Genomic DNA, 54,331 nt, shown 5'->3' on the forward strand with positions numbered 1-54,331 from the left:
GCCGGGCACACCTTCTCCGTCAGCGAGAACGGGGTGTGGCTGACGGACACGGTGCCTCCGGCGTTCCTGCGGGAGTGAGGGACCGTCGTCGGTCCCGACCCCCGCCCCTGCCCCGGGGGCGCAGGGTGGGCACCCCACTGGCGAGTGCCGGAGAGCGGTGTGCCGCCGCGTTCACCCGGCCGTGAGGCCGATGCGACGCGCCACGGCTGCGTCAGACACGGGGTAGACGCGTTCGGCCGGGAGCAGCAGGCGCTCGGGGAAGGCCGCGAGCCGGCGCTGCTCGATAACGAATGGAGTGATGTCCTCCACCCGGACCAGCCACTCGTCACTGAAGCGGCGTCACGTCTCGCCGCGCAGGCCCAGCTGGAGGGCCCAGCGGGCCACCGGCCGGCCGTCAGGCGCGTGATCGGGGTCCCATTGCAGCCGGACGTCCGACCGCGCCACGGCGCTGCGCCAGGCTTCGGGCGTCAGGTGTGGAGCGCCGCTCAGCGACGACGCCACCGCGTCCCGCAGGAGCGAGTCGAACTCCGCGCGTGGAAGGGTCAGGGCCAGGACGCGTTCCTGGCCGGCCTTGCTGGCCCAGCCGGAGCGGTACATCATCCACAGGAAGTTCGGTTTGATCCAGCTCATCCGCGTGAAGCTGAAGCTGCCACCGAAGCGCCCCCGGTTGACCGCAAAGGTGGCGATCTCGGGCCGGTAGGCCTGGTACACGACGATGTGGTGGTCGTCGAAGTGGGCCAGGATGTGCCGTCCCTGCGCGGGCCAGCGGGCCGATTGCAGCGTCAGCGGTTCGGTACGGAGGAGCATCCCTCACTGTGTCTGTTCCAGGTCCGGTTCCCAAGCGCCGTGTGGCCTAGCCGTGCTGCCGGACGCTAGCCTCAGGTCATGGATCTCGCCCAGGCCCGCGCCGCCCTGAAGTCCGCGTCCCGCGTGGCCGTCCTGACCGGGGCGGGCGTGAGCGCCGAGAGCGGGATTCCCACCTTCCGGGACGCGCAGACGGGGCACTGGGCGCGCTTCCGGCCGGAGGACCTCGCCAGCCCCGGCGCGTACTCCCGCGACCCCGACATGGTGTGGGAGTGGTACGCCGGGCGCTACCGGGACGTGCTGGCCGCCCGGCCAAACGGCGCGCACCTGCTGCTGGCGCGACTGGAGCGGGAGAAGGGCGCGGGGTTTTTCCTGGCGACGCAGAACGTGGACGGCCTGCATGGACGCGCCGGGAGCGGAGCGGGCGGCGGGCGGATGGTGGAGCTGCACGGGACCCTGCTCTCCGCGCGGGACGAGGTGACGGGCGAGGTCTTCCCGCTGCCCGCGCCGGACGTGCTGGTCACGCCGCCCGTCTCGCCCAGCGGGAACCGCATGCGGCCGAACGTGGTGTGGTTCGGGGAATACCTGCCACAGGACGCGCTGGACGCGGCCACGCGGGCTTTCCAGGCCGCGGAGGCCGCCCTGATCGTCGGGACGAGCGGCGCCGTGTACCCGGCGGCCGGTCTGGCCGGGGAAACCCTGTTCGCGGGCGGCACCGTGATCGAGGTCAACCCGGACGACACGGAGCTGTCGCGCCACATGACGTACTGCGTGCGGGACGTCGCGTCCCGCGGCCTGGCCGCGCTGATGGAGGACGGGGCTATGCTCGGGGCATGAGCCAGGCCACCCGCCATGCCCGCGCGTTCCAGTCCCACCGCGCGGCCCTGATCGACCTGTACGCGCAACTTCCCGACGAGCACGCGACTTTCAAGGCCTGGGAGGAGGGCATGACCTTCCTGCGGCTGGCCGATCACCTGTCCGGCAGCGTGGGCCGCGTGCCCGCTCTGCTGGAGGGCCGGCAGCCGGACGCGCCCGCCGCACCCAGCGCCACCCTGGCCGACGCGCAGGCCCGGCTCCAGGCCACGCTGGACATGTTCGTGACCACGGCCTCGGCCCTGTCGGACGACGACCTGCAGCGGCGCATTCCGGCGTTCGGCCGTGAGCTGCCGGTGTGGACGATGCTGGACTTCATCACGCAGCACGAAGCGCACCACAAGGGACAGGCGTGGATGATGGCCCGCATGGTGGGCGTGCAGCCCCCGATGTTCGTGAAGCTGGGCTGAGTGCGGCCTCGGGAGCAGGGAACGGCGACTCCCGGCTGACTCCGGCGGGCGTGGCCGCGCCGCACTCAGCGCAGGACGCGCAGGTATGCCTGCCACGGCCCGACCGCGTTCCGCTGGACGCCAGCCAGCGTGCGCGCGATCTGCACCACGTGGTCTAGGTCGTGCGCCACCCATGTCGCCAGGAGCTGTCCGGCCGTCACCTTGCCGAATTCCGGGTGGTGGCCCGTCCGGCGCAGGTCGGCCGCCGTGAGGCGCAGCGTCTCCAGGCGGGTCACGCACTCCCGGCGGACGGCTGCGAACTCGTCGAGCAGGTCATCCGGGGTCCGTCCGCCGCTCGCTGCCAGGTGCGCGAAACGGTCGAAAGGTGGGAACGTGCCGTCCCCGTGCAGGATGGTGTGCAGGCGTGGCAGCCAGTTCGTGCGGTCCGCGTGGCTCAGGTGGGCGACCACCTCTGGGGGCGTCCATGTGCCGGGGCCCTCGTCCGCCTGCGTCCAGGTCGGCCCCAGGCCGCGCAGCAGGGCGTCCAGCGTGCCCGGCGTGCGCCGCAGGACCGGGACGGCGTCCTCCACTTGGAACTCCATGCCCGGAGTGTAGGCCGGCCAGACCTGACCGCGGGGGCCACACGCCGGCCTCCCGTGCGTGTGGCCCCCGCGGCCGGCGCGGCGCCTCAGTTGATCATCTTGGTCTTGTTGGTCATGAAGTCCATCAGGACGTACTGCCCGATGTTGTGCGGCGTGGTGAAATAGGCTTTGCCCTTGGTCATCTCGGAGACCCGGCGCACGAAGCCCACCAGTTCGGGGTCGCGCGCAAGCATGAAGGTGTTCACCTGAATCCCGCTGCGCCGGCAGTTGGCGACCTCGCGCAGTGTGGCCCCCAGCACGTAGGGGTCGAGGCCGTAGGCGTTCTTGTAGATGCGGCCGTCGGGCAGCGTGAGGGCCGAGGGCTTGCCGTCGGTGATCATCACGATCTGCTTCATGTCCTTGTTCTCGCGCTTCAGGAGCTGCTGCGCCAGCCGCAGGCCGCCGGCCGTGTTCGTGTGGTACGGCCCGATCTGCGCCTGCGCCAGCTTGTGCACCGGCACCTCCTCGGCCGAGTCGTGGAACAGCACGAACTTCACGGTGTCGCCGGGGTACTGCGTACGGATCAGGTGCGCCAGCGCCAGCGCCACCTGCTTGGCGGGCGTGAAGCGGTCCTCGCCGTACAGGATCATGGAGTGCGAGCAGTCCAGCAGCACCACCGTGGCCGCCGAGGAGTTGTACTCGGCCTGCCGGATGACCAGGTCGCCCTCCTCCAGGTTGTCGAAGCCCTTGGAGATCACGTTGCCCAGCGTGGCGGTCGTGTCGAGGTTCATGGTGTCGCCGAACTCGTAGTTCTTGAGTTCGCCGGTCATCTCGACGCCGCTGGCGTACTCGCGGGTGTCGTGCGCGCCCGCGCTGGAGCGGCCCAGGCCGCCCATCAGGTCGCGCAGGCTCTTGTAGCCCAGGAAGTCGATGGACTTGTCGGTCAGCTGGAACTTCGCGTCGCCGGGATCGCCGTTCCCGCCCTGGCCCTCCCCGTCCTCGAACTCCTTGCGGATGAAGCCGTCCTGCTGGAGCTTGTCCATCAGACGCTGGATCTGCTGGCCCAGCGGCGTCTCGCGCACGTCGTCGGCCTGCATGGCTTCCATCAGCTGCTCTTCGGGGATCATGCCCCGCTCGGCGAGGGCCTCCAGGATCGCGTCGAACAGGTCGTCCATGCTGGGCCGGGCGTTGGGGTCCGGGTCGTAGGGGTCGTTCATGCCCTGGCCGAGCAGCGCTTCCTGGATCATCTGCATGAGCTCGCTGGATTCCAGCTGGTCCAGCTCGCCCTCGAACTTGCTGTAGCGGGTGATGCGCGCCATATGGAGCCTCCGTGTGAACAGCATGGCGCGTCCGGCACGGCGCGTTTGTAATCGGCGGTCAGGTATCGCGCCGCGGATGTCCGCTGTGCTCGCCGCGTGCGTCACAATGGCTCCATGACCGCTTCCGTTCCTTCCCTGCGTCCCGACGCCCGCCTCGTGCGGCTCCACGCCGAACGCGGCGATCCCCAGGCCCGTCTGGCGGGCGCGCTGGCCGACCTGGAGGGCGCCGCGTGGGGCGTGCTGCTGCGCGACGAGGCCGCCCTGGCGCGGCAACTCGCGGCCCTGCTCGGCGCGGGCACCCTGCGCGTGGACGCCCGCGTGCGCGTGAACCGCGACGCCCTGGCCGCCGCCGGACTGGCCGCCGCGAGCGTGGACGGCGACTGGCGGGGTGCGCGCGCCGCGTGGCTGCTGGAACCCTCGGGCGCCGACCTGGAGCGCGCCCGCCGCGCCGGGGTGGACGTGATCGTGGACGGCACGCTGGCCCCCGGCGGCGGGTGGCTGACCCAGGGCGCCGCGCTGGTGGTGTACCGCGACAGCGTCACCGTGACCGGCCACGCCGACGCGCCGCTCAGCGCCGTGTTCGGCGCGGGCCGCGCGCCCGAGGTGGCCGCGCCCGCGCCCAGCGACCTGATCGTGGGCCTCGCGCTGCGGGACGTGGCGACACTGCCGCTGCGGCTGGCCCGCGCGGCCCGCACGGTCACGGCCCTCGCGGACCGGCTGGGTGGCGCGGCGCAGGGCGCCGGCCCCACCGCGCTGCTGCTCGCCCCGGACGCCGCGCCGGACTCGGACGCGCCGCTGGGCGGCGTGGTCGCCAGCGCGCGCAGCGTGCCGGGCGGCGTGCTGCTGTGCCCCGGCCTGGAGGAACCCGACACGGCCCTCGCGCTGCTGCGGCAGGACGAAGCGGCCGTGACGGCCCGCCCGGCCGAGCCCCCGCGCCCCGCCGAGGGGCGCCGTGAGGAGCCCCGACGAGAGGAGCCGCGGCGCGACGACTTCCGCCGCGATGGCCGGAGCGGGGGCCGCGACTTCGGGCGCGACCGGGGCGGTCGGGATCGCCGGGACTTCGGCCGCGACGGTGGCGGGCGCGGCGAGCGGCCCGACACGGCGCGCCCCACCCAGCCGGACGTGCCGGAACGCTTTACCTTCGACGCCCCGGATGCGGACGCGGTTCCCAGCGCACCGGCCGCCGAGGAGACGTGGGAGCCGGAGATCGTGTACAGCGACATCGTGCAGCCGCAGGTGAAGCTGCCCATTCCCGTGAGTTCCGGTCCGGACGCCCCCAACCTGGGCGACGAGCTTCCGGACGTCCTGCACCAGCCCGAGCATGTGGCCGCTGCCGACGAGCCCGACACGGCCGAACCCGCGGCGGCCGGGCACGACACCGCCGAAGCGAGCCCTGCGCCGGCACCCGCCACCGATGTCTCGGCCCCCGTGGAGCGCCGCCCTGAGCGCGGGCGCCGGGGCCGGGACCGCACGCCCCCCGCCCCGACCGCCCCCAACGCGGAGGGCACGGCCCCGCTGATCGCCCCGGACCTGCCCGTGCCGACGCCGGGCGACGGTGGCCGGGACGACCCGGCGGCGACCCTCAGCGGCGAGCAGGCGGCCGTCTACGCCCGGCTGCGCGAGTGGCGCAACGCCGAGGCCAAGCGGCAGGAGATCAGCCGCTTCATCATCGCCAGCAACGCCACCCTGGCCGAGATCGCGCGCCGCGTGCCATACACCGAGGCCGACCTGAAGGCGGTCAAGGGCATGGGCCCCGAGCGGCTGCGCAAGTACGGCGAGAAGATCCTGGAAGTCGTGCGCGGCTGACGCGGCGCGGGCCGGTCACGTCGGTCCGTACTTGTGCTCCTGGGGCAGGTCTGTTCCCTCGTGGACGGCCTGGGCGATCCGGGCGGCGAGGGGAACGTCCACGGCGGCGTACCAGCCTTCCTCCAGGCCGCCCGCCCGCTGGCGGTACACGCACATGCTGGGACCGAAGCTGCACGAGCCCAGGCAGCCGCTCTCGGTCAGGCGCAGCGAGCCGCCGCGCTTGTAGTACGCCAGCGAGTGCCGCTCCAGGTGGTTCCACAGCGCCCGGTACAGCAGCCCCGAGCCGCGCGCGGTGCAGTTCGGGCCGGTGCACACCAGCAGGTGTCCGGAGGTCTTGAAGTACAGGGGCGCCACGGCTCAATCCTCCGGGATCACGAGCAGACGGTCTGCGTCGTGCACCACCCTCGTGCGGACGCCGTACGCCGCGTGCAGGTGCGCGGGCGTGAGCACGGTGTCCGGAGCGCCGGCGGCGAGCACCTGCCCGCGGTGCAGCAGCACGATCCGGTCCGCGCGCGCCGCGAGGTTCAGGTCGTGCAGCACCGCGACCACGCCCAGTCCGCCCGCGACCTCGCAGCGCAGGTGCCGGACCAGTTCCAGCGCGTAGGCGAGGTCGAGGTGGTTGGTGGGCTCGTCCAGCAGCAGGTAGCGAGGTCCCGCCACCAGCGCGCGGGCCAGCCCGACCCGCTGGCGTTCTCCGCCCGAGAGCTCGGAGACGCGGCGACCCGCGAACTGCCGGGTGTCGGTGCGCTCCAGCGCGGTCTTGACGGCGTCCTCGTCCTCCTGCGTCCACGGGCGGGTGGGAATCAGGCCCCAGCGCCACGCGCCCGCGCCGCGCCCCAGGGCGACCACGTCGCGCACGCGGGCGCTGTCGGGCAGCGGCTCGCCCTGCGCGAGGAACGCGAGGTCGCGGGCCCGCTCGGCGCGGGTCAGGGTGGTCAGCGGCCGGCCGTCCACCCGCACCTCGCCGGCATGGATGGCCGTCAGGCCCAGCAGCGCGCGCAGCAGGGTACTCTTGCCCGCGCCGTTGGGGCCGATCACGGCGGTGAACTGCCCAGCCGCGAAGGCCGCGCTCACGCCCCGCACCGCCGGGTGGTCACCCGCGCGGACGTGCAGGTTCGCGGCCTCCAGCGCGGCAGGCATGTCACTCACGCTGCCTCCGCAGCAGGTACAGGAAGAAGGGGCCGCCCAGCAGCGTGGTCACGATGCCCACCTGCGACAGCGCCGTGGTGCGCGCCAGCAGGTCCGCCAGTACCAGCCCCGCGCCGCCCAGCACGGCGGACGTGAGCAGCAGCGTGCGGTGCCCCGCCCCGAAGGCCAGCCGCGCGATGTGCGGCACGATCAGGCCCACGAAGCCGATGATGCCCACGTACGCGACCGCGCCCGCCGTGGCGACGCTCGCGGCTACCACGACCAGCAGCCGCAGCCGCTCGACCGGCACGCCCAGCGAGCGGGCGGTCAGGTCACCGAGTTGCAGCGTGTCCAGCGCGCGCGCCAGCAGCAGCAGCGCCGCGCCGCCAAGCGCCACGTACGGCAGCACCGTCAGCACGTCCCGCCACCCGGAGAACCCCAGGTCGCCCAGCGTGTACGCCAGCACCAGCCGCGCCCGGTCCTGCCCGCGCAGGATCAGGGCCGTGCTGGCCGCGCTCAGGACGCTGCCCACCACCACGCCTGACAGGATCAGCCGGGTGGGCGGAAAACGCCGGCCCTCGCGCGCCAGGATCAGGGTGAGGGCCACCGCGCCCAGCGCGCACACCAGCGCCGCCACGGGAATCGCGGCGCGCGGCCAGTCCAGCACGATGGCCACGGTCGCGCCCAGCGCGCTGCCGCTCGCCACGCCCAGCAGGTACGGGTCGGCCAGCGGGTTGCGGAACACGCCCTGGAAGCTGGCGCCGCACATCGACAGCGCCGCGCCCACCAGCACGCCCATCACCACGCGCGGCAGGCGGATCGACCACACGATCACGTCGCTGCCCGCCAGCTCCTGCCCGCTCACGCCGCGCCACAGGGCGCCCAGCACGTCGCCGGGCGCGATGGTCACGCTGCCCAGCCCGGTGCCCAGGATCACGGCGACCACCAGCAGCAGCGCCAGCCCCAGCGTGCGTGGCCAGCGCCGCGCCCCACGCCGGAGGCGCTGCGCGGCGCCGGACGGGGTGCCGGTGCTCATCGCCACTTACCGGAACAGTTCCGGGTGGATCAGCCGCGCCAGCGACCGCAGCGCGGCGGGCAGCCGGGGGCCGGGGCGCGACAGGCTGCTGCTCAGCTCGGCGGGCAGCGAGATCACGCGCCCGGCCTTCACGGCACTCAGGTTCGCCCAGCCGGGGCGCGCGGCGGCCGTCTTCGCGTCCAGGCCCAGCATCAGCTGCGGGTTGGCCTTCACGATGAACTCCGGATCGACCTTCGGGAAGTCGCCCATGCTCTCGGGAATGATGTTCCGCGCGCCCGCCTTGGTCAGCAGCACGCCCATGAAGGACTTGGGGCCAATCGAGTACGGCGTCGGGTCGATCTCGAAGTACGCGGTGGGCTTGGTCACGGCGGCGCGCGTGAGCACCTCGGTCTTGGCGATATCCCGGGCCATGGTCGTCACCAGGGCCTTCGCGGCGGCCTCGCGGTTTACCAGCTTGCCCAGGGTCAGGAGCTTGCTGAAGACCTCGTCGTAGGTCTCGGGGTTCAGGGCGAACACCGTGATGCCCGCCTGCGCCAGCGACTCGCTCACCTTGCCGTACTTGCTGACCAGCACCAGATCGGGCTTGGCCGCCACCATCGCCTCGATGTTCGGCGTGTACAGGTCGCCCATCTTGGGCACCTTGCTCAGCTGCGCCGGGAAGTCGCTGTACGCGTCCACGCCGACCAGCCGGTCGCAGACGTTCAGCGCGCACAGCGTCTCACTGGTGCTCGGCACCATCGAGATGATCCGCATGGGCTCGGCCTTCACGGTCACCTTGCGGTTCAGGTCGTCCGTCAGGGTCAGGGGGTAGGTGGCCGCGGCGGCGGTGCCCGCCAGCGCCAGGGTGGTCGTCAGGGTCAGGATCTTCATACGCTCTCCTTGCCCCTTCGCAGGAAAAACCGCCCCACCAGGTCATCTGGGGGGCGGAAGTGGTGCGCGCCGGTCTATCGAAGCCGGGCGTTCCCTCCTTCCGCGAGAGGTCTGGCCACACGCGCCGCGTGCTGCGGTGTACGCGTGGACGGCGCGGGCATCCGGACTTCCCAGGCGCCGTTCAGGGCGGGCTGGATCACCGTTGCGCGACAGTGCCGGAATGGGCCGCACAGACTCGGGTCTGCTGGGCCGTCACCGGGCTTCCCCCGCGACCATCGCGCCCACTATAGCGGCGGCCGGCCACCCACCTGCACGTGGCGGGTGTTCGTGCGGCAGGTACGCTCGGGTATGGAGGAGAGACGGCGTGCGTGAGCGCTTGTTCTGGCTGATTCCAGTGCTGCCGGTGCTCGCGCTGGTCGCCGGAACGGTCGCCGTCGGGGGCTGGACACCGGGCGGGCGGCCCGCACGACACGGCGGAGCGCTCCAGCCCCTGCTGCGGGCCTGCGAGGCGGATCTGCGGCGGCAGCACCCACAGGCGCCGGCCTTCCGCCTGGCCGTGGAGAAACACGATTCCGTCTCGAACGAGGTCGGTGTGGACGGCCATCATCTCCGCTGGCAGCTCAGCGGCACCCTGACCACGCTGGGCGACGGCGAGCGCTTCGTGTTCGACTGCGACCTCGATCAGGCGGGCGCGGCGGTGGGCGTCACGTTCTCCCACGCGTCCGTGTGGTGGACGCCGCCCCCGGACTGACGCGCCCTCAGCCCGGCTGCGACAGCCTTACGAGTTCCGTGCCGAGTTCGGCGGTCACGGCCTTGATGCCGCCCCCGGACGCGATGGGCGGGCCGAAGCGCACCACCCAGCGCTTGCCGCTGCGGTGGATGCCCGCCGGGAGGATCGGCGCGCGGCCCTTCGCGGCGATGAGCGCGACGCCGCCGTGCAACTCGGTGCCGCCGCGGGTGCCCCCTGGAAAGATGCCGACGGTTCCGTTGTCCTTGAGCACCCGCACGGCGGTGCGGATGGCCGCCACGTCGTTGCCGCTGCGGTCCACCGGGAACGACCCACCGGTACGGATGATCCAGCCGATGACCGGCAGGAACAGCTCCTTTTTCGCCATGTACTGCAGGAACCGGCCACGCGGCAGGGCGCGGGCGACCAGGAAGGGATCGAGGCCGCTGACGTGGTTCGCGGCGACCACCAGGGGCGTGCCGGGCGGCGGGACGTGCTCTACGCCCTGCGCGTCGAGGCGCATGCCGCTCAGGAGCACCGGCAGGTTCGTGACCGCCAGCACGAAGGCGTACATGCGCGGATCGACGGTCGGGGCGCGTTCCAGGGCGGCCTGGGCAGGATCGGGGCGCCGGACGTCGCTCATACCGTGCAGGATACGCCCAAAGCGTCCCAGCACACGGTCCGTATGGCGCCCCGGCGTACGCTCGAGGTATGAACCTCAGCGTGATCGGGGCGGCCGGTGGCGTGGGCCGGCGGGTGGCAGCGCAGGCCGCACGGGCGGGGCACACGGTGCGGGCCCTGGTCCGCAGCGCCGAGCAGGCGGACATGGTGTCGCTGCTGGGGGCCACGCCGGTGCGGGGTGACCTGGCCGGCGAGTGGGACGCGGTGCTGGACGGCGCGGACGCGGTCGTGTGGGCGGCGGGGGCGGGCGCCAGCGGGAATTTCCAGGCGATCGACGGCGACGCCCTGGTGCGCGTGGTCGACACCCTGCTGACGCGCGGACCGAGGCGCCTGATCGTCGTGAGTTCGATGGGCGTGGACCGGCCCGAGCAGATGCCGCCCTTCCTGTCGGCGGTGCTGCGGGTCAAGGCGCGCTCCGACGCGCACGTGCAGGCGAGCGCGCTGGACTGGACGGTCGTACGCCCGGCCGGCCTGAACGACGCGCCCGGCACGGGGCTGGTGCACATCGCCCCCACCACCCCGCGCGGCACCATCGCGCGGGACGACGTGGCGGCCGTGGTGCTGGCGTGCGTGGCGGACCCGCGCACGGTGGGGCAGACCTTCGAGGTCGTGCAGGGCACGCAGGCCATTTCGGACGCGCTGGCGGGCCTGACCGGATAGGTCCTAGCCGTCGTCCTCGTCTTCATCGTCGTCCTCGCCGCCGTCGTTGGCCCACTCGCCGGCCAGGACGGCGCGCACGGCGTCCAGGCGCTCGCGGCACGCGGCGTAGGCCACGCGCGCTTCTTCCAGCAGCGGCAGCACGCGGTCGAGATCGGCCTCGCCGCTCTCCAGTTCCGACGCGATGCGGGCCAGGGTGGCGTAGGCGTCGCGGTACGAGGTGACGGCGTCGGGGCTCACGCGCCCATGCTACGCGTGGGCTTGCCGGGCACCCGGGCCGGGCACACAATGGACCCACGGTTCCCGGAGGTTCCATGCGCGTATCCCTGAGTCCGGTTCGCTCCCTTCTCGTGGCCGCGCTGCTTGCCGGTCCGGCCGTCGCCGGTGGTGGGGCCGGACTCGCGCCGCCGTTCAGTCCCGATCCGGTCCTGGCAGTTGCGGCGGGCACGGATGGTCAGGGCCGGCCGGTGGTCGCGTGGATCGCGCGCGAGGCGGGGCTGGAGCACCTGCACGCCGCGCGGCTCCAGGGCGGCGGGTGGCAGGATCTGGGCGGCGTGCTGAACGAGAAGGCCCGCTCGAACGCCGCGAAGCCCACGGTGCACCCCGGCCCGGACGGCAGCGTGTGGCTGGCGTGGGAGGAGGGCAGCGGCGCAGCGCACATCGACTCGTACGTGATGTCGAACCTCACGCCGGGCGGCTGGACCGCGCCCGGGCCGTACGCGCTGCGCCGCAACCTGTCGGACGCGGGACGATCGCGCTCGTTCGCGGCCGGAGGCGGGGACCGGCCGCTGGTCGGCTGGACCGACATCGGCACGCTGATCCGCACGTACCCGAGCGTGGTGTCGCTGCGGATCTGGCGCGGCGCCGGGTGGCAGGTCACGCCGTACGTGAACCTCGATCCGCGCACGCCAGCGTTCATGCCCAGCGTCGCGCAGGCGGGGTCGCGCGTGCTCCTCGCGTACGTGGAGGGCGCGACCACGCAGTCCGACCTGTGGGTGCGCGCGTGGGACGGCCGGGCGTGGCACACCCTGGGAGATCGGCTGAACGTCCGCCCGCGCACGTACATCTTCCTGCCGCAGCTGCGGATCGACCCGGCCGGGCGTCCGGTGGTCGCGTGGCTGGAAGACCGCCAGGGCGTGGACACCCTGTACGTGTCGCGCTGGGACGGCCGCGCGTGGCGACGGCTGGGCGGGCCGGTCAGCGCGCCGGGCCGGCTGGCGTCGTCGGTATCGCTGGGCTTCGACCCACAGGGCCGCGCTGTGGTCGCGTGGAACGAGGGGCCGGACGGGGCGCGGACGGTCAGGGCCGCCCGCTGGAATGACAGTCACTGGTCGCCGCTGGGCGGGGCGCTGAACGCCGACCCACACGCGGACACCGACCACGCCTCGCTGGCGGCCGGGCCGCTGGGCGTGCTGGTCGCGTGGCGCGAGTTCGGGCGCGGGCACTGGCGCCTGCAGGTGCGGCGGCTGGAGTGACGGCGGGCTACGCTGGGGCATGCCGGGCGCTGCCGACCACCTCCACTTCGACCTGACCACCCTGCCGCAGGCCGCGCGCTACAAGCTCGTGACCGGGATCGTGGTGCCGCGCCCCATCGCGTGGGTGAGCACGCTGGACGCGGCCGGGCACGTGAATCTGGCGCCCTACTCGTTCTTCAACGTGATGGGCTCCGATCCGCCCGTCGTGGCCTTCGCGCCCGGTGACCGGTCAGACGGCACGCCCAAGGACACCGCGCGCAACATCCCGCCCGGCGGTGAGTTCACCGTGAACCTCGTGAGCCGCGAGCTGGCCGAGGCCATGAACGCCACCGCCACCGACTTCCCCGCGCATCTGGGCGAGCCGCAGCAGCTCGGCATCCCGCTGGAGCCGGGCGTCAGTGTCCGGACGCCGCGCGTCCAGGGCAGTCCAGCCGCCCTGGAATGCCGCGAGGTCCAGACGGTCGTGATCGGCGCCACGCGCATCATCCTGGGCGAGGTGATCGGTGTGAGTGTCCGCGCCGACGCCGTGCTGGACGCCGGGAAGCACTACCTGGACACCGCTGCCCTCGACCTGATCGGCCGCATGGGCGGACGCGGCGGGTACGCGACCACCCGCGACGCCTTCACCATCGACCGCGTCACGTACGAGCAGTGGCAGGCCCGCACGGCAGCGCCGGACGCGGAGTGAGGCTGGCCGGCCGGTCCAGCTAGACCGGGGCGCCCCCGGCTTTCGCCAGCGCACCCTCTGCCCAGATGTAGCGCGCGGCCAGCGTGCGGTACGGACTCCACAGTTCCAGCACCTCGTCGGGCCGCACGTTCGGGTGCAGCCGCGCTACGCCCTGGCGCAGGGCCAGGTCGCCCATGCTGAACACGTCCGGGCGGGCCAGGGCAAACATCAGGAACATCTCCACGGTCCAGCGGCCGATGCCCGGCAGGGGGACCAGCGCGGCGATCACGGCCTCGTCGTCCAGCGTGGCCAGATGGTCGAAGTCCACCGTGCCCGCCTGCCGGGCCGCCGCGATGGCCTGCACGGTCCGCACCTTTGCCCACGACAGGCCAACGCCGCGCAGCGTCTCGCCGGGCGTGTTCAGCAGCGTGACCTCGTCGATGGTGCCCAGCGTGTCCAGCAGCCGCGCGTAGATGCTCGCCGCGGCCTTCACGCTGAGCTGCTGCCCCGTCACCGAGCGGATCAGCGTGCCGAAGGGATCGGGGGTGGGCGCAAGCACGCTCAGGTCACCGACCCGCGCGATCACGTCCTGCATGACCGGGTCGCGGGACAGGTGGGCAGTCGCGTCGGCGTGGTGGAGCAGGGGAGTGGTGGGCCGGGTCATGGCCGCCATTCAACGCCCCGGGGGGGCCGGTTCGCTACCCGCGTGTTGCCATTCCCGGCGTCGGGGCGACTCCGGCCGTCAGGATGGGGCCGGCCACCGCTCGACGGGCTCGTCCCGGACAGGCCTGCGAAGCGGCGAGTACGGCCGCCGCCAGCACGTCGTCCGCATCCCTGTCCTGCGGAATGCAATTTTCGACAGAGGTCTTTATGTTGAGCTTCCCGAAAGGCTCCGAGCTTCATGTGAATGTCTTGTTTTGCACATCGCGCCAAAGAATTAGATTGAAAGGTTCAACATAAAGCCGCTTATTGCGCGGTCATTTGCGAGGGTGGGCGAATGTTGAGCGCTCTGGCCGACGTTGGTGCCGAGTGGACCCGCCAGTCGGCCTTTGCGCTTAGCACCACTCCGGAACGGAGTCTGTGCAATTCCCGCCACGAGGACCCGTACCAAGTGTGGAAAGATCGACGTTTGCAATCGATTTCACCTGCCGAAATTCACATTCATTCACATAGTTGACCTCTCGTTGCGGCTATGAACGTATGAAAAACGTCACTCCTGTGCCAAATGCACCACAGTTGCCTGCAAATGTGAGACTCCAGCAAGAGAAGATGCGTACCATGAATTCACCGTCGCCCTCCGAGCACCACCGAGACGATCTGCTCAGAACGCCCCGCCTGGGCGTGTCCACGACACGTCCGCCCGCCCGACCTCCGAGGTGAACCATGAAGAAACTCCTGACCCTGGCCGCTGCCCTGCTTCTCGCCCAGTCCGCGCAGGCCGCGTCCACCACCAGCACTGTCACGGTCACCGCCACGGTGCAGAGCGCGTGCACGCTCTCGGGCGGCAGCTCCTCGGGCGGGGACACCACCGCGGACTTCGGCACCTACAACGCCGCGCTCGGCAGCACGGCCGTGACGGCCGGCGCCAGCGTCGTGTCGGTCAACTGCACCCTGGGCACGCTGTACACCGCCAAGCTCGGCGCCGGCCAGCACGACCTCGCCGGCCAGCGGCGCCTCGAGAACCAGGGCACGGCCGGCAACTTCCTGAACTACAGCGTCGGCCTGGTGGACGCCGGCGGTCTGCTCAACTCGGTGATCGGCGTGGCGCTGCCCTTCGTGGGCCTCGGGCTGCCCGCGCCGCTGGTCATCCAGGGCTCCATCCCCAGCGGTCAGAACCCCCTGATCGGCACGTACCGGGACCAGCTGACCCTGACCATCGCGTACTGACCGCATTGCGGCGGGCGGCCGCGACGCCGAGCGCATGGAGCGCCGCGCGCCGCCCAGGAGACCCGCCATGAAGTTGCTGACGACCCTCTTCTTCCTCTGCCTGGGCCTGTGGGCGCCGCCGGTGCTGGCGGCGCCCAGCCTGGGCATTTCGCCTTTGATGCTGCACATCACGCCGCGCGACAAGGCGGCGACCCTGACCCTCACGAACGGCGGCGACCAGCCGATCACGCTGACTGTGCGCGTGCTGCGCTGGACGCAGGCGCAGGGCGAAGACGTGCTCCAGCCCACCACCGACGTCGTCGCGGCACCGGCCAGCGTGACCCTGCGCCCCGGCGCGCACCAGGTCGTCCGCCTCGCGAACCTCGCCCTGCCCTCCGGCGCAGAGACCGCGTACCGAGTGCTGGTCACCCAGGTGCCGTCCTCGGACGCGCCGGGCGTCCGCACCCTGCTGCAACTGAGCGTGCCGCTGTTCGAGGGCCTGTTGCAGGGCGCGCCGCGCCTGACGGTCACGCGCGATGGCGATCGGCTCGTGCTGACCAACAGCGGCGACGTGCACGCGCGGCTCACGCGCGTGGACTACCGGGACGACGCCGGCTGGCACACCCTGGCCGGCCTGACCTATCTGCTGCCCGGCCAGTCCCGCGCGTTCACGGCCCCCGGCAGTCTGGACCTGAGGTACTCCAGTGACGACAGCCCGCAGCCGGTCATCCTTCCCGCGCGCTAGCGTCCTGCGCCTGCGCCGGGTGGTCGTCACCACCGCCCTGCTGATCCTGTCCGGTGCCCAGATGCAGGACTCGCCGCTGCGCCTGATCACGGCCGTGCCGACCTTCGGCGACGTGCCGGACGCGGCCCCGCCGGAGCTGCTGACCGCCGTGCCGCCCCTGACGGAGTCTGCGCCGGCCCCCCTCGCACTCGACCTCGTGACGACCGCGCCGCCGCTGACCGCCTACAGCGCCGCGCCCACGGCCGGAGGCGAGGCGTGCGCGGCGCTGCCGGCGCTGGCCCCCACCCCCGTGCAGGTGGTGCTGCCCCGCTCCAGCGGCGACGCGGTCATCAAGGTGGATGACGAGGGTCGCGTCTATCTCCGCAGTGAGGACGCCGGTCCGCTGGGTCTGCCCAGTACGTGCCGCGCGCCCGAGTACCAGCTCGTCACGTGGCCCGCGACCTTCGATCCGCAGAACCTGATCCTGACCGTCACGCCGCCGGCCGACCACTACGGCCAGCGCGCCGAGAACGCCGCCGTGCCCTCGCCGCGGGTGTCTGCCGCCACGGTGGGGGTGCAGGCGGCGCTGTCGTCTGACGCGGCCGCGCCGCTGCGGGCCGCTGTAGCCGTCCAGGCCGACGCGCAGACTGGCCCGGTGGGCGCGACCGTTGCCGTGGAGGGCGAGGTGCACACCACACCCGGCGCGGCCCGGACGGTGGCCGGCCGCGCCGCCGTGAGCGCCGCGTACTTGACGGTACAGGACGGCGACCTGAACCTGCAGGCCGGACTCGTGAACGTGGCCCGGCCCCTGCTGGGCGTCGCCATCGGCCGCGCGCCCGCCGGCCCGCTGGCCCGGCCGCTGCGCGTCCAGACGGCCATCGGCGGTCCGTACACCCTGCGCTTCGGACCGCGCGTGCTGCGCCAGGGCTACCTGGAGCCCGGCATCACCGAACTCGACGGCCTGGGCCTGCCCGGCGGCGAGTACGTCCTGACCCTGACCATCGACGAGGCCGGCGTGCGGCGCGTCCAGGAATTGCCCTACGCCGCGCCCGGCGAGGTGGCCGTGGGCGACGTGTCGTACCAGGTGGCGGTCGGCGTCCGGCCCGCCCGCACGTCCGTCGCCACCGGCCAGACGCTGCCCCGGCAGGACGTCCGCCCCGCCGCCGACGCCACGGTCCGCTACCAGGTCACCCCGGACGCCGCCGTGCGCGCCCGCGCGTCGCTGGGCCCGGACCCGGAGATCGCGCTGGGCGCCAGCGTGACGCCCACGCCCACCAGCCAGGCCCTGCTGGAAGCCCGCGTGCGCCGCGACAGCGGGGCCGGCACGACCACCCTGGACTCGGCGGCGGTGCTGAGCGCGCAGGCCGAGTGGGGCACGTGGTCGACCGGGGTCGGCATCGGCTACGCGCAGGCCGACGGTGGCAGCGGCGCCGCAAGCATGAACGTGAACTTCGGCGCGACCGTGCAGGGCGTGACCGTGCAGGCGGGCAGCGGCATCCAGAACGGGCAGCCCTACGGCACGCTGGGCGTGGGCGGCACCTTCAGCGCCGGCACCTACGACGTGCATGGCCGCGCGTCGCCGGGCCGGGCCCGCGTGGACGTCAGCCTGAACCTACGCCCCGGCGAGGGCTGGCAGGTGCTGGGCGGCGTGATCGGCGGGCAGCCGCAGCTCGCCGCGCGGCGGGACCTGGACCTGCGCGCGTGGGCCGAGCAGCGCCAGCTGCCGCCGGTGCAGGGCAGCGTGACCGCCCGCGTCCTTCCCACCCCTGGCGTGACGCTGGATGTCGGCGGGCCGGTGACTGCCAGCGCCGCCGTGTCCCTGGCACCCGGCGGCGCGGCGCCCACCGTGAATGTGGCGGTGGGCGCCCGCTGGGGCGTGGTGGCCGGCGCCGGCGCGCTGGTCTCGCCGATCCCTGGCCGCCTGCTGGCCGTGCGCGTCGGGGTGCCGGGCGTGCGCGTGGGCGCGGGCGGCTACAGCGCGTGGACCGGCCCGGAAGGACAGGCGGTGCTCAGTGTGGGCGGCGTCGAGGTGGGCGGCGCCGTGACCGTGGAGGTCGACGAGCGCACCCTGCCGATCAGCGCGTCCCTCAGCCGCCTGAACATGCGCGTCAGCGGGGACGGCCGCGCCCTGGCGTGGCTCGCGGACTTCACGCCGTACCTGGAACGCAACGCCCTGCGCCGCCTGACCGGCCGCACCTTCCCGCCGGGCACCCACGCCCGCGCGGGCGACGGCGAGAGTCAGGTCAGCGCTGCGGGCTACTTCGCGCTGCCCGCCCAGCCCGGAGACGTCGTCACCGTCACGTGGCCCGGCGGGACCTGCGCCGCCACCTACAGCCTCGCCGAGGAGTTGCCATGCCGCTGAACCCACTGAAGACAGGCGCACGCCGCCACGCTGCTTTCCTGCTGCTGCTGTGCGCGGTGGGCGGGGCCGGCGCGTCGCAGTGCACCCTCCAGAGCCCGGATCTGAACCTCGGCACGTACACCACGCCGTCGACCCTGGACACCCTGGCGGGCGGCCGCGTGACCGTGGCGTGCATCAAGACGCTCGGAGACGCCCTGGGCCTGGACCTGCTGCTGACGTTCACCGTCAGCGTGGACGGCACGGCCAGCGCCGCCACGCCCCGGACGCTCGGCGGGCCGTCCGGCTCGACCCTGGCGTACCTCCTCACGACCGTGCCGCCCGCCGGCACCGGCAAGGTCTGGGGCACCGGCGCCGGCGGCACCGAGGTGATGACGGGTCAGGCCCTGCTGCCCGCCGTGCTGTCGCTCGTCTCGGCGCAGCCGGTCGCGGTGCCCCTGCTGTACCAGGCGCGCATTCCGGCGGGGCAGACCGTGCGGGCCGGCGCGTACACCGGCACCCTGACGGTCACCCTGAACTTCTGACGTCTGCGGTCACAGGTTCCAGCCGCCCGCAACCTCCAGTTCCTGCCCGGTCAGATAGTCGCTGGCCCGCACGAAGCCCAGCGCGGCGTCCACGAGTTCATCCACCGTGCCGGCCCGCCCTGCCGGGATCTCGCGCAGCGGCTGGCTCACGCTGGTCTCGATCACGCCGGGCGACACCACGTTCACGCTGACTCCGCTGCCGGCCAGCACCACCGCCAGCGCGCGGCTCAGGTGCAGCACGCCCGCCTTGGCGACCACGTACGGCACGATGCCCGGCCGCGCCAGGATGTTGCGCGCGCCCGCGTACCCCAGGTTCACGATCCGGCCGTAGCCCGCCGCGCGCATCACGCCCGCCGCTTCCTGACATGTGGCGAAGGTCGAGGTGAGGTTGCTGCCCAGCATGTCCGCCCACTCGGCGTCCGTGGTCTCCAGCAGGGGCCGGTGCACGTAGTTGCCCACGTTGTTCACCAGCACGCCCAGCGGCGCGCCCGGAAACGCCGCGTGCGCGTCCTGCACCAGCCGCCGCGCCTGCACCGGGTCGGTCACGTCCGCGCGCAGGGTCACGGCCTGCACGCCCGCGTCCTGGCACTGCCGCGCCGTGTCCTCCGCGTCCGGGGCGCTGCTGCGGTAGTGCACGGCCACGTGGCAGCCCTCGCGCGCCAGGGCCACCGCCAGAGCCCGCCCGATGCCGCGCGACGCGCCGGTGACGAGCGCCGTGCGCCCCGCCGCGCCCGTCACCCGTCCTCGCGTTTCAGCGCCAGGTCCACCAGCGTCCGCGTGACCGTGTTCAGCGGATAGTCCAGGGCACTGTGCAGCGGCACCCACGCCCACTCCTCGATCTCCTCGTTCGGCGTGACCACGTGCCCGGACGTGGACGCGAAGTAGTCCACCAGCAGCAGATGAGCGTCCGTGTGGAACTCCGGCGACAGCACCGACTCCTGGGTCTGCGCGTACAGCACGTCGTGCAGCTCCAGGCCCACCTCCTCCCGGAATTCACGCGTCACGGCCGACAGCAGGCTCTCGCCCCACTCGACCTTGCCGCCCGGCACGCCCCACAGCCCCCGCCACTTGGTGGTGCGGACGAGCAGCACCCGGCCATCCGCGCCCCACACCAGCGCTCCTACGCACACCACCGGCCTCTGCATGCCCGGCAGCGTAGCGTGGGAGCACGCGGGCGTTCAGCGTCCGCGCCTACGCATCACCCGCCGCTCCAGCGCCGTGATCAGCGAGTACACCAGCACGCCGAACAGGATCAGCAGGGTGATCGCGGCGAACTGCGTGGCCTTGTCCGCGTAGTTGGCGGCGCGCTGCACCTGGAAGCCGAGCCCCTGATGGTTCGGATCGACGAACTCCCACACCACGGCTCCGATCAGGGCCAGACTCGCAGCCAGTCGCAGCCCGCCCAGCAGCACCGGCAGCGCGCCCGGCAGTTCCAGATGGGTGAGGCGCTGCATGGCGGTCGCGCGTAAGGAACTGAAGACCTCGTGGTAGGCGCGGTCGACCTCGCGCACCCCAACCAGGGTGGACACGATGATTGGATACAGCGCGCTCAGGGCGGACACCAGGACGGCGGGCAGGTAGCCATAGCCGACCCAGGACACGAGCAGTGGGGCCAGCACCACGATGGGCGTGCTCTGCGACGCGACCAGATACGGACTGACGAACCGTTCGAGCGGGCGGTACTTCGCCAGCGGGTAGCCGATCAGCAGGCCCAGGACACCGCCCAGCAAGGTGCCCAGCAGCGCGGTCGAGACGGTCGTCCAGAGCGACAGGGCAAGCGACGCTCGGCTGGCGATGAGCTTGTCCCAGACTGCCGACGGCAGCGGCAGCAGGTACGGTGCATTCAACTTTGCGGCCGCCACCTCCCACACGGTCAGGCCCAGCGCGATCGCCAGCAGCGGCAACAGCCGCGACCGGCTGAACGGTTCTCTGCCCTCCACGCGCAGCCGGGTGGAGTCGCCCGCGCCCAGCACGGCGCGCAGGTGCGCCTCCATGCCGTCGGTGTACGCGCTCACGCGGCCCTCGCCGCGCGTGTCGAGGATCTCCACGATCTTGCCGCCGCGCAGCACGGCCACCCGGTCGGCCAGCCACACGGCCTCGCGGATGGAGTGCGTGACGAGGACCGTGGTGCGCCCGGTCTTCTCGTGCAGGTGGCGCAGTTCGGCGTTGAAGCGTTCGCGCACCAGGGCGTCCAGGGCGGCGAAGGGCTCGTCGAGCAGCAGCACGTCGCCGCTCTGGGCCAGCGCGCGGGCCAGGGCGATGCGGGCGCGCATGCCGCCGGAGAGCTGCGCGGGGTAGTAGTCCGCGTAGGCCTCCATGCCGACCAGGTGCAGCGCCTCGCGGGCGTCCAGGCCGCCGCCGGCACCCAGCACGGCCGGGAGCTGCACGTTGCGCAGCGCGGTGCGCCATGGCAGCAGCCGGTAGTCCTGGAACACCAGCGCGGGCGCGGACTGCACCCGCACGCTGCCGGACACGGGCCGCAGCAGCCCCGCGATCACGCGCAGCACGGTGCTCTTGCCGCCGCCCGACGGGCCGATCAGGGCCAGGAACTCGCCCCGACGCACGTCCACGCTCACGCCGTCGAGGATGGTCTCGCCGCCCAGGCGCACCGTGACGTCCCGCAGTTCGATGGGTGCGTCCACTGCGGCGGGCGGGGCGCCGGCCGTCATGGCTGCGCCGCCGGGCGCGGGCGGCCCACCGTGTTCACCAGGACCACGCCGGCGACCGCCACCGCGCCGCCCAGCAGAGAGATCACGTGCGGCACCTCGCCCAGCCACAGCCACGCGATCAGGATGGCGAACACCGGCGAGACGTACAGGAACGACGTGGTCGCGCTCGGCCCGACCCGCGACAGGGCGAAGGTCCACGTGAGGTACGCCAGGGCCGCCGGGAACAGCCCGATGTAGATCACGGCCAGGTGCGCGCCCAGCGGCGCGGCGCGCAGCTCTCCCGCGAAGCCCGGCAGGAACACCAGCATGGGCACCGTGCCCAGGATCAGCGACCACACCGTGAAGTGCAGCGGGTTGATCTCACGCAGCACTGACTTCTGGAACACGAAGTACAGCGACGTGAACAGCGCCGCCGCCAGTATCAGCAGGGCGCCCTGCGTGAAGTTCACACCCTGGCCGCTGCCCAGCACGATCAGGGTCACGCCGGCCAGGCTGACCAGGGTGCCCAGCCAGCCCAGCGCGTTCAGCCGCTCGCCGGCGAAGCGCGTGGCGAGCAGCGCCGTGATCACCGGCCCGGCCGCGATGATCAGGCTGGCGGTGCCGGCCGGGACGCTGGTCTCGCCGTAGTTCAGGCACACGTGGTACAGCGTGATGCCGGAGAAACTCAGCAGCGCGATCCGCCACAGCAGCCGCGCGGGCGGCAGCGGAATGCGCGCGATCACGGCGTACGCGCCCAGCGCCGCGGCGGCCACCAGGAAGCGGTACAGGGTCAGGTGCCCGGGGGTGAAGGCCGCCAGCCCTGCCCGGATGCCCGCGAAGGCCGACGCCCAGAACGCGATGGTCACCAGAATTGCCCCCAGCGACAGCGGATCGAGGCGGCCGGGAACGGGGCGGAGGGTGGAGGAGGTCGTGCTCACCTTGTCAGCCTAGAGCACCGTGCGCGGGACGTGCCGCCTGCCGCGCTCCCCCAGTACCCCGGTCCCTCCACTGCCGCCGTGCCTCAACTTCACCGCAAGGGGCGCCACACCCGCGCCGGCCACGGGAGCGCGAGCATGCGGGCGCCCACACCGACGCACCACCCCGGCCGCCCCCACGGGCCGCCACTGGAGGCACCCCGCATGGGAGAAGGCAAGCCGCAGACCGTCAGCACCCCCGAGACCATGGCCACCCACACCGGCAGCGACACCGCGACGCACGGCGCGAACACCAATCTGGACGCCAACACCCAGGGCGGTCCGCAGAGCGGCGCGGACCGCTCGGCCACCCACGAGGTCGAGCGTCAGCACGAACCGGCCGACGAGCCCGGTTGAGCGCGGCTGGAGGGCGTGCGCGGCGCGCGCCGGGCGAACCGAGTTTAGGCACGGTTGGCCAAGGCTTCACCTCGCCCATGAGGAGCGCGCCTACACTGCCTTGCACGGAGGAACGAAGATGACCAACAACCAGACGGGCATGGATCAGACACGCATGATGACGGGCGCGGCGGGTGGCGCGCTCGTCCTGATGGGGCTGCGTAAGCGCGGCGTGCTGGGCCTGGGCCTCGCCGCGGTCGGCGGGTACCTCGCGTACCGCGCCGCGACCGGCCACGACCCCGTGATGGCCGCCGCCGGGCTGGGCGGGTCCGGCACGTCGTCCAAGCCGATCTTCGTCGAGCACAGCGTCGTGATCGACCGCACGCCGCAGCAGGTCTACGACTACTGGCGCAAGCTGGAGAACCTGCCGCGCATCATGAGCCACCTCGAGAGCGTCACGGAACTGGACACCAAGCGCAGCCGCTGGGTCGCCAAGGCCCCGCTGGGCACGCACGTGGAGTGGGAAGCGGAGATCGTGAACGACAAGCCCGGCCAGCGCATCGGGTGGCACTCGCTGCCCGGCGCGACCGTGGACAACGCGGGCAGCGTGCAGTTCGAGGAACTCCCGAACGGCCACACACGCGTGCATGTGGCCCTGTCGTACCGTCCGCCCGCCGGCCCGCTCGGCGCGGCCGTGGCGAAACTGTTCGGCGAGGAACCCAGCCAGCAGATCGCCGAGGACCTGCAGAAGTTCAAGGCGAGCTTCGAGGGCATGGGCACACCGGCCTGATCTCAGTTCCGGTGTGGCGGCTCCACTCCGTGAGGTGGAGCCGCCGTGCTGTGGCCTTGGGTGCGGGACGCGCGGCCCGCTCCTGCGGACTACGCTGGGGCCATGACCGCCGTGAAGATCACCCAGGTGCAGCACCAGCAGCGCCGCCCCCGGCCCTTCCTGGACCTGGCGGGATTCTTCCTGTTCTTCGGGATCTCCGGCGTGGACCAGGGCCGCGAGGAGCGCATGCGGCGGCGCTTCGAGGCCGAGACCTTCACGCACCGCGTCACGGCGCACGTGGCGCCCGCGCTGCCGCCGGGCCGCTACCGCCTGGAGGGCCTGCCGGACGAGGTCGCGCGGCGCCCGTGGGTGGTCGAGCGGGCCGGGCTCGCCGTCGCCACCCTCAGCGACGACAGCTGGGCGGCCTTCCAGACGTGGCAGCGGGGCGGCCAGCTGGGCGTGCGCGCTGTTCCGGCCCCGGAGTCCTGAGCGGCTCCCCGGTCGTCCTGACTGTGATCCTCCCCAGGGTGGATCGCCCGCACCGTGTGGGGTAGAGTGGGGGGCTGACCGCGCCACCCCGAGCGCGTGCCCACGGAGGAAACGAGTATGGCGGAACGAGACATTGACAAGCTGCTGGCCATGACGGACAGCAAGTACCGGCTGAGCGTCGTGACGGCCAAACGCGCCCTGCAGCTGCGCAGCGGCGCGCCCAGCGTGCTGCCCACCGAGCAGCGCGTGCGCACCCGCAACCTGGTCACGCAGGCCATGCGTGAACTCGCGACCGGCAAGCTCACGGTCGGTACCGAGCTGATGGACGAGCAGCGGTTCCACCAGGACTACGTGCGCCAGCGCCAGGCCCAGCTGCAGGCGCAGCTGAACGCCGAACGCGAACGCGAGCGCGACTGACCGCACACGCAGCGGGGCGGGCCGGGCAGCACTGTCCGGCCCGTTCTCGTTGACGGCCTGCGGCGTCTATCCTGGGCCGCATGCTGACCGCCTTCGCCGTGCTGCTGTGTGTCACGGCCGTCCTCGCGTACCTCAACGAGCGCCTGCTGAAGCTGCCCACTACGGTCGGCGTGACGCTGTCCGGCGCGCTGGCCAGCGCCGCGCTGATCGGCCTGGACGCCCTGGGCCTGATCCCCGGCGTGCGGCACTGGGCGGCCACGCTGCTCCAGACGCTGAACTTCACCGAGTTCGTGCTGAACGGCATCCTGAGCCTGCTGCTGTTCGCCGGGTCGCTCAGCCTGGACGCCGCGCAGATGCTGCGCCAGCGCGGCAGCATCCTGCTGCTGGCGTTCCTCAGCACACTGATCAGCACGTTCCTGATCGGTTTCGCCGCGTACGGCCTGTTCCGGGTGCTGGGCCTGGACGTGCCGCTGCTGTGGGCGCTGCTGTTCGGCGCGCTGATCAGCCCGACGGACCCGGTCGCGGTGCTCGACCTGCTGAAGCGCGCCAGGGTGCCGGCCCGGATCGAGACGCTGATCGCCGGGGAGAGCCTGTTCAACGACGGCGTGGGCGTGGTGATCTTCCTGGTGGTCGCGGCGGTCGCCGGCATCGGGCCGCACGGCACCCACCAGGACGTGACGGTCCTGAGCGTGCTGGGCCTGTTCGTGCGCGAGGCGCTGGGCGGCCTGCTGTTCGGCGCGCTGCTGGGCGGCCTGGGCGCCGCGATGGTGCGGACCATCGACCAGCGCGCGGTCGAGGTGCTGATCACGCTGGCGCTGGTCGTCGGCGGGTACGTGGCCGCCGCCGCCCTGGGCACCAGCGGCCCCCTGGCGATGGTCGTGGCCGGCCTGGTGATGTCCGCCGCGAAGCGCCGCGTCTTCAGCGAGGAAGCGCGGCACCACGTGGAGGGCTTCTGGGAGACCGTGGATCAGGTGCTGAACATCGTGCTGTTCGCCTTCATCGGCCTGGACGTGCTGCTCACACGGCCCAGCACGGCGCAGGTCGTGGCGAGCGTGCTGATGGTCGGGGTGGCGCTCGCCGCGCGCTATGTCAGCGTGGCCCTGCCCTTCGCGCTGGTGCGGGCGCGCGAGGGGTACGGCGCGTACACCGTGCGGCTGCTCACGTGGGGCGGCCTGCGCGGCGGCATCGCCATCAGCCTCGCGCTGGGCCTGCCGGACAGCCCGTACCGCCCGCTGTTGCTGACTGCCACGTACGCCGTCGTGCTGTTCACCATCGCCGTGCAGGGGCTGACCATCCTGCCGCTGGTGCGCCGCGCGTCGGACGCGACGCCGGCCGAGAGTAAAGGGCAGAGGGCCGAGAGCCAGGATCACTAGCTCCCGGCCCTCTGGCCCCCTCTGCGGGCTTACTTCTCGACGAGATACGCCTTCTCGATCACGTCGGGCGTGCCGGGCATGCCGGGCTGGATGCGCGTCAGGCGCGGCAGGACGTCCAGGCCCTCGACGACCCGGCCGAAGATCGTGTGGCGGCCGTCCAGGTGCGGGGTGTCCACGAAGGTGATGAAGAACTGCGAGCCGTTCGTGGCGGGGCCACGGTTGGCCATGCTCAGCACGCCCGCGCCGCGGTGGCGGTGCGAGGACCCGAACTCGTCCTCGAAGTCGTAGCCGGGGCCGCCCGCGCCGGTGCCCGAGGGATCGCCCGACTGCGCCATGAAGCCGTCGATCACGCGGTGGAACTTGATGCCGTCGTAGTAGTGGTGGCGCAGCAGGTACGCGAACGAGTTCACCGTGACGGGCGCGTCGTCGGGGTACAGCTCCACCACGAGGCGGCCCTTGCTGGTCTCCAGCACGGCGCGGTACTGCTTGCCGGGTTCGATTCCGTCGCCCAGTTCCGGGGCGCTGCTGAACTTTGTCTTGCGCTCCGCGCTGAGTTCGGGCGTGGCGTGAAAGCCGTCTGCGGTGTACGTGTCGGACGTCATGGCTGGCATTCTACGGGCCGGAACGTGAGGGCATGCGGGGAGCGGAGCGGACGCTTCTTCAGAGGACCCACTCGCCCGCGCGCATCAGCGGCTCGCGCTCGCCGCCGGCGGTGATGCCGTCCACGTCCGTGTCGGGCGTGCCGATCATCCAGTCCACGTGGATCAGCGAGTCGTTGCCGCCTGCCGCCGCCAGGGTGGCCTCGTCCTCGCCGCCCACGACGTTGGTGGGGTAGCAGCGGCCCAGCGCGATGTGCGACGCAGCGTTCTCGTCGAACAGCGTGTTCAGGAACAGCGTGCCGGTGCGCGCGACCGGCGCCGAGGCCGGCACCAGCGCGATCTCGCCCAGGTGCGCGGCGCCCTCGTCCGTGGCGAGCAGGCGCTCCAGCGTGTCCTGCCCGCGCGCCGCGCTGACCTCCACCGCCCGGCCACCCTCGAAGCGCACGCGGATGCCCTCGACGAGCTGCCCACGCACGCTCAGCGGCTTGCTGGCCACCGCCCAGCCCTCCACGCGCTCCCGGTGCGGCGCGGTGAAGATCTCGTCGGTCGGCAGGTTCGGCACGCCCAGGATGCCGTTTCTGGCGACCTCGCCGCCGCCCATCCACACGTGGTTCTCTGCGAGGCCCACCGTCAGGTCAGTGCCCAGGCCCGAGCGCAGGTGGATCGCCGCGTACTGCCTGGCGTTCAGCACGTCGCCCAGACGCTTGAGCTGCCGCACGTGCGTGTCCCACGCGGCCACCGGGTCGGCCTGATCCACGCGCGTGACGGTGAAGATGTCGGCCCACAGGCGCTCCACGGCCTCGGTCTCGCCGAGCTCCGGGTACACCCGGGCGGCCCACGCCGGCGTGGCGATGGCCGCGACCGTCCAGTTCACGTGCATGCCGCCGATCGCCTCGGACACGGCCCGCAGGGCCTGGGCCTGCACCTTGCTGCGCGCCGCCACCCGCTCGGGGTTCACGCCGGCCAGCAGCGACGGGTCCTCGCCCACGATGGTGATCATGGCGTAGCCGTCCGCGACCATCGCCTCGCGCTCGCGCGCCACCCACTCCGGCAGGAAGGTCACGGCCTCATCGCTGCCGTCCTCGAACAGCGCCAGCGCCAGGTGCGGGTCGGTGTAGACCACACGCACGTCGGCCGCGCCGGCCCGGTACGCGGCGCGGGCGGTCAGGCGGGCGAGTTCCGTCGCCTCGACGGGCGCCGCGATGTGCACTTTGCCGCCGCGCGGCAGGTTCACGCCGGTGTGGATGAGCAACTCGGCGTAGCGGGCGAGCTTCGCTCCGAAGTCGCCCGGAGGAGCACTGTTCACAGTCGAATTGGTCATTGCCGTCACTCTAGCGGCCCGGCCCCGGCGGCGTCCGCCGTCCCGGGACTGTCCGTTCCGTCGGGCGTCACGCGCCAGTACACGCCCCGCTCGCGCGCCAGCACGCCGATGCCGACCATCTCGCGGCGCAGCGTGGAGACGTCCGGGTGCACTCCGCCCAGGATGGCGTTGACCTCGCGTTCCGGGTACATGCGGCCCGGCTCGAACCGCTGGCCCAGCTCGTGCATGACCACCACCTTCTTCTTCAGCTGCGCCGGAATGGTCGTGAGCCGGCCGCCCTGGAAGAACGACCGCAACACCCGCTCGCGGTAGGGATCGGCCGAGGGGAGCGTGGGCGTGGTCCCGCGGACCAGGCCCGCCAGCGTCGCGTCCAGCGCCGCGTGGTCCGGGCCGTGCAGGCGCGCGTGTCCGTGCTGCCGCGCAGTCATCAGCCCCACCTCGACAAGCTGTGACAGGTGGTGGCTGACGGTGGCGGGCGCGAGGTTCATCAGCCGCGCGAGCTCCTCCCCGGACAGCGGTTCGTGCCACGTCAGGCGCAGCAGGCTCAGGCGGGCCGGGTGCGACAGGGCGCGGAACACGGCCGCGCGGGCGTTCAGGTCGTCGCTCATGGCTGGCTCGCCGGAGGGTCAGGCCGTTCATGTCTTGCGGACAGCGCTGCGGACAGTTCCATACGATTCGATCCTCCTCGAATCAAGGTACAAGATTCGAAGATCATCGAACTCCGCCGAATGGCCTGCCCGCATGGCGCCCTGCCCCCGGCTCACGACGCCAGGAAGTCCACCTGCACGCCGCTCGCGTCGGCCAGCGACCGCGCTTCACGGAGCTGCGACTGCGCGGCCAGCCGCAGCGCCCGCTCCGGCCGCCGCCACAGCGCCTGCGCCACCCGGCTGGCGCGGCGCACCAGGATCGCCTCGCCCGGCTGCGCCAGCCCCACCGCCGCCATCAGTGCCTGCGCGCTCGGCGGCACCTCCGACTCCAGATCCAGCGCCACCAGCGCCGTCACCCGCTCCGACGCCCGGCGCAGACTGACCCGCGCCTCAGCCCAGCCCGGCCGGTGCTCGATCAGCACGTCCGCCTGCACCCCCGGCACGCTGCCCCCGCCACCGCGCCGCGCCTCGTTCGCCAGTTCGTGCGCCACCAGCATATGCCGGCGCGTCCGCGGCGCATACCGCACCTGCAGCGCCACCTCGCGCGCCGCCGCCGCCTCCGTCACCTCACGCGCCGCGCCGTGCAGCAACTCCGGCCCGCGCCCCCGGCCCACCGACGCGATGACCGCCTCGTTGTCCGTGTGCACCGTGAGCGCCTCGCCCGGCGGGGCCAGACGCACCGCCTCCAGCACCGCCCGCACCTCTGCCACGTTGTTGTCCGGCGAATCGAGCTGCCCCTGAAACCGCGCGGGCAACTGCCCCGGCGAGATCAGCACCAGTCCCCAGCCGCCCACACCCGACCCGTCCGGCAACTCGTGCCAGCTCGCATCCACGAACGCATGGTTCATGCCCGCACCCCCAGGAACCCTACGCTCCGCACCCCGCGCTGCCTACAGCGTGATGTCCAGCATCCGCTCCAGCACGGCCCGCGCCCCCAGGTGCACGCTGCGCGGATCGAACTCCCCCTGCTCCAGCCTCCGCAGCAGCGCGGGTTCCAGCCCCGCCGCCCGCGCCAATTCCTCCAGCCCGATCCCCAGCAGCTGCCGACGCATCCGCACCACCACCGCCCCCGGAAACGGTACCGACTCCATACCCCACCATGCCACGCCGCGCCCGGCCACAATGGAATAATCACCGCATGGACGTCCTCAAGCTCTACCAGGAAGCCGGCGCCTACCACGAAGGGCACTTCCTGCTCGCCAGCGGGCGCCACAGCCCCAAATTCCTCCAGAGCACCACCCTGCTCCAGTACCCTCACCTGACGGCCCAGATCGGTCAGGCCCTCGCGGAGAAGATCAGCGCCGCCGGCTATACCCCCGACTTCGTGATCGGCCCCGCCATGGGCGGCGTGGTGCTCGCCTACGAGGTCGGCCGGCACCTCGGCACCCGCGCCATCTTCGCCGAGAAAGACGGCCAGGGCGGCATGAAGATCCGCGAGGCCTTCAGCATCCGGGAAGGGGAGACCTTCATCGCGGTCGAGGACGTCCTGACCACCGGGGGCAGCGTCCTGAAGGCCGTGCTGGCTGCCGAGAAGGCCGGGGGGCAATGCGCGGCCATCGCGTGCATCGTCGACCGGCGGGCGCAGGAGGGGCCGCTCAGTGGGTATCTGCTGGTGTCGCTGACGCGGCTGGTGTTCGATACGTACCCTCCGGAGGCGGTGCCTGGGTGGCTGGCGGAGATTCCTTTGCAGGAGATTTAGGATTCGTCGCGGGCTTGCCCCAACCCCCCAGCCCCCTATCCCCGCAGGGGACAGGGGGAGCGGCGCTGCGCTGGGCATGTGGTCGCCACTTTGCTCGGACTGGCCTGATATGGGGTCTCGTTGGCGTGGGGCGTCGTCTCTGCCTCGTGCGTTGACGCCGTCACTGCCCGCGCGCTGCGCGCACGATGGCTTTCGGTCAGGGGCAGGGTGGGACGCTTCGGCTTTTCGCGCCTCCCTGGTGTGGGGACTCGCGGAGCTGCTTGCAGAGGCTGGGTGGGAGGGGGCGTGTGTGACCACCACCGCCGAAGCCACTCCCCCTGCACCCGGTAGGGAAGAAGGGCCGGTTTACGCCACCTCTTCTGCCCACAGGGCGCGCATTTCCTCGCTGCGTTCGAGGAGGTCTTCAAGGGTGCCCTCGTCCACGATGCGGCCGTGCTGCATGAGCAGGATGCGGTCGGCGCGGCTCAGGGCGGCGCGGCGGTGTGAGACGACGAGGCAGGTGGCGTCGGTCTCGGTGAACAGGCCGTCCCACAGCTGCGCCTCGGTGCGGGCGTCGAGGGCGCTGGACACGTCGTCGAAGACGAGCAGGTCGGCGTCGCGGGCGAGCATGCGGGCCACGGCGGTGCGCTGCACCTGACCGCCGGAGAGCTTCACGCCGCGCGCGCCCACAGGCGTCTCCAGCCCCTGCGGCAACTGGGCGAGGTCCGGTTCCAGCACGGCCAGGCGCACGGCGCGGCCCAGGCGGTGTTCGTCCTGGCCGCTCAGCACGTTCTCGCGCAGGGTGTCGCTGAACAGGCCCGGCAACTGGGCGGTGTACGCGCTGCGGGGCGGCACCAGGAAGGTCGCGGGGTCGTCCACGGCCTGCCCGTTCCACTGCACGCTGCCGCTCTGTGCGGGAACCAGGCCCAGCAGGGCGCGCAGCAGGGTGGTCTTGCCGCTGCCGATGCGCCCGGTGACGACCACGAACTCGCCCCGTCGTACGGTGAAGGTGGCGTCCTGCACGCCCAGACCGCTGGCGTGCGTGGCCGTGAGGTGCTGCACGCGCAGCTCCTCCAGCGGCAGCGCGGGCGGGGCGGCGGGGGGTGCGGCCGGCTCGCCACTCAGGAAGACGTCGTGGTGCTCGACGATGCGGGTGTCCGGGGCGTCCTGCAGGAGGCGGGTCATGCGGTCGTAGCTCACGCCGGTGCGGCGGTGGCGGGCAATCGCGTCGCCGAAGAAGCCCATGGAGCCGGTCAGGCGCGGCAGCAGGCCGATGAACAGCACGAAGTCCGCGACGTCCAGCGCGCCGCCGCGCACCTTGTTCGCGCCCAGCAGCAGCACCAGCCCCACGGCGAGGTTCACCATGTTGGTGTTCACGCCCCGGATCAGTTCGGTCAGCAGCACGTCGCGCAGGGCGGCGTGGCGGCGCGTCTCGCCCAGGGCCTCCAGGCGCGCGACCATGGCGTCCTCGCGCGCGGCGAGCTTCACGGCGCTCACGGCCCCGAAGGTCTCACCGATGAAGTCGGTCACGCGGGCGGTCGCCTCGCGCATGCGGCGGCGGTACGTGCGGATGGTGGGCGACAGCCGCTGCACGAACGCGACCATCAGCAGCAGCGGCGCGCACACCAGCAGCGTGATCAGCGGATCGACCCGCGCCATCAGCGTGATCGCCACGACGGAATACAGCACGAAGCCCGCGCCGTCCACCCACACCTCGGTGTAGCCGGCCACGTCGTCCACGTCGTCGCGGAAGCGGCTGACCGCCTCGGCAGGCGTGTCGGGCAGCCGGCGCGACCTGGGCGCCGTCAGCAGATACGACATCAGGTTGCGGCGCACCACGGCGTCCAGCGTGTACCACAGCTCGATCCACGCGCGGAAGCCGCCGTAGAACACGCCGATGCGGCTGGTGCGCACGAACGCGAACCACCCCACCGCCACCCACGCGGCGGCAATGGCCGGGTCCAGGGACTGCCCGGCAGTCTTGAGGCCCTCGGCGCGTTCCAGCGCCTGGAACAGTCGGCTGACGGCCAGGGTGAGCAGGGCGGGCGAGGCGTGGATCAGGCTCCACATCAGCAGGTTGAAGCCGAACAGCCACGGCCGGTATGCGAACAGCCGGCTGGACAGCGCCAGCGTGCGCTCGCGCGTGTCTCGGACGGGGGGAGAGGTGGTGGTCATGGACAGCTCCGGGTCGGGGTGGTGTGAGGGGTGATGGCCTGGAAAGCGGGATCAGCGGGGCGGGTCATGCCAGCACGCCCTCGGCGTCGTCCAGCACGCCGGCACGCAGGAGTTCGGCGTAGTGGCTGCGCGGATCGCGGGCGAGCTGGGCGCGCTCGCCGTCCTCCAGCACGTGACCGTCCCCGAGCACCAGGATGCGGTCGGCGCGGGCCACCGTGTCCAGGCGGTGCGCGATGATGATCGCGGTGCGCCCGGCGAGCAGGCGCGTCATGGCGGCGGTCAGCAGGCCCTCCGTGGCGGGGTCGAGGCGGCTGCTGGGCTCGTCGAGGATGATCACGGCCGGATCGAGCAGCATCACGCGCGCGAACGCGAGGAGCTGCGCCTCGCCGGCGGACAGGCTGCCGGTGGGCAGTGGGGTGTGCACGCCCTGCTCCAGCCGGGCCAGCCATGTGTCCAGCCCGACCTCGTGCAGGGCGGCCTCCACGCGTTCGTCAGGCATGTCCGGGTCGAAGAAGGTCAGGTTGTCGCGCACGCTGGCCTGGAACAGCTGCACGTCCTGCGTCACCACGGCCACCCGCTGGCGCAGGGTCTTCAGGGGCACGTCGCGTACGTCCACGCCGCCCAGCGTGACCTGCCCGCCGGTCGCGTCGTACAGGCGGGAGACCAGGCGCGTGAGGGTGGTCTTGCCGCTGCCGGTGCGGCCCAGCAGGCCGACGGTCTGCCCGGCCGGCAGGGTGAACCCCACGCCGTGCAGCACGCCGCGCGCGTCCGGGTCGTCCGGGGTGTACGAGAAGTCCACGCCCCGGAAGGCCACGCTGAGCGCGCCGGCCGGCAGCGGCTGAGTGCCGCCCTCGATGGCGCTGCGCAGGCTCAGGATCTCGCCCACACGGCCCAGGCTCGCGCCGGCCTTCTGGAGTTCCTGGAGCTGCTGCGTGAGCTGGTCGATGGGTTCTTCGACCATGCTCATATACTGGTACATCAGGAAGGCGGTGCCCAGCGTGATCGCCCCGGCCGCGTACAGCCCGACCGCGGCGGCCAGCACGCCCACGTACCCGGCCGCGAAGAGGATCATGCTCAGCTGCCACACCACGCTGCGCCGGCGCCACGACCAGATCGAGCGGGTGAAGAACTCGCGCTGCGTGCGCAGGAAGGCATTCAGGTGGTGCCCGCCGGTGCCCAGCGCGCGGATGTCCTCCAGGCCCGACAGGCGCTCCTCGACGAAGCCGAAGAGTTTCGCGCTGGCCTCGCGCTCTAGGCGGGTGGGCTCCACGCCCAGCTTGCGCACGCGGTTCATGGCGATCAGCGTGACCACCGTGAACGCCGTGACGCCCACGCCCACGCGCCAGTCCACGGAGTAGAACATCACCAGCGCGCCCGTGAGCAGCAGCGCCGCGCCGAACACCCGCACCGCGAACTGCGAGAAGAAGTTGCTCAGGGCCGTCACGTCGCCGTCGATGCGCTCGATCATCTCGCCGGGCGTGCGCTCCTTGTGCTCGCGCATGTCCAGCGACAGCAGGTGCGCCATCAGGTCCGCGCGCAGGCGGTTGGTGGCCGTCCAGCCCACCCGCGCCCCCACGAAGGTCGCGCTGGCGTTCAGGAGCTGCACGCCCACCGCGAGGGCGATGTAGATGCCCGCCAGCCGGATGAGCAGCCCCGGATCGGCCGCGCGGCCCAGCTTGGCGTTGTCCACGAAACGCGCGAGCAGCTGCGGCAGCAGCAGGTTCAGGCCCACGCCGCTCAACAGCAGCGCCGCGAGGCCCAGCACCTGCCATTTCAGCGGGCCGAGGTAGGTGCGCAGCACGCCTAGCGTGGAACTTCGGCCGGTGGTCCGGGACGTGTCGGGGTGGGGATCGGCCATCATGCGCCCAGGCTAGAGCGGGGGCCGCGCGCGGCGCATCCGCATCCTGGCGCATGCGTGTGGAAGAATCCCCATGACAACGGGCCGGGCGGCGGCAGTCCGCTGGCCCGGCCCCGCTCCCCCGACCTCAGTTCTTGGTCAGGATGCGCACGCTGATGATCTGGTCGGCCACCGCGCCCGAGATGTCGGTGTTGTTCTGGTCCATGGTGCGCGTCAGCTTGGGCAGGATGTCGTCGCCCGTGACCACCTTGCCGAAGATGGTGTGCTTGCCGTTCAGGAACTCGGTCGGCACGAAGGTGATGAAGAACTGCGAGCCGTTGGTGGCCGGGCCGCTGTTCGCCATCGCCAGAATGCCGGGGGCGTTGAAGGTCAGCTTCGTGCGGAATTCGTCCGCGAACTTGTAGCCGGGATCGCCGGTGCCCCACTCGGCCTTCGTGGCGGTGTCCACGCTCTTGGGATCGCCGGTCTGCGCCATGAAGCCGTCGATCACGCGGTGGAAACGGATGCCGTCGAAGAAGTGGTTGCGGGCCAGGAACACGAAGTTGTTCACCGTCACCGGCGTCTCCTGCTCGTACAGGTCGGCCAGGAGCTGCCCGCGGCTGGTGTCGATCAGCGCGTAGTAGTCCTTGCCGTCCTGCAGGGCATACTCCGGCTCGGCCTTGAAGGTGCGGACCGGCTTGTCCGTCAACGGCGGCACCAGCGTGTACCCGCTCGGAACCGGGCCGGCCTTCGTGACGGCGGGCGTGGTGCTCGCCGCGGTCGTGCTGGCCGTGTCCGTCTGGGTGGTGGAGGCCGTGTCGGTCGCGGCGGTATCGGTCGCGGTCGTGTCCGTGCTGGCCGTGTCGGCCGCCTTCTTCTGGCAGGCGGTCAGCGCGAGCAGCGCGGTCAGGATCAGGGCAGCGTTTCTCATGACGGCCCAAGTCTAGCGGCCCCGCATGAGGGCGCGCGGCCATCCAAAGGTGGCCCCCGCCCGGCTACACTGCGCCTCGATGCAAGGACGCTCCACCTCCGCCCCAACCCTGATCGTGACCATCGACGGTGTCGCCGCCAGCGGCAAATCCAGCGTGTCGTCCGGCGTGGCCCGCGCGCTGGGCATTCCGTACCTCAGCAGCGGCCTGCTGTACCGCGCCGCCACCCTCTTCGCCCTCGAGGACCACGCCGACCTGAGCGACCAGGGGGCCGTCCTCGCGGCGCTGGGCACCCACCCGGTGCGGCTGGAACCCCTCGCGGAGGGCAACCGTGTGTGGCAGAACGGGCGCGACCTGACGCCGGAGCTGCACTCCACCCGCGTCGATCACGGTGTGAGCGCCATCGCCGTGCTGCCTGGCGTGCGGGCGTGGGTGAACGAGCAGCTCCGGCAGGTGCCTCCCCCCTTCGTCGCCGAGGGCCGCGACATGGGCACGAACGTCTTTCCACACGCGGGCGCGAAGTTCTACCTGACCGCCAGCCCCCGCGTCCGTGCCCGCCGCCGCGCCCAGGAACGCCCGGAAGACGTGGACGCCATCGAGGCCGCCCTGATCCGCCGCGACGACCTCGACCGCGTGCAGAGTGCGCCCGCCGCCGACGCCGTGGTCATCGACACCGGGCCGCTGGATCTGGACGGGGTGATCGGCAAGGTCCTGGCGGGCGTGCAGAGGCACAGAGCCGGTCAGTAGAGGTCAGCGCCGGAAGGTCAGGGTGTACGTGACTCCGCTGCGGGCGGTGTACACGATGAGGCGCGCCGGGAGTTCTGTGGCCCGCAGCGCCGTATCTCCACGGCCTTCCTGGGGCAGCGCGACGCGCACCTCCAGCTCGGCGTTGCGGTCAACGACGGGAGAACGGAGGACGGTGGTGGGCAGGCCACTGCCCAGCTCGCCAGTGACTCGCACGTGCAGCGCGGCCACGTCGCGCAGGCCCGTGATCACGCCCTGCACCGACAGGCGGATCACGGCGCTACGGTGATCGGCAGCAAGGGCCGCTGAGGTCACGCGGACCCGCAGCCCGTGAACAGTGCCGCCGTCTGCGCCGGACGCGAGTACCTGGGCAGGCAGGGCCAGAGGATCGATGCCCTGGGCGGCCAGACCCGCCGGTACGCCAACCGGGGAGGGCGGCGTGATGCGGGACACGGGGGGCATGCGCGGGGGCGTGGACTGCGGGGGTGGACTGGATGCGGCCCAGGACGGAACGGCCGTGCCGAAGAGCAGAAGCGCGCTGAGCAAAGCAGTAGAATGGAACGGACGGGCAGACATGGCCACAGTGTGGCCCTGCGGCGTGATGGCACGCTGACGCCATGACAGCCGGGCGGCAGGCTTCCTCGGAAGCCTGCCGCCCGACCACCGCTTCAGCCGCGGTTACTTGATGGACACGTCACCGGCGTAGACGGCGCCCAGCCCTTCCGTGGTCGTCTGGTTGGTGAAGCGGACAATGTATACGCCTCCCGCCGTGGAGGTGTACGAGGCCTGACTGTCGATCTTGTTCGCCGTGTCGGGCGTGCCGCTTGCGACGACGGTGCCGCTGGAGTTCAGGAGATCGACCTTCACCTTGGCCGTGGAGCCCACCAGGCTGGCGTACCCCTGCACGGTGAGCGTCTTCCCGGCAGGCACCGTGAAGGCGAGGTGATCGACGTCCGGCCCGGTAGGCGTGGGTGAGTACGCATGGTTCGTGCTGTCGAAGGCGCCGCCCAGTGTAACGGGAGTCGTGAAGACTGAGGCCGGCACCTTCGTCAGGTCAGTGGCCGTGGCGGGCGTGTCATTGCGGATCAATGTGTCCGTCGCGGAGTCATAGGCGGAGTACTCGTAGAAATCTACCTGCTGCACCACAGCATCTTTGCCAGTCAGACTGACCATCTTCCCACTCTGGACAGTAATGCTGCGCGCCACGCTCTGCCGCACGCCGCCGTACGAATTGATGCCAGGACCGGCCACGCTGATCGAGTATTCGCCAGGTTCGACGCCGTAGAAACGGGCATACCCCGAGAACGCCGTGGCGGTCGCCGTCGAGCCCTGAAGGGTGGAGCTGCCGGTACGGCCGATGTAGGGCATGCCCTTGTTCTGGCCCGACTTGGGCGTGAGGATCACGTCCGTGCCGTCCACTGGCGCACCTTCGACGATATCGGAGACCGCAATTTCCACGCTGCCGCCATCGGCGGGAAGGGTGCCGGCCTTCACGGCAGCCAGGGCAGCCTTCACGTTCACACGGTTGTAGCCCTGGGTCAGGGGATCTTTCATGGGGTCGCCGGTGCTGACCAGCAGTTTCTTGACCTGGTACGGTGTGAGGCTGCCGTTCGCCTCGAGCAGCAGGGCCGCGGCGCCCGAGATCACCGGCGCCGCCATGCTCGTGCCGTTGAAGGAGCCGTACCCGTCGTTCGTGTCGCTGAAGGTGGTCAGACCGTTGTCGCCGGGAGCGTAGATGTCCACGCGCAGGCCCATGTTGCTAAAATCGGCCTTCATGTCGTCACCGGCGCTGGCTCCCACGTTGATCGCGCCGGTAAACGCCCCCAGCCCGGTCATCATGTTGGCGTGGTCATTGCCGGCAGAACCGACGACCACGACGTTCTTAGACAGCGCGTAATCGACGGCGTCCTTGAGCACCTGGCTGTAGCCGCCACCGCCCCACGAGTTGTTCAGGACGCGGGCGCCATGGTCCACCGCATAGACGATGCCCAGCGCGACGTTGTACGACCCGGTGAAGCCTTTCTCGGTGAAGATGCGGATGGGCATCAGAACTGCGTCTGGAGCGACGCCCGCGCCGCCCACGCCGTTCCCAAGGCGTTCGGCGATGGTGCCGGCCGAGCCGCTGCCGTGATCGCCGGACGTGAGGGGCAGGTCCGGCGTGAGCTCCTTGAGGGTGCCCGTGTCGAGGCCCGTCACGATCTTCCCGTCGGCCTTCAGGTCCTCGTGCTGCCGGTTGAAGTCATCGTCAACCACGCCGACGATGACGCCCTTCCCGGTCGCGACCGAACGCACCTGGTCCGCGCCGATCTGCTTGATCCACCACTGCTTGGCGCTCAGCGGATCGCCATCTGCAAGGGCGCTCAACTGCTGGGCGCCCAGTGGCTGAGCGGCCGGTTCCACCGGCAGGTGACCCTCATACCCGTTCGCCTGGGCGTAGCGCAGGCCGGCGATGGGACGCACGCTCAGTGCCACCGCCGTCTTGGAGACGCTCAGCCGGTCCGGGAGGACCAGCAGACCCAACTGCAGTGCGGGAATGGTGCTGCGGACTGTGGCCCCGAGGTGCGCGGCCAGGCGGTCCAGAGCCGCGCGGTCGGTGTAACCCACCACGAGTTCTTGGGTGAGGTCGTGTTCGGTGCCGGTCTTCACCAGCTGGGCCAAGTCCGGCAGCACGGTCGAGGCCACGCGGCTGAGGGTCGCGTGCGCAACGGGTACGCCGCTGAAGGTGGGGGCAGGCGTCGCTGCGGTGGGCTGGGTGGTGGTGCCGCAGGCGGCCAGCAGCACTGCCGACGTCAGGCAAAGAAGGGCGAGCTTGTTCATTCCTGATCTCCCGTCGTGAAGTTGATGACCTGTCCCTCGCACACCGGGCCGCCGAAGTTGCAGGTGTCAAAGGTGTAGAAGATGTCGTAGTAGTCATGGGCAATGCTGACTGCGTCCCCACTCTTGCTGTATGCCGCGGCCGACACGTCGAAGGTGTAGGCGTGGCGGCTTTCCAGGGCAGGAAGCAGGGCCGTGCCGTTGGCATTGAAGGCCACGGAATACGCGTTGCCCGACTGCTTCAGTGCAGGCGTGCTGCCGTCATCGACGAACATATTGTCTTTGGTGTCGCCGCCACACAGCACCTGACCCCAGAAGCACGCCGCACTCTGCTGCGGGTAATCGTTCACCATCACATAGAAGTTGCGGTGATCCCCGACCAGACTGGACACCTTCCAGCCCAGTGTGGGCTTCCGCGCGACGCCCACCCTGGCCTCGGCAGGGGTGAAGTCCGACAGGGTGAAGCTGTCCAGGGGCGTCGTGCTCATGACGTCGCTATACAGACTCTCGGTGCTGTTGAAGGCCTCAAGCTTGTAGTACACGGTCTTGCCGGCTTCCAGGCTGCCGCTGCCATCGCGCGCCACGGTGGCCTTGCCCTCCACGGTCTTGAGTATCCGGAAGTTTGTGCCGTCGTCACTCGTCCACAGGCGGTAGCCGAGCGGCTTGGCGGTCGTGCCCTTCGGGTACGTCCAGGAAACCTCGGTCCACATGGTGCTCTGCTCGGTCGGTGCGCCGTCCGGTCGAACGGGTGAGAAGAAGCCGATCTTCTGGGCGAGCGTCACCGCCAGCGCCTTGGTGGTCGCGAAGGCCGGCAGGGCGGTCGTGCTCGGCTGGTCGTCCGTGATCACGATCGGGTAGCGCCGTTCCAGCCGGTTCAGGTTCGTGTCGTAGGCCACGACGTACAGCGTGGTGGCTCCACGTACGCCACGCAGGGTGTCGCTGCCCTTGGGATCGTTGACCAGCAGCGCTTTTACGGTTGCCGTGGTCAGTTTGGGGTCCGGCGTGTTGATGACGCGGGTGCCGAAGTAGCCGGAGCCGGGGACACCGCCCACTCCGACGTAGATGTTCCCGGGGCTGTTGGCCGGGTCGCTGGAGGTGACCGTCACCTCGGTGGACACGCCGGCGCTCGCGTTGAAGCTCGGAACCGTTGCGGGATTCACGGCGAAATCGGTGCCCACCTCTCCCGTCACGTACTTCGCGGTAACCGTCGGTACGCCTACAGGCAGGGTGGTGGCGAAGACGTTCTTCTGGATGGCATTGAGCGGATCGTTGGTACCGTTCGCGATCCGCAGGCCCTCGATGCGCGAGGCGGCGTACCCGGCCTTCTTGAACTCGATGCTGTACACACCGGGATCGAGTTTCAGGGTGAATTTGCCGTTGCCGTCGGTCACCCCACTCAATGTTTTGCCCGTTGAGGTCTGCACGGTAATGCTGCTCGCCGCGACCAGTTTGCCACCCACCGAGTTGGCCAGCGTGCCGGCGACGGTCTGGCTGCCGGCGCCGACAGTGCTGGTCGGCTTGGGAGAACTGATCGGGTTGCACGCTCCGAGCAGCAGGGCGCCGGAGACGGCGAGCATGGCCTGGACGGGTCGGGTCATTGCGGATCGGATCATAGTGAACTCCAGGGACGGGAGGTCGAGCGCGGCGCATGCAGACGGTCGGGTTGGTCGGGGACGGGGTGAGCTGACCAGACATGGACTCTCATCGCAGGCGGACTCCTTGCAGCTGTTCAAGGGAATGCCGGGGATTTCACACTCTCGGTGACCAGCGGAGGTGGGCGTCTGGGAGCGACCAGACTGGCTTAAGGAAGGTGATTAAGATAGAGGCCCCTGCTGGGCAGTGCAAGCTGTTCTCAGCAGCTCCGCAGATTGCCCTCATCTGTGCTGTACGTCGTGGTTGCACGTCCTTGGATCACCAGGTCATGGTCAACTCTGGTACCTACCTGTTTACGTTTGCGCCGCAGTGTTGCGCGTACCCTGTCTGTATGCGCTTACTCGCCTGGCCCGCCCTGCTTCTTCCCGGTCTGCTCCTCGCGGCGTGCAGCCAGCCGGCGGTCAAGGCGCCGGACGACTACCGTCTGAGCGGCACGCTGGGTGGCGACTGGGGATCGTCCCCCCACCTGCGCCTGGCACTGGTGGGTACGGGCTTCCCGGTGGCGGTCTCGATGAACAGCGCCATCGCTCAGAACGTGGTGGCGGACGGCGGCACGTGGGCCTTCGGCTTCGACCTGCCCAGCCCGCCGCTGCCGAACGTGGCGGGCGTGTACCAGGTGGTGGCCTTCGACGACTCGAACAATGACGCCCGCCTGAGCGTGGGCGAGCCGTTCGCGCGCAACCGGCAGTGGCTGGTGTATAGCCCGGTCAGCGGGACCATGCCGGCCGTGACCATCCCGGACTTCCTGCCGGGCGAGAACGAGGGTCTGCCCGCCCTGACCGTGTCGGCGGGCTGGAACGTGTACGACCGCGCGCAGGCGCTGAGTGCCACGAACCCGCGCGGCGTGTCCAAGATCACCGGCTACGACATCAGCCGCTGAGCGCGTGAGGGCCGGCTGGGCGGACGCTCAAGGGCACTGAAGGCACAAGCGTCGTCCAGCACGCCATTCCGGCGGCCTCCGGCCACTACGCTGCGGGCATGAAAGCTGCGCTCGTGCTGCTCGTGCCGTTCCTGCTGCTTCCCGCCAGCGCCCAGTCCGCCGCGGCGCTCGCCCGGGTGGACGCGGCGCAGATGAGCATTCCCGCCGCGCGGGAGCGCAGCTATCCGGGCAGCGCCCTGACGGTGGTCCGCACCCTGAGCGCCGGATCAAACTACACGCGGCAGGTCGTGAGCTACCAGTCCGACGGCCTGAAGATCTATGCGCTGCTGACGGTGCCACGCGGCACGCCGCCGAAAGGTGGGTGGCCAGCCATCGTCTTCAACCACGGGTACATTCCGCCGACCCAGTACCGCACCACTGAACGGTATGTCGCGTACCAGGACGCCTTCGCGCGGGCCGGGTTCGTCACCCTGAAGAGCGACTACCGCGGGCACGGCAGCTCTCAGGGCGAGGCGCTGGGCGGGTACTACGCGCCGGGCTACACGGCCGACGTGATGAACGCGCTGGGCAGCGTGAAGAAGGACCCCCGCGTGAATCCCGCGCGCATCGGCATGTGGGGCCACTCGATGGGCGGTTTCCTGTCCCTGCGCGCCATGGTGATCGACCGCAGCGTCAAGGCCGGCGTGATCTGGGGCGGCGTGGTCGGGGACTACGACGAGATGATGAACGGCTGGCCGCACCGCGCGCCGGCCAGCATTCCGCAGCGGGTGCTGAACCTGCGCCGGGTGGCCGTGGAGAAGTACGGCACGCCGAAGGCCAACCCGGCGTTCTGGAACACGCTGAGCGCCACGTCGTACCTCAAGGACCTAGGCGGTCCCATCCAGCTGCACATCGGGTCGGCCGACGAGGAGGTGCCCGTCGCGTTCCACACGTCGCTGACGGCCCGACTGAAGGCCGCCGGAAAGGGCGTGCAGAGTTACGTGTACCCCGGTGGCAACCACAACCTCAGCCAGTATCTGAACACGGCGCTGAGCCGCTCCGTGGCCTTCTTCAAGGCGAACCTGTGAGGCCGTCGCAGTGAGGGCGCTGCTGCGACTGGCCGCGCTACTCGCAGTGGCGGGCGGCGGGTATCTGGCGGTGACCCAGCCTCAGGACCTGCCCTTCACGGTGCCGTGGGGGCCGGCGGCGACCGACCCGGCCCGCGCGCCCGCTGCGGCGGCGCCGGCCCAGCCGTCAGACAGCGGCTCTGACGCCGCAACCATGCTCAGCGATCCCTTCGGGCAGGTCACCGACGCGGCCATCCGGGCGGCGGTGGCGCGGCAGCCGATCTCGATTCCCGCCCTGCGGGCACGGTCGTACCCCGGCAGCGCCCTGACTGTGGTGCGTACCCTGAATGCTGGACCGAACTACACGCGGCAGGTCGTGAGTTACCAGTCCGACGGGCTGAAGATCTACGCGCTGCTGACGGTGCCACGCGGCACGCCGCCGAAGGGAGGGTGGCCAGCCATCGTGTTCAACCATGGGTATATTCCGCCCGCCGAGTACCGCACCACCGAGCGCTACGTGGCATATCAGGACGCGTTTGCCCGTGCGGGCTACGTGACCCTCAAGAGCGACTACCGTGGGCACGGCAGCAGCGAGGGCGCGGCGCTCGGCGGGTACGACGACCCGGGGTACACCATCGACGTGCTGAACGCCGCCGCCAGCGTGAAGAAGGACCCGCGCGTGAACGCGAAGCGGCTGGGCATGTGGGGCCACTCCATGGGCGGCCAGCTGACGCTGCGCGCCATGCTGGTCGATCCGGACATCCGGGCGGCGTCGGTGTGGGCGGGCGTGGTCGCCAGCTACGACGTGCTGGCGACCGAATGGCGCGTGCCGGGCGGCGAGGCCCGGCCGGCGCTGGACAGCGTGAACCGCCGCTACCTGCGCGCCCTGAGCCCCAACGCGTCCCTGCGCGACCTGCGGGGCCGCCCCATCCAGCAGCATCACGGCACCGCCGATGAGGACGTGCCGTACGCGTTCCAGAAGGACCTCGCGGACGACCTGCGCGCCGCCGGACAGCCCACCCAGGCGTACCGCTACCCCGGCGACAACCACAACCTCAGCCGGAACCTGAACCTCGCCCTGGCGCGCAGCGTGCAGTTCTTCAAGGCGACGCTCTGAGGACGGTCGGCTGAACGCGGCGTCGCCCTGGGCGGCCCGTGATGCCTCACGGAAGCGAGCCCGCAGAGGTGACTGATCCACCGGCCCACGATGGCTGCCGGTGTCAGGGAGCTGGAGGCACGTCTGTCAGGCCATACACCCGCCGGGCGTTCTCGTCGGTTGCGGCTTCCAGGGCCGCCGCGTCCAGACCGCGCAGGGCCGCGATGAACTCCAGGGTGTGGCGCACGTACCCGGGCCGGTTCGGCTTGCCACGTTTGGGTACGGGCGCCAGGAAGGGCGCGTCCGTTTCCAGCAGCACGCGCTCCAGGGGCAGCATCGCCGCGGCCTCGTGGATGTCGCGGGCCGTCTTGTAGGTGGTGTTGCCCGCAAAGCCGAAGACGGTGTGCTCTCCGCGCTCCAGCCCGAAGCGCAGCAGGCCGCCGTGTCCGGAGAAACAGTGCAGGATCACCGGCACGTCCGGCCACGCGCGCAGCACGTCCATGACGCCCCGGTGCGCCGACTGCTGATCCTGTTTGTCCCGGGTGTGGATCACCAGCGGCTTGCCCACCCGCCGCGCGAGGTCGAGCTGCCACTCGAAGGCGCGGATCTGTGCGGCGCGTTTCGTGTCGTCCCAGTAGTCGTCCAGACCGCTCTCGCCAATCCCGACCACGCGCGGGTGCGTGGCCAGCGCCTCGATCTCGGCGCGGGTGGCCGGCGTGTCCTCGTCCGTGTCGGTGGGGTGCAGGCCCACGGTCGCGTACACGTCGGGGTACTGTTCGGCCAGGGTGACGGCGTTGCGCGCGTGTTCTGGGCTCGCGCCGATGCAGACCAGGGCGCTCAGGCCCAGTTCGCCGCGCGCGCTGGCCGGGTCGTCCAGGTAGTCGAGGTGGCAGTGCGTGTCGATCACGTCTGCCAGGGTAAGCCCGTCGCCGCCGGCCCGACCGCTGGACCGCCCCCGGCCGGGGCACCCGCCGAACCCACTCCAGGCCCACCACTCTCATGAGGAGGGCACGGTAGAGTGCCCGCGTGCCGAAGGCTGGACTCTACGCTCTGCTCGCCATCCTGGGGTTCGCCCTGTGCTTCGCGTTCCTGCCGTCCGGCACGGTCGCGGGCAGCGGCACCGGCGCGGTCCTGAGCGGCGTGACGTTCCGGCTGTACCCCAGCCGGGACGCGGACGCCGTGTGGTCCTTCGCGGCGCAGCAGGTCAGCAGTGACCCGGTCGCGGGCGAGACGCGCCTGACGGGCCTGTCCGGCGGCCAGCGCACCGTGAAGGAACGCGACCCCAGGACGAACGCGCTCACCGGCCGCGAGCGGCTGGACGCGCGGCTCGACGCGCCCGACCTCACCATCGACGATCAGGACAACATGACCACCCGTCAGGCCCGGATCACGCTGGTCAACGAGTGTGCGGACATCGATCTGAAGGGTTCGGCCGCCCAGCCGGTGAAGATCGAGCAGGGCCAGGGCTTCAGCGCTCCCGTCGCAGAGGTCCGCTCGCCGCTGCTGGACGGGCACTACGAGAAACTCCGCATGCGATTCGACTTCTACATCGAGGATGCCGACAACGAGCACTCGACCACCTCCTCGAACCTCGACACCACCGAACGCTGCGTGAACGGCAAGCGTGTGAACACGCCGGCCGGCACCTGACTCTGTCTCCAAGGAGAACGCCATGAACCACTCCTCCATGAAACGCACGGTCCTGATCCTCGGTACGCTCGTCACCACCGCCGCACTCGCCCAGGCGGCCGACACCGCCACCAAGCGCCTCATCACCATCCAGGGCGGGCCGCGCGGCGACCTGCGCAAGGGCCCGCTGACCTTCAACGGCTCCGCCAGCGCTCCGGTCAAGGCGACTGTCAGCACCCTGAACATCCAGGCGGCGCAGGCGGTCATGTCCGCGCCGGCCGGCACGCAGCTGATCGACGCGAAGGGCAAGCGCAATGCCGACTTCACGGGCAGCGTGCTCGTCACGCGCGGGCGCCTGACCGCCAAGGGCGACAAGCTCGCGTACTCCGAGTTGACCGGCCAGGGCGTCATGACCGGCACGCCCAGCGCGACCTTCGTGCCCTCGAACAAGGAGGACGGCGACGCCGTGAACATCCAGGCCACGCAGATGAGCCTGGACGTGGACAACAACGTGTCCACCAGCACCGGCAACGTCAGCCTGACGAACGGCACGCAGACCGGTAAGGCCGACAAGCTGGTCTTCGACGAGGACAAGGAACTCGCGCAGATGACCGGCACGCCCAGCCTGACGCGCGCCGCCAAGGGCAGCCAGAAGGAACTCGTGATGAGCGGCACCGAGGTGCGCGCCCGCACGAAGGAAAAGACCCTGTACGTGAAGGGGAACGTCAGGCTGGTGCAGGGCAGCACGACCACCACCGGCGACGCCGTGTACTACGACGACAAGAAGAACGTGGCGTACGTGGTCGGGAACGCCGTGAGCGTGGACAGCAAGAGCAAGGTCACGCTGCGCGCTCCGGCCAGCGGCTACCTGGAACAGCGCACGGACCTGGCGCGCGTGCGGGTGCTGAACTCGGCGTACAAGATTCCCGCCGACCAGTTCAAGCTGCGCGGCGAGCAGTAAGGACGTGGGCGGGCAGGGGCTACACTCGCGTATGGCGTTTCCCCGGCGGTCGGCCGCCCTCCTGACGCTGGCCCTGCTGCTGGGCGGCGTGCCGGGCAGTGTGTCGCCGCTGGCCCGCGCCCAGCAGGCGCCGCCTACGGATCAGGCCGCTCCGGCCACGGAGACCGCCGATACCACCAGTTCGGAGAACGCCAGCCTGGAACTCGTGCGCCGGGGGCAGAAGGACGGCAAGGAGCGCCGCATCCGGATCGTCCGCACCGGCACCAGCGACGAGACCGGGATCTTCACGGTGTGCAGCCCGCAGGACGGCGACCCCGAGAACGCCCCGAACCTCGCGGTGTTCAGCGAGACGACCACCAGCGGCATCCAGATCAGCATCGACAAGAACGTGATCCGCGTGCCGCTGGCGGTGGTCACGCAGCAGCAGCCCAGGGACGGCCAGGACGGCAGCGACGGCCGGGTGGAGGCCAGCGCCGGCACCGCCCGTTTTCTGGACACCGTGCCGGAGGGTGCCACGAACCGCCTGCTGAAGTGCGGCGTGGAGGTGAGCCCCAAGCCCGCGCCGGACACGGTGTTCGTCACGCAGGGCAAGACCGAGCTCAAGGGCCAGTCGCTGGTGTACGACGAGACGGACGGGATTGCGCGGATCGACGGGCCGATCAGCTTCGCGCGTGCGGGCCAGAGCGATCCGCTGACCGGCAAGAGCGACAAGATCGAGGTGGACGTCGATCAGGAGAAGACCACGCTGGTGGGGAACGTCGTGCTGAATTCCTCGGGCGGGCGGGTCAGCAGGGCCGCGCGGGTCGAGTACGACGACACCCGCAACGTCGCGCGGCTGATCGGAACCGCCGACCAGCCCGCACAGAGCGTGAAGGGCGGCGACACCCTGACCGCCGGCATGATCCTGTACGACCTCGACCGCAACGAGGTCTACGCGGTGAAACCCGAGGGCGGCACCATCACCGGCGAATTCCAGGACGGCGAATCCGGCGCAGGCACTTCCACGACATCCCCTGTCACGGCGCCGACGACCACTCCGCCAGTGACGACCTCGCCGCCCTGAGGACCGCAGCGCTCGCCTCCAGGGCCGCCGCCTCGGCGTCGTTCAGGGCCGGCATGACGGTCTCCAGCACGCCGGCCGCGCCCACGATGCGCGGCACACTGAGGCTCACGCCGTACGCCGGCGTGGGTGCGCTGACGGTCAGCACCGCCCGCCTGCCCTGCAGAATGCGCTCGGTGATGCGGGCCAGCGCCGCTCCGATGCCGTAGTACGTGGCGCGCTTGCCCTGAATGATCGCAGCGGCCGCGCCGCGCGTGCCCGCCTCGATCTGCGCGCGGATGTCCGGCGTCCACGGCCGGCCGCGCGCCTGCATGAAGGCCGCCACGGGCAGGCCCGCGACCGTCACGGCGCTCCACGCGATGACCTCGGAATCGCCGTGCTCGCCCAGCACCGCGCCGTGCACGTGTGTGGCGTCCACCCCGGCGTGCTGCGCGGTCAGCCAGCGCAGCCGGGCGCTGTCCAGCACCGTGCCGGAGCCCAGCACCGCGCGGTCCGGCAGCAGCCGGGCGCTCAGGTCCGTGAGGACATCGACCGGATTCGTTGCGATCAATAGCACGGCGCCTGGCGCAGCGGCGGCCACGCGCGGCATCAGGTCGCGGAAGATCGCGGCGTTCTTGCCCAGCAGGTCCAGGCGGGACTCGCCGGGCTGCTGGTTCGCGCCGGCCGCCACGATCACCACGCGGCTGCCCGACAGCGCGTCCAGCGGGCCGCTGTCCACCCGCGTGCCGTGGCTGACCGGGCTGGCGTGCGCGATGTCCTGCGCCTCGGCATCGGCACGCGCCGCGTCGAGGTCCGTGAGCAGCAGTTCACTGCACGAACCCCGCAGCACCAGCGCGTACGCGGCCGTCGCGCCGACCAGCCCCGCGCCGACCACGCCGACCTTCACGCCGCTGCTCCCACGCGCGGCTCAGCCGTGCCGGACCGACAGGACCGGAATCCGGCTGCGGGCCACCAGTTTCTCGGCGGTGCTGCCCAGCAGGAAGTGCTCCAGCATGCCCTGCGGGTGCGTGCCCACCACGATCAGGTCCGCGCCCCACTCCTCGGCGGCGTCCAGCAGGCCCGTCAGCGGATCGCCCACCAGCTGCACGCTCTCCTCGCCCGGCTGGACCACGCGTGACATCACGCCGGCGTCAGCGTCCTCCAGGGCGTTCAGCACCGCCGGGTCCGGCAGGGTGGGCGTCACGCCGCCCATCAGGTCCGGGGTGGTGCCCACGCGGGCGTCCGTGACGTGCGCGAGCTTGAGCTGCGCGCCGGGAAAGCGCGTGCGGGCCACGGTGAGCGCGTGCCGGGACGCCTCGGAGAAGTCCACGCCCACGAGGATCTTCTGGAAAGCGGAGGAGGGCTGGGTCATGGTCCGAACGTACACCGCGCCCGTCAGGCCCACGTGGAACCTGAAGGGCAAATGAAGTCCGCCCCCACGTGATCGGTGGGGGCGGATTCCGGGGCGTTCAGAGGCGGAAGGGGCGGTTCCACGCGCCGTTCTGCGCCTTGAAGATCAGGTTCAGCAGGCCGCCGGGATCCGAGTAGAAGACCTCGAGCTGGTTCGCGATGGTCTGGTAGCGCACCGCGATCGGGCTGCCGGGCCGCGCGGCGCCGGCCGGAGCCAGTGCGAAGGGCCGGTTCCACGCGCCGTTCTGCGCCTTCCACACGATGTTCACCGCGCCGTTCGGGCCGACTGTGAAGACTTCCAGCTGGTTGTTGAGGGGATAGAAGGAGCCCACGATCGAGCCGCCCGGAACGCCGGTCCCCGGCCCGCTGATGGCCGCAGGCCCGTTCCACTTCCCGTTCTGGGCCTTCCACAGCACGTTGACACGGCCCGAATTGTCCACGAAGAAGGCCTCGAACTGGTTGTTCAGGGGGTAGTACTGCAGGGTGATGCGGCCCCCGGCGGGCATCTGGTTGGGGGGCGCGATGCCGAAGGGCCCGTTCCACTTGCCATTCTGCGCTTTCCAGGCCAGGCCGATCCCGCCGTCGTTGCCCGCGAACATCACTTCGAGCTGGTTGTTCAGCGGATAGAAGGCGGCGCTGATGCCGGCTCCGGAGGGAGCCTGCCCCGGCCCACTCAGCGCGGCGGGACCGTTCCAGCTGCCGTTCTGGGCTTTCCACAGCACGTTCAGCGCTCCGTTGCTGCCGATGAACAGCACCTCCAGCTGGTTGTTCAGCGGGTAGAACACGGCGCTCAGGTCACCGCCGGGGCGGACGACGTTCGGGGCGGTCAGCCGGATGGGACTGGACCACGCGCCGTTCTTGGCCTTGTAGGTCACGTAGATCGCGCCGTCGTTGGCGGCGTAGAAGGCCTCGAGCTGGTTGTTCAGCGGGTAGCTCACCATCGAGATGTGCGCGCCCTGCGGCAGCAGGCCCGGCCCCGACAGGAAGATCGGGCCCTTCCACCACGAGTTGTTCACCTTCCACACCAGGCCCAGCGCGCCCTGCGGCGTCACGTACATCGTCTCGAACTGCTCGAGGTCAAAGGTCTTGTAATCGGCGATCTCGGGGCTGGTGCCGGGCACCGGCGTGCTCCCCTTGCCGTACAGCACGTTCACGCCGATCTTGTCGAGGTCGCTGAGCTGGCCATTGCCGTTCCAGTTCGGGTTGCAGTAGTTCATGATCGAGACTTTGTCGTACGGCGTGACGGTCCAGTCCGGATCGGTGCCCTGGTGCGCCTCGGAGCAGTCGAAGCGGTCCGAGCGGTTCTGTTCGTGCGCGATGCCCAGCGCGTGTCCGAACTCGTGCGCGGCGATGGCCTTGATGCAGTACTCGCGCGTCTTCTGGCAGCTGGTGCTGAAGTTGTTGAACGTGAAGTTCAGCTGCATGCCGTTCTTGACGCCGTCGATGCCGGTGCCCAGCGCCGTGGTGTGCGAGCGGTTGTCGATGATCTGGATGCGGATGCCGCGCGTATTCGCGCCGCAGGTCGCCCAGCCGGTGAAGCGCACCGCCGAGGCCGCCTCCCAGGTGGCCTGCACGGCCTGCTGAACCCAGCCGCGCGCGGCGGCGTCGCTGCCGGGGTTTTCCCAGCACACGCCGATCTGCGCCGACGGCCACAGGCTGGAGCGCTGCACGCTCAGCGGCGCGCTGGTCTTGCCGATGTTCTCCTGCGCGGGCGCGCTTCCCGCCACGCAGGCCACGGCCAGCAGAGAGCGGAACACGAAACGAAACGGGGTGTGGTTCATATGGCTCCTCGGCGGGGGAGAAGAAGTCCCCGCCACACGGCGGTGCTGTGAAAGGGCGGGCGCGATGACAGGCCGGTGCCGCTCCGGTCGGCAGGTCGCCGGCCGTGCCGGGAGCGCCGACCTGTCGGGTCTGGCCGCGCTACTTCGAGCAGGTTAGGTCGATACGGAAGCTGGGGCTCTTGACACCCCACGGCAGCGCCTTGGCGAAGTCCCCGCCCTCGCTGGTGTCGATGCGCCACACCAGCTTGGTGGGCCGCCGGCTGGTGCTCGCGGCGTTGCCGTCGAAGGTGGTGATCATGCCGCGCCACACGCCCGAGGGCTGGAACTGGCTGTACGTGACCTTCTGGCCGTTGAGCGAGTCGGTGATGCTCCAGCTCATCGGCGTGCCGTCGGCGGTGATGAAGGCCAGGTGCTGCTCGTCGGCGAACAGCAGGCCGTCGGCGCCGGTCATGGCCTTGGCGGTGCCGTTGCGGGCCTCCAGGTCCACCGCCCAGCGGGCCGTGCCGTCGTCCTGGATCACGCGCAGGTTGCTGAACTTGATGCGCCACACGCCGTTGAACAGCGTCTGGTTCAGGCAGCCCGACAGCGCCGTGATCTGCTGCGAGCCGCCCGCCACGGTGCCCGGCGTGCCCTGGCCCGCCGATGCCTGCGGCCCGGTGATGCTCAGGGTGTCGCCGGCCGTGCTCACCTGAAAGCCTGCCGCCGTGAGGGCGCTGATCGGCACGTAGGTCTGCCCGCCCACCGTCACCACGGTGCCCGGCACCACGCGGCCGTTGACCAGGATGCGCGTGACGCCGGCCGCCAGCGCCGACGCCGTGAGCAGTGCGGCCAGTCCCAGGCCGCGGCGGAACGAGAAGGGCCGTGTGCTGCGTCGTGTGTTCATATGCTGTGTCCTCCGTGGACTACGAGTTCCTGGCCGCAGCGCGTGCAGTAGCGCGCGTACGGACTGGTGATGTCGGCGTGGCAGCCCGGGCAGTGCCCGATCAGCCGCGCGCCGTCGTGCGGGCAATACCGTTCCTCGCTGACGCTGGGCAACGCGCGCCCACACCTCGGACACAGCCTGTACGTGACCCCCCGGTGCACCCCAGCCATCCCTCCACCTCCTGCGCCCAGGGTGCGGCGCGGCCGGTGAGGGTGTGGTCAGGGAACCGGGCCGTTACGCCGGACGGTCACCCACGCAGGGCGCTCACGACGGCCGGGCGGCCAGGTAGTCCTGCCAGCGCTCCGGCAGGACCACGCCCACCTCGCCCAGCTGCGCGCGCGCGGCGCCGTACAGCCGCGTCAGGCTGCGGTGGTTGTCGCTGCGCCGCAGGGCGTCCAGGGTCAGGGTCAGCGCGGCCTCGTCCAGCGTGTCCTCGTCCCACAGCAGGCGGCCCGCGCGGGCGCTCGCCGCGGGATCGTCGGCCAGCGCCGCGCGGGCCGCGCGCAGCAGGGCCGCGTGCAGCACCTCGCGCTGCGCCTCGCCCAGTTCCGGCGGCAGCGGGCCGCGCCACAGGCCCAGTTCCGGCGCGGCCAGGAACGCCTCGGCGTCGCTGGGCACGTCGCCCAGGGCGTACCCGCCGGGCGTGGTCACGATCACGCTGTGGCCCGCCGCCGCCCGCAGCGCCGCCACGCCCTGTTTCAGCGCGCCCAGCGCCTGCGCCTCGGGTCGGCCCGGGTACAGGTCGTCGGCCAGGTCCAGGCGCGTGACCTCGGCGCGGCCCTGGAGCCGGGCTTCCAGCAGGCGCAGCAGCAGCGTCCGGCGCACCTCGCCGCGCACCGGCGCGCCGTCGAGTTCCAGCGGACCCAGCACCCGCAGCCGCACGTCGCCGGCCGGCGCGGCCGCGCGGCCCAGCGCGCGGCGGGCCAGCAGCGTCCCCAGGCCCTGTCCGCGCGCCTCAAAGCGCTGCGCGAGCGCATTCAGCGCGTCCCGGTCGCCCGCCAGGCGGGCCACGTCCACGGCGACCCGGTCCGCCTCGTACTCGCCCAGGTGCTCGCGCGCCACGGCCTCGGCGGCCTGCAGCGCCGCCAGCGCCTCGCCGCGCCGGCCCAGAGCGTCCAGGGCCAGGCCGCGCGCCACGCCGTTGCGGCTTTGCGTGCGCGGATCGGCGCTGAGGGTCGCGGCGCGCGCCTCGGCCTCCTCGACCAGCTCCAGGGCGCGTTCGCCCTGTCCGGCGCGGGCGTGCGCGCGGCTGGCATCGTTCAGCGTCTCGACCAGCAGGCGCGCGTTGCCCAGGTCCTGCGCCAGGCGCAGCGCGCGCCGCGCGTGGTGCAGGGCCAGTTCTGCCGAGAGCGGCGCGCCGCTCAGGGTGTAGAGCGAGGTCAGCATGCCCAGCGCGTTCAGCAGGAAGTGCGCGCCGTCCAGGTAGGTCAGCACCCCCTGCGCCTCGATCAGCGCGTCCTCGGCGCGTTCCAGCTCCCCACGCTCGAAATGCAGCTCGGCGCGCATGCCCAGGCTGCTGGCGTAGCCGCGCGCGTCGCCCAGGCGCTGGCGGGCCTCCAGGGCGTGGCCCACGCTGTCCATCGCGGCGTCCAGTTCGCCCAGCATGCGCAGGAAGGCCGCGCGGTTGTGCCACAGCGCGCTGGCCCCCACGCTGTTGCCGGCGTCCTGCATGCTCTGGGCCGTGTCCGCGGCCAGGTCCGCCGCGGCGCGGTACTCGCCCTGGTGATACAGCAGCATGACCTGCACGCCCAGCAGCCGCTGGCGTTCCGGTTCGCTCAGCGGGCCGGCCAGCAGGGCGTCCAGTTCCCGCGCGGCGTCGTGGCGCCGGCCCGTGGCGAGCAGGGCCATCGCCACCGCGCTGCGGACCGGCACGCCCGCCGCGCCCTGCTGGTCGCCGTTCAGGGCCTCCCACGCAGACAGCGCGCCCACGTGGTCCCCGATGTTCTGCAGCGCCATGATGCGCGCGCCGTCGGCCAGCGGCCCCGGCGGCTGCGCCGCGAGCAGACTGTCGAGCGCGGCGCGGCCGCCGGCGCGGGCGCTGAGCGTGGCGGCCAGCGGCAGCGTGCGCTCGGCCAGCGCGGGGTCAGCCAGGGTACGGACGGCCAGGTCCAGCGCGCGCGGCAGGTCGCTGCCCTGGAGCAGTTGCGCGGCCTGCACGGCCAGCTCGGCGCGGCGCTCCGGACCCGCCAGGTCGCTCGCGCGGGCCAGCAGGGTGCCCGCCTGCGCCGCCAGCCCGCGCGTCTGGGCGGCGGCCGCGGCACGTTCCAGCAGGTCGGCCGCCTCGGTGGGTGGCGTGCCGGCGGCGTCTAGGAACTCCACGGCGCGCAGCGGATCGCCGTGGTACGCGGCCAGCGCCCGGCGGGCCAGCGCGCGTGCCTGCTCCGGCGTGGTCTGTGCGCGCAGCACCTCCGCGTACAGCGGGTGGCTGAAGGCCGCGTGCTCGCCCACCAGCAGGCCCTGCTGCGCGAGGTCGTGTGCGGCCGCCCGCAGCGCGTCCGGGCTGACCTCGGCCACCTGTGCCCACACGTCCGGCGGCGCGTCGGGCACGCTGGCCCGCGCGGCCAGCAGGGCGCGGTGCGTGCCGGCGCGCTCCAGGGTCAGGTCGATCAGCGCCTCGATGCGGCCCGGCAGGCGGGCCTGCTGCGGCGCGCGCCAGTGCCAGCGCTGCCCGTCGCTGTACAGGTGCCCGCTGCGCACCAGAAACCGCAGGTACTCCAGCGTGAACAGCGGATTGCCGCGCGCGCGGCCGTACACCCAGCGCCGCACCTCGGGCGGCAGGTCCGGCCCGAGTTCTCCCGCGCACAGGGCGTCGGTGCCGTCCGCGTCCAGCGGCTCGACCGCGCACGCGGCCAGGCCGTCCGGCACGGCGTGCCGCGTGGTGAACAGCAGCACCACTCCGCGCGCGCGGCCCAGCAGATCCGCCAGGGTGCGCAGCGCGGCCGCCTGGGTGGGGGGCGCGTCGTGCAGGTCGTCCACGATCACGCCCACGGGCGCGTGCGCGGCGATCAGGGCCGCCAGGGCGCTCAGCGCGCCGTCCCCGTCGGGCAGGCGGCGTAGCGCCGCCTCGGCCCAGCCGGGCAGGCCGCGGCCGGCCGGAAAGCGCGCCGGCCACTCGGTCAGCGGCAGGGTGGCGGCCACGGTATGCGCCTGCACGCCCCCGCGACGCAGCAGGTCGTGCGCGGCGTGCGTCTTCCCGACGCCGGCCGGCCCGTGGTACGCCAGCACCGCTCCCTGACGGCGGTTCCGCAGGGCCCGCAGGGCCGCCTGTTCCTCGCTCCGCATGCTTCATTGTGACGTGCCGGGCACGCCGGAGGGGCGGCGGGTACTGGTCGGCGCGGTCGGGGGGGCCACGGTACACTCCGGGACATGCACATGAAGAGTTTCGGCGCGGCGCTGACCGTCACGGGCAGCATGCACCTGCTCACCCTGGACGGCGGCCGGCAGCTGCTGATCGACTGCGGCCTGTTCCAGGGCGACGACGAGACCGACGCCCGCAACCGCGAACCCTTCGACTTCGATGTGCGCGGCCTGGACGGCGTGATCCTCACGCACGCGCACCTGGACCACGTGGGGCGCCTGCCGCTGCTCGTCCGGGGCGGCTACCGCGGCCCGATCCACTGCACGCCCCCCACCGCCGCCCTCGCGGAGACCGTGCTGCTGGACTCCGCCCGCCTGCAG

58 protein-coding genes (2 of these 58 cut by a window edge) are annotated in these 54,331 nt (G+C 71.6%); 26 read left to right on the forward strand and 32 right to left on the reverse strand.

Annotated features, from left to right (window positions below; translation table 11 throughout):
* A protein-coding gene (locus HNQ07_RS07810; RefSeq protein ID WP_184110397.1) for an RNA 2'-phosphotransferase crosses the window boundary here: on the forward strand, positions 1–78 show its end. 435 nt of this gene lie to the left of the window's left edge; only the last 78 of its 513 coding nucleotides appear in the window; its start codon lies off the left edge, out of view; its stop codon occupies positions 76–78.
* A gap of 261 nt (positions 79–339) precedes the next feature.
* Here the strand turns inward: HNQ07_RS07810 and HNQ07_RS07815 are convergent, their stop codons facing one another.
* Positions 340–807, reverse strand: a complete 468-nt coding sequence (locus tag HNQ07_RS07815; protein WP_221274861.1) for a DUF4291 family protein — start codon at positions 805–807, stop codon at positions 340–342.
* Between the two features lie 78 nt (positions 808–885).
* On the opposite strand from HNQ07_RS07815, the gene HNQ07_RS07820 reads away from it, so the two are divergent.
* A complete protein-coding gene (locus tag HNQ07_RS07820) occupies positions 886–1,641 on the forward strand; it encodes a Sir2 family NAD-dependent protein deacetylase (RefSeq protein WP_184110399.1) in 756 nt (251 codons plus the stop codon).
* Positions 1,638–2,087: a DinB family protein gene (locus tag HNQ07_RS07825; RefSeq protein ID WP_184110401.1), complete on the forward strand. Its 450-nt coding sequence runs from the start codon at positions 1,638–1,640 to the stop codon at positions 2,085–2,087. The genes HNQ07_RS07820 and HNQ07_RS07825 overlap by 4 nt, the downstream gene beginning before the upstream one ends.
* A 65-nt stretch (positions 2,088–2,152) precedes the next feature.
* Here the strand turns inward: HNQ07_RS07825 and HNQ07_RS07830 are convergent, their stop codons facing one another.
* On the reverse strand, positions 2,153–2,668 hold the full coding sequence (locus HNQ07_RS07830) for a DinB family protein (RefSeq protein ID WP_184110403.1): 516 nt from the start codon (positions 2,666–2,668) through the stop codon (positions 2,153–2,155).
* Between the two features lie 86 nt (positions 2,669–2,754).
* Positions 2,755–3,966: a vWA domain-containing protein gene (locus HNQ07_RS07835; protein ID WP_184110405.1), complete on the reverse strand. Its 1,212-nt coding sequence runs from the start codon at positions 3,964–3,966 to the stop codon at positions 2,755–2,757.
* Between the two features lie 114 nt (positions 3,967–4,080).
* Between HNQ07_RS07835 and HNQ07_RS07840 the strand changes: the two genes are divergently transcribed.
* Entirely contained in the window at positions 4,081–5,772 is a 1,692-nt protein-coding gene (locus tag HNQ07_RS07840) for an HRDC domain-containing protein (RefSeq protein WP_184110412.1), read from the forward strand.
* A gap of 15 nt (positions 5,773–5,787) precedes the next feature.
* Here HNQ07_RS07840 and HNQ07_RS07845 read toward each other — a convergent pair whose 3' ends face one another.
* Genes HNQ07_RS07845 through HNQ07_RS07860 form a run of 4 tightly spaced genes read right to left on the reverse strand, consistent with a single transcriptional unit; the run spans position 5,788 to position 8,806 of the window.
* A complete protein-coding gene (locus HNQ07_RS07845) occupies positions 5,788–6,126 on the reverse strand; it encodes a (2Fe-2S) ferredoxin domain-containing protein (protein WP_184110414.1) in 339 nt (112 codons plus the stop codon).
* Positions 6,127–6,129: 3 nt separating this feature from the next.
* On the reverse strand, positions 6,130–6,912 hold the full coding sequence (locus HNQ07_RS07850) for an ABC transporter ATP-binding protein (RefSeq protein WP_184110911.1): 783 nt from the start codon (positions 6,910–6,912) through the stop codon (positions 6,130–6,132).
* A gap of 1 nt (position 6,913) precedes the next feature.
* A complete protein-coding gene (locus HNQ07_RS07855) occupies positions 6,914–7,936 on the reverse strand; it encodes a FecCD family ABC transporter permease (RefSeq protein WP_184110416.1) in 1,023 nt (340 codons plus the stop codon).
* Between the two features lie 6 nt (positions 7,937–7,942).
* Positions 7,943–8,806, reverse strand: a complete 864-nt coding sequence (locus tag HNQ07_RS07860) for an ABC transporter substrate-binding protein (protein ID WP_184110418.1) — start codon at positions 8,804–8,806, stop codon at positions 7,943–7,945.
* A gap of 364 nt (positions 8,807–9,170) precedes the next feature.
* On the opposite strand from HNQ07_RS07860, the gene HNQ07_RS07865 reads away from it, so the two are divergent.
* Positions 9,171–9,557 carry a hypothetical protein gene (locus HNQ07_RS07865; RefSeq protein ID WP_184110420.1) on the forward strand — a complete coding sequence of 129 codons (387 nt, stop codon included), beginning with the start codon at positions 9,171–9,173 and terminating at the stop codon, positions 9,555–9,557.
* Positions 9,558–9,564: 7 nt separating this feature from the next.
* On the opposite strand, the gene HNQ07_RS07870 is transcribed toward HNQ07_RS07865, so the two are convergent.
* Positions 9,565–10,176 carry a lysophospholipid acyltransferase family protein gene (locus HNQ07_RS07870; protein WP_184110422.1) on the reverse strand — a complete coding sequence of 204 codons (612 nt, stop codon included), beginning with the start codon at positions 10,174–10,176 and terminating at the stop codon, positions 9,565–9,567.
* A gap of 68 nt (positions 10,177–10,244) precedes the next feature.
* On the opposite strand from HNQ07_RS07870, the gene HNQ07_RS07875 reads away from it, so the two are divergent.
* Positions 10,245–10,874: an NAD(P)H-binding protein gene (locus HNQ07_RS07875; protein ID WP_184110425.1), complete on the forward strand. Its 630-nt coding sequence runs from the start codon at positions 10,245–10,247 to the stop codon at positions 10,872–10,874.
* Between the two features lie 3 nt (positions 10,875–10,877).
* Here the strand turns inward: HNQ07_RS07875 and xseB are convergent, their stop codons facing one another.
* Positions 10,878–11,111 carry an exodeoxyribonuclease VII small subunit gene (xseB, locus tag HNQ07_RS07880; protein WP_184110427.1) on the reverse strand — a complete coding sequence of 78 codons (234 nt, stop codon included), beginning with the start codon at positions 11,109–11,111 and terminating at the stop codon, positions 10,878–10,880.
* A 74-nt stretch (positions 11,112–11,185) separates the two neighbouring features.
* Between xseB and HNQ07_RS07885 the strand changes: the two genes are divergently transcribed.
* Positions 11,186–12,346 carry a hypothetical protein gene (locus tag HNQ07_RS07885; protein ID WP_184110429.1) on the forward strand — a complete coding sequence of 387 codons (1,161 nt, stop codon included), beginning with the start codon at positions 11,186–11,188 and terminating at the stop codon, positions 12,344–12,346.
* A 19-nt stretch (positions 12,347–12,365) separates the two neighbouring features.
* Positions 12,366–13,034 carry a flavin reductase family protein gene (locus tag HNQ07_RS07890; protein WP_184110431.1) on the forward strand — a complete coding sequence of 223 codons (669 nt, stop codon included), beginning with the start codon at positions 12,366–12,368 and terminating at the stop codon, positions 13,032–13,034.
* 19 nt (positions 13,035–13,053) lie between these two features.
* On the opposite strand, the gene HNQ07_RS07895 is transcribed toward HNQ07_RS07890, so the two are convergent.
* A complete protein-coding gene (locus HNQ07_RS07895) occupies positions 13,054–13,686 on the reverse strand; it encodes a DNA-3-methyladenine glycosylase family protein (protein WP_184110433.1) in 633 nt (210 codons plus the stop codon).
* Between the two features lie 710 nt (positions 13,687–14,396).
* Between HNQ07_RS07895 and HNQ07_RS07900 the strand changes: the two genes are divergently transcribed.
* The 4 genes from HNQ07_RS07900 (at position 14,397) to HNQ07_RS07915 (ending at position 18,486) form a co-directional block, all read left to right on the forward strand.
* A complete protein-coding gene (locus HNQ07_RS07900) occupies positions 14,397–14,900 on the forward strand; it encodes a spore coat protein U domain-containing protein (protein WP_184110435.1) in 504 nt (167 codons plus the stop codon).
* A gap of 67 nt (positions 14,901–14,967) precedes the next feature.
* Positions 14,968–15,624 (forward strand): fimbrial biogenesis chaperone, encoded by a 657-nt coding sequence (locus HNQ07_RS07905; RefSeq protein ID WP_184110437.1) that lies wholly within the window; start codon positions 14,968–14,970, stop codon positions 15,622–15,624.
* Positions 15,584–17,965, forward strand: coding sequence for a hypothetical protein (locus HNQ07_RS07910; RefSeq protein ID WP_184110439.1), 2,382 nt, complete (start codon positions 15,584–15,586; stop codon positions 17,963–17,965). Before HNQ07_RS07905 ends, HNQ07_RS07910 begins: the two co-directional genes overlap by 41 nt.
* Positions 17,956–18,486 carry a spore coat protein U domain-containing protein gene (locus HNQ07_RS07915; protein ID WP_184110441.1) on the forward strand — a complete coding sequence of 177 codons (531 nt, stop codon included), beginning with the start codon at positions 17,956–17,958 and terminating at the stop codon, positions 18,484–18,486. Before HNQ07_RS07910 ends, HNQ07_RS07915 begins: the two co-directional genes overlap by 10 nt.
* 9 nt (positions 18,487–18,495) lie before the next feature.
* Here HNQ07_RS07915 and tmpR read toward each other — a convergent pair whose 3' ends face one another.
* Genes tmpR through HNQ07_RS07935 form a run of 4 tightly spaced genes read right to left on the reverse strand, consistent with a single transcriptional unit; the run spans position 18,496 to position 22,072 of the window.
* Positions 18,496–19,224 (reverse strand): bifunctional dihydropteridine reductase/dihydrofolate reductase TmpR, encoded by a 729-nt coding sequence (tmpR, locus tag HNQ07_RS07920; RefSeq protein ID WP_184110443.1) that lies wholly within the window; start codon positions 19,222–19,224, stop codon positions 18,496–18,498.
* Positions 19,221–19,631: an NUDIX domain-containing protein gene (locus tag HNQ07_RS07925; protein ID WP_184110445.1), complete on the reverse strand. Its 411-nt coding sequence runs from the start codon at positions 19,629–19,631 to the stop codon at positions 19,221–19,223. Before HNQ07_RS07925 ends, tmpR begins: the two co-directional genes overlap by 4 nt.
* A gap of 33 nt (positions 19,632–19,664) precedes the next feature.
* Complete coding sequence (locus HNQ07_RS07930; RefSeq protein ID WP_184110447.1) at positions 19,665–21,155, reverse strand: ABC transporter permease subunit; 1,491 nt, start codon at positions 21,153–21,155, stop codon at positions 19,665–19,667.
* The gene (locus tag HNQ07_RS07935) at positions 21,152–22,072 is read right to left on the reverse strand and encodes a DMT family transporter (RefSeq protein ID WP_184110449.1); all 921 of its coding nucleotides are present in this window, start codon (positions 22,070–22,072) and stop codon (positions 21,152–21,154) included. The genes HNQ07_RS07930 and HNQ07_RS07935 overlap by 4 nt, the downstream gene beginning before the upstream one ends.
* 201 nt (positions 22,073–22,273) lie before the next feature.
* On the opposite strand from HNQ07_RS07935, the gene HNQ07_RS07940 reads away from it, so the two are divergent.
* The 5 genes from HNQ07_RS07940 (at position 22,274) to HNQ07_RS07960 (ending at position 25,492) form a co-directional block, all read left to right on the forward strand.
* The gene (locus HNQ07_RS07940) at positions 22,274–22,465 is read left to right on the forward strand and encodes a hypothetical protein (RefSeq protein ID WP_184110451.1); all 192 of its coding nucleotides are present in this window, start codon (positions 22,274–22,276) and stop codon (positions 22,463–22,465) included.
* Between the two features lie 118 nt (positions 22,466–22,583).
* On the forward strand, positions 22,584–23,234 hold the full coding sequence (locus tag HNQ07_RS07945) for an SRPBCC family protein (protein ID WP_184110453.1): 651 nt from the start codon (positions 22,584–22,586) through the stop codon (positions 23,232–23,234).
* A 102-nt stretch (positions 23,235–23,336) separates the two neighbouring features.
* Positions 23,337–23,702, forward strand: a complete 366-nt coding sequence (locus HNQ07_RS07950; protein ID WP_184110455.1) for a hypothetical protein — start codon at positions 23,337–23,339, stop codon at positions 23,700–23,702.
* Between the two features lie 117 nt (positions 23,703–23,819).
* Complete coding sequence (gene rpoZ, locus HNQ07_RS07955) at positions 23,820–24,119, forward strand: DNA-directed RNA polymerase subunit omega (RefSeq protein WP_184110457.1); 300 nt, start codon at positions 23,820–23,822, stop codon at positions 24,117–24,119.
* 80 nt (positions 24,120–24,199) lie between these two features.
* Positions 24,200–25,492, forward strand: coding sequence for a cation:proton antiporter (locus HNQ07_RS07960; RefSeq protein WP_184110459.1), 1,293 nt, complete (start codon positions 24,200–24,202; stop codon positions 25,490–25,492).
* A 29-nt stretch (positions 25,493–25,521) separates the two neighbouring features.
* Here HNQ07_RS07960 and HNQ07_RS07965 read toward each other — a convergent pair whose 3' ends face one another.
* The 5 genes from HNQ07_RS07965 to HNQ07_RS07985 all read right to left on the reverse strand — a co-directional run bounded on the left by HNQ07_RS07965 (position 25,522) and on the right by HNQ07_RS07985 (position 29,111).
* Positions 25,522–26,094: a peptidylprolyl isomerase gene (locus tag HNQ07_RS07965; RefSeq protein ID WP_229831892.1), complete on the reverse strand. Its 573-nt coding sequence runs from the start codon at positions 26,092–26,094 to the stop codon at positions 25,522–25,524.
* Between the two features lie 58 nt (positions 26,095–26,152).
* Positions 26,153–27,412: an aminopeptidase gene (locus tag HNQ07_RS07970; RefSeq protein ID WP_184110463.1), complete on the reverse strand. Its 1,260-nt coding sequence runs from the start codon at positions 27,410–27,412 to the stop codon at positions 26,153–26,155.
* Positions 27,413–27,417: 5 nt separating this feature from the next.
* The gene (locus HNQ07_RS07975; RefSeq protein ID WP_184110465.1) at positions 27,418–28,020 is read right to left on the reverse strand and encodes a DUF2087 domain-containing protein; all 603 of its coding nucleotides are present in this window, start codon (positions 28,018–28,020) and stop codon (positions 27,418–27,420) included.
* 152 nt (positions 28,021–28,172) lie between these two features.
* Positions 28,173–28,907, reverse strand: coding sequence for a ribonuclease HI (locus tag HNQ07_RS07980; RefSeq protein WP_184110467.1), 735 nt, complete (start codon positions 28,905–28,907; stop codon positions 28,173–28,175).
* Between the two features lie 42 nt (positions 28,908–28,949).
* Complete coding sequence (locus HNQ07_RS07985) at positions 28,950–29,111, reverse strand: helix-turn-helix domain-containing protein (protein WP_229831891.1); 162 nt, start codon at positions 29,109–29,111, stop codon at positions 28,950–28,952.
* Between the two features lie 86 nt (positions 29,112–29,197).
* Between HNQ07_RS07985 and pyrE the strand changes: the two genes are divergently transcribed.
* Complete coding sequence (gene pyrE / locus HNQ07_RS07990) at positions 29,198–29,758, forward strand: orotate phosphoribosyltransferase (protein ID WP_184110471.1); 561 nt, start codon at positions 29,198–29,200, stop codon at positions 29,756–29,758.
* Between the two features lie 345 nt (positions 29,759–30,103).
* On the opposite strand, the gene HNQ07_RS07995 is transcribed toward pyrE, so the two are convergent.
* From HNQ07_RS07995 to HNQ07_RS08005, 3 genes are all read right to left on the reverse strand, one after another.
* Positions 30,104–31,912: an ABC transporter ATP-binding protein gene (locus HNQ07_RS07995; protein WP_184110473.1), complete on the reverse strand. Its 1,809-nt coding sequence runs from the start codon at positions 31,910–31,912 to the stop codon at positions 30,104–30,106.
* Between the two features lie 64 nt (positions 31,913–31,976).
* Positions 31,977–33,770 (reverse strand): ABC transporter ATP-binding protein, encoded by a 1,794-nt coding sequence (locus HNQ07_RS08000; RefSeq protein WP_184110913.1) that lies wholly within the window; start codon positions 33,768–33,770, stop codon positions 31,977–31,979.
* 127 nt (positions 33,771–33,897) lie between these two features.
* A complete protein-coding gene (locus tag HNQ07_RS08005) occupies positions 33,898–34,680 on the reverse strand; it encodes a peptidylprolyl isomerase (protein WP_184110475.1) in 783 nt (260 codons plus the stop codon).
* A 109-nt stretch (positions 34,681–34,789) separates the two neighbouring features.
* On the opposite strand from HNQ07_RS08005, the gene cmk reads away from it, so the two are divergent.
* A complete protein-coding gene (cmk, locus tag HNQ07_RS08010; RefSeq protein ID WP_221274886.1) occupies positions 34,790–35,425 on the forward strand; it encodes a (d)CMP kinase in 636 nt (211 codons plus the stop codon).
* 3 nt (positions 35,426–35,428) lie between these two features.
* Here cmk and HNQ07_RS08015 read toward each other — a convergent pair whose 3' ends face one another.
* The 3 genes from HNQ07_RS08015 to HNQ07_RS08025 form a co-directional block, all read right to left on the reverse strand.
* Entirely contained in the window at positions 35,429–35,884 is a 456-nt protein-coding gene (locus HNQ07_RS08015) for a hypothetical protein (protein ID WP_184110479.1), read from the reverse strand.
* A gap of 216 nt (positions 35,885–36,100) precedes the next feature.
* Positions 36,101–38,239: a S8 family peptidase gene (locus HNQ07_RS08020; RefSeq protein WP_184110481.1), complete on the reverse strand. Its 2,139-nt coding sequence runs from the start codon at positions 38,237–38,239 to the stop codon at positions 36,101–36,103.
* Complete coding sequence (locus HNQ07_RS08025) at positions 38,236–39,834, reverse strand: carboxypeptidase-like regulatory domain-containing protein (protein WP_184110483.1); 1,599 nt, start codon at positions 39,832–39,834, stop codon at positions 38,236–38,238. Before HNQ07_RS08025 ends, HNQ07_RS08020 begins: the two co-directional genes overlap by 4 nt.
* A gap of 386 nt (positions 39,835–40,220) precedes the next feature.
* Between HNQ07_RS08025 and HNQ07_RS08030 the strand changes: the two genes are divergently transcribed.
* The 3 genes from HNQ07_RS08030 to HNQ07_RS08040 all read left to right on the forward strand — a co-directional run bounded on the left by HNQ07_RS08030 (position 40,221) and on the right by HNQ07_RS08040 (position 42,932).
* A complete protein-coding gene (locus HNQ07_RS08030; RefSeq protein ID WP_184110485.1) occupies positions 40,221–40,769 on the forward strand; it encodes a hypothetical protein in 549 nt (182 codons plus the stop codon).
* Between the two features lie 98 nt (positions 40,770–40,867).
* A complete protein-coding gene (locus HNQ07_RS08035; RefSeq protein ID WP_184110487.1) occupies positions 40,868–41,836 on the forward strand; it encodes an alpha/beta hydrolase family protein in 969 nt (322 codons plus the stop codon).
* A 10-nt stretch (positions 41,837–41,846) separates the two neighbouring features.
* Positions 41,847–42,932 carry an alpha/beta hydrolase family protein gene (locus tag HNQ07_RS08040; protein WP_184110489.1) on the forward strand — a complete coding sequence of 362 codons (1,086 nt, stop codon included), beginning with the start codon at positions 41,847–41,849 and terminating at the stop codon, positions 42,930–42,932.
* A 103-nt stretch (positions 42,933–43,035) separates the two neighbouring features.
* On the opposite strand, the gene HNQ07_RS08045 is transcribed toward HNQ07_RS08040, so the two are convergent.
* A complete protein-coding gene (locus HNQ07_RS08045) occupies positions 43,036–43,818 on the reverse strand; it encodes a TatD family hydrolase (protein WP_184110491.1) in 783 nt (260 codons plus the stop codon).
* A gap of 119 nt (positions 43,819–43,937) precedes the next feature.
* On the opposite strand from HNQ07_RS08045, the gene HNQ07_RS08050 reads away from it, so the two are divergent.
* Genes HNQ07_RS08050 through HNQ07_RS08060 form a run of 3 tightly spaced genes read left to right on the forward strand, consistent with a single transcriptional unit; the run spans position 43,938 to position 46,564 of the window.
* Positions 43,938–44,561 carry a hypothetical protein gene (locus tag HNQ07_RS08050; protein WP_184110493.1) on the forward strand — a complete coding sequence of 208 codons (624 nt, stop codon included), beginning with the start codon at positions 43,938–43,940 and terminating at the stop codon, positions 44,559–44,561.
* Between the two features lie 22 nt (positions 44,562–44,583).
* The gene (locus tag HNQ07_RS08055) at positions 44,584–45,501 is read left to right on the forward strand and encodes an LptA/OstA family protein (protein WP_184110495.1); all 918 of its coding nucleotides are present in this window, start codon (positions 44,584–44,586) and stop codon (positions 45,499–45,501) included.
* A 31-nt stretch (positions 45,502–45,532) separates the two neighbouring features.
* Positions 45,533–46,564 carry an LptA/OstA family protein gene (locus HNQ07_RS08060; RefSeq protein ID WP_184110497.1) on the forward strand — a complete coding sequence of 344 codons (1,032 nt, stop codon included), beginning with the start codon at positions 45,533–45,535 and terminating at the stop codon, positions 46,562–46,564.
* Here HNQ07_RS08060 and HNQ07_RS08065 read toward each other — a convergent pair.
* The 6 genes from HNQ07_RS08065 to HNQ07_RS08090 form a co-directional block, all read right to left on the reverse strand.
* Entirely contained in the window at positions 46,518–47,447 is a 930-nt protein-coding gene (locus HNQ07_RS08065; RefSeq protein WP_184110499.1) for a lactate/malate family dehydrogenase, read from the reverse strand. The genes HNQ07_RS08060 and HNQ07_RS08065 overlap by 47 nt on opposite strands.
* A gap of 21 nt (positions 47,448–47,468) precedes the next feature.
* The gene (locus HNQ07_RS08070) at positions 47,469–47,912 is read right to left on the reverse strand and encodes a universal stress protein (RefSeq protein WP_184110501.1); all 444 of its coding nucleotides are present in this window, start codon (positions 47,910–47,912) and stop codon (positions 47,469–47,471) included.
* A 97-nt stretch (positions 47,913–48,009) separates the two neighbouring features.
* A complete protein-coding gene (locus HNQ07_RS08075; RefSeq protein ID WP_184110503.1) occupies positions 48,010–49,731 on the reverse strand; it encodes a beta propeller lectin in 1,722 nt (573 codons plus the stop codon).
* 139 nt (positions 49,732–49,870) lie between these two features.
* Entirely contained in the window at positions 49,871–50,614 is a 744-nt protein-coding gene (locus tag HNQ07_RS08080) for a hypothetical protein (protein ID WP_184110505.1), read from the reverse strand.
* A complete protein-coding gene (locus tag HNQ07_RS24510) occupies positions 50,611–50,823 on the reverse strand; it encodes a double zinc ribbon domain-containing protein (protein ID WP_373297967.1) in 213 nt (70 codons plus the stop codon). Before HNQ07_RS24510 ends, HNQ07_RS08080 begins: the two co-directional genes overlap by 4 nt.
* A gap of 94 nt (positions 50,824–50,917) precedes the next feature.
* Positions 50,918–53,935, reverse strand: a complete 3,018-nt coding sequence (locus HNQ07_RS08090; protein ID WP_184110509.1) for an ATP-binding protein — start codon at positions 53,933–53,935, stop codon at positions 50,918–50,920.
* An 84-nt stretch (positions 53,936–54,019) separates the two neighbouring features.
* Between HNQ07_RS08090 and HNQ07_RS08095 the strand changes: the two genes are divergently transcribed.
* Positions 54,020–54,331, forward strand: partial view of an MBL fold metallo-hydrolase RNA specificity domain-containing protein gene (locus HNQ07_RS08095; RefSeq protein ID WP_184110511.1) — the beginning only. 1,152 nt of this gene lie beyond the right edge of the window; only the first 312 of its 1,464 coding nucleotides appear in the window; the start codon lies at positions 54,020–54,022; its stop codon lies beyond the right edge, outside the window.

This window comes from Deinococcus metalli, from assembly GCF_014201805.1.
Classification (GTDB): domain Bacteria; phylum Deinococcota; class Deinococci; order Deinococcales; family Deinococcaceae; genus Deinococcus; species Deinococcus metalli.

Coding starts and splice junctions, on each gene's coding strand:
- HNQ07_RS07930 (WP_184110447.1), bottom strand. CDS start 21,155: ATGACGGCCGGCGCCCCGCCCGCCGCAGTGGACGCACCCATCGAACTG.
- pyrE (WP_184110471.1), top strand. CDS start 29,198: ATGGACGTCCTCAAGCTCTACCAGGAAGCCGGCGCCTACCACGAAGGG.
- HNQ07_RS08090 (WP_184110509.1), bottom strand. CDS start 53,935: ATGCGGAGCGAGGAACAGGCGGCCCTGCGGGCCCTGCGGAACCGCCGT.
- HNQ07_RS08000 (WP_184110913.1), bottom strand. CDS start 33,770: ATGGCCGATCCCCACCCCGACACGTCCCGGACCACCGGCCGAAGTTCC.
- HNQ07_RS07825 (WP_184110401.1), top strand. CDS start 1,638: ATGAGCCAGGCCACCCGCCATGCCCGCGCGTTCCAGTCCCACCGCGCG.
- HNQ07_RS07890 (WP_184110431.1), top strand. CDS start 12,366: ATGCCGGGCGCTGCCGACCACCTCCACTTCGACCTGACCACCCTGCCG.
- HNQ07_RS08005 (WP_184110475.1), bottom strand. CDS start 34,680: ATGAGAAACGCTGCCCTGATCCTGACCGCGCTGCTCGCGCTGACCGCC.
- HNQ07_RS07875 (WP_184110425.1), top strand. CDS start 10,245: ATGAACCTCAGCGTGATCGGGGCGGCCGGTGGCGTGGGCCGGCGGGTG.
- HNQ07_RS08025 (WP_184110483.1), bottom strand. CDS start 39,834: ATGACCCGACCCGTCCAGGCCATGCTCGCCGTCTCCGGCGCCCTGCTG.
- HNQ07_RS07965 (WP_229831892.1), bottom strand. CDS start 26,094: ATGACGTCCGACACGTACACCGCAGACGGCTTTCACGCCACGCCCGAA.
- HNQ07_RS07980 (WP_184110467.1), bottom strand. CDS start 28,907: ATGAACCATGCGTTCGTGGATGCGAGCTGGCACGAGTTGCCGGACGGG.
- HNQ07_RS07830 (WP_184110403.1), bottom strand. CDS start 2,668: ATGGAGTTCCAAGTGGAGGACGCCGTCCCGGTCCTGCGGCGCACGCCG.
- HNQ07_RS07840 (WP_184110412.1), top strand. CDS start 4,081: ATGACCGCTTCCGTTCCTTCCCTGCGTCCCGACGCCCGCCTCGTGCGG.
- HNQ07_RS07835 (WP_184110405.1), bottom strand. CDS start 3,966: ATGGCGCGCATCACCCGCTACAGCAAGTTCGAGGGCGAGCTGGACCAG.
- HNQ07_RS07820 (WP_184110399.1), top strand. CDS start 886: ATGGATCTCGCCCAGGCCCGCGCCGCCCTGAAGTCCGCGTCCCGCGTG.
- HNQ07_RS07915 (WP_184110441.1), top strand. CDS start 17,956: ATGCCGCTGAACCCACTGAAGACAGGCGCACGCCGCCACGCTGCTTTC.
- HNQ07_RS07940 (WP_184110451.1), top strand. CDS start 22,274: ATGGGAGAAGGCAAGCCGCAGACCGTCAGCACCCCCGAGACCATGGCC.
- HNQ07_RS08055 (WP_184110495.1), top strand. CDS start 44,584: ATGAACCACTCCTCCATGAAACGCACGGTCCTGATCCTCGGTACGCTC.
- rpoZ (WP_184110457.1), top strand. CDS start 23,820: ATGGCGGAACGAGACATTGACAAGCTGCTGGCCATGACGGACAGCAAG.
- HNQ07_RS07975 (WP_184110465.1), bottom strand. CDS start 28,020: ATGAGCGACGACCTGAACGCCCGCGCGGCCGTGTTCCGCGCCCTGTCG.
- HNQ07_RS07960 (WP_184110459.1), top strand. CDS start 24,200: ATGCTGACCGCCTTCGCCGTGCTGCTGTGTGTCACGGCCGTCCTCGCG.
- HNQ07_RS07970 (WP_184110463.1), bottom strand. CDS start 27,412: ATGACCAATTCGACTGTGAACAGTGCTCCTCCGGGCGACTTCGGAGCG.
- HNQ07_RS07900 (WP_184110435.1), top strand. CDS start 14,397: ATGAAGAAACTCCTGACCCTGGCCGCTGCCCTGCTTCTCGCCCAGTCC.
- HNQ07_RS07855 (WP_184110416.1), bottom strand. CDS start 7,936: ATGAGCACCGGCACCCCGTCCGGCGCCGCGCAGCGCCTCCGGCGTGGG.
- HNQ07_RS07860 (WP_184110418.1), bottom strand. CDS start 8,806: ATGAAGATCCTGACCCTGACGACCACCCTGGCGCTGGCGGGCACCGCC.
- HNQ07_RS08020 (WP_184110481.1), bottom strand. CDS start 38,239: ATGAACAAGCTCGCCCTTCTTTGCCTGACGTCGGCAGTGCTGCTGGCC.
- HNQ07_RS07945 (WP_184110453.1), top strand. CDS start 22,584: ATGACCAACAACCAGACGGGCATGGATCAGACACGCATGATGACGGGC.
- HNQ07_RS07895 (WP_184110433.1), bottom strand. CDS start 13,686: ATGGCGGCCATGACCCGGCCCACCACTCCCCTGCTCCACCACGCCGAC.
- HNQ07_RS07950 (WP_184110455.1), top strand. CDS start 23,337: ATGACCGCCGTGAAGATCACCCAGGTGCAGCACCAGCAGCGCCGCCCC.
- HNQ07_RS07815 (WP_221274861.1), bottom strand. CDS start 807: ATGCTCCTCCGTACCGAACCGCTGACGCTGCAATCGGCCCGCTGGCCC.
- HNQ07_RS08070 (WP_184110501.1), bottom strand. CDS start 47,912: ATGACCCAGCCCTCCTCCGCTTTCCAGAAGATCCTCGTGGGCGTGGAC.
- HNQ07_RS08060 (WP_184110497.1), top strand. CDS start 45,533: ATGGCGTTTCCCCGGCGGTCGGCCGCCCTCCTGACGCTGGCCCTGCTG.
- HNQ07_RS24510 (WP_373297967.1), bottom strand. CDS start 50,823: ATGGCTGGGGTGCACCGGGGGGTCACGTACAGGCTGTGTCCGAGGTGT.
- HNQ07_RS08080 (WP_184110505.1), bottom strand. CDS start 50,614: ATGAACACACGACGCAGCACACGGCCCTTCTCGTTCCGCCGCGGCCTG.
- HNQ07_RS08075 (WP_184110503.1), bottom strand. CDS start 49,731: ATGAACCACACCCCGTTTCGTTTCGTGTTCCGCTCTCTGCTGGCCGTG.
- HNQ07_RS08030 (WP_184110485.1), top strand. CDS start 40,221: ATGCGCTTACTCGCCTGGCCCGCCCTGCTTCTTCCCGGTCTGCTCCTC.
- HNQ07_RS08015 (WP_184110479.1), bottom strand. CDS start 35,884: ATGCCCCCCGTGTCCCGCATCACGCCGCCCTCCCCGGTTGGCGTACCG.
- HNQ07_RS07995 (WP_184110473.1), bottom strand. CDS start 31,912: ATGACCACCACCTCTCCCCCCGTCCGAGACACGCGCGAGCGCACGCTG.
- HNQ07_RS07905 (WP_184110437.1), top strand. CDS start 14,968: ATGAAGTTGCTGACGACCCTCTTCTTCCTCTGCCTGGGCCTGTGGGCG.
- HNQ07_RS07925 (WP_184110445.1), bottom strand. CDS start 19,631: ATGCAGAGGCCGGTGGTGTGCGTAGGAGCGCTGGTGTGGGGCGCGGAT.
- HNQ07_RS07985 (WP_229831891.1), bottom strand. CDS start 29,111: ATGCGTCGGCAGCTGCTGGGGATCGGGCTGGAGGAATTGGCGCGGGCG.
- HNQ07_RS08035 (WP_184110487.1), top strand. CDS start 40,868: ATGAAAGCTGCGCTCGTGCTGCTCGTGCCGTTCCTGCTGCTTCCCGCC.
- HNQ07_RS07885 (WP_184110429.1), top strand. CDS start 11,186: ATGCGCGTATCCCTGAGTCCGGTTCGCTCCCTTCTCGTGGCCGCGCTG.
- HNQ07_RS07870 (WP_184110422.1), bottom strand. CDS start 10,176: ATGAGCGACGTCCGGCGCCCCGATCCTGCCCAGGCCGCCCTGGAACGC.
- HNQ07_RS07850 (WP_184110911.1), bottom strand. CDS start 6,912: ATGCCTGCCGCGCTGGAGGCCGCGAACCTGCACGTCCGCGCGGGTGAC.